Here is a 57,671-nt window from a genome sequence, read left to right on the forward strand (position 1 = left end):
TTACTGTACGGGCCTGGTTCTGATTTTGCAGCCGTTCCCGGTATTCCAGCATCTTTGCTTTTGTAATTTCCTCTCCATTTAAGAATTGAAGGAACCAAACCAGCTCATGGACATACTTTTGTATGGTTGCGTGAGATTTTTCATGTTCGGCCAAATAGGAGCGGTACTTCCTCAGGAGTTCATTGTAACTATTTTTCATAACTTCCACCTCTCTTAATATGATATAAACGTAGTATTCCTGAATCTTTTATACCGTATTCTTTGCGGGGGTAAAACGAAAGGATGAAGCAGCGCGTTTGCAGAGCTGCGCAGGGACGCGAACTGCCAAGAAGAAATCAGCGGGCGTATATGACATCTTTTTTATGGGGGCAGTAGAATAAGTCTCTAATCAAGAGTCGCCAGTTCTGGCGATTCCCTGGCAGGACGCACCAGCTTTACATTGAGGCCGTCGTAAATATCGTTCATTACATCACTCCAATCTGATTTTTAGGTAAGAAAAAAGCAGTCAATCCTAAGACTAACTGCTTTGTATATATCTGGTATATAGTTGTTAAATTGAGTTTATCAATTCTTGTACTTCATTAAAAAATCTGGATAAATGGAAACCATCTGCTACGGCATGATGAATATTCATTGTAAGAGGCATTATATATCTTTCTCGCTCTAATTCATATTTTCCCCAAGTAATAACTGGTGCAAGAAATTTTCCTTCGTCAAAAACATGAACATCAAAATGATTATATTTTACCCACGGCAAACAAGATACATCAAAAAAGTTCAAGGGTTGGTTTTCCACAAATGCACGTTCCATTTTATGTTTCTCTCTATCTAACATAAATCGTTCATGGAATTCAAATATGCTATCAGAAAAATCTGTAACCATTTTTGTGAAATTCTCATCTTCCTTATGAAATTCAGCATAGGACGGGGAAATATAGTCCCATTTAATTAAATTACCTTTATTGTCCCAACTATATTTAAACTCATCATGTTCATTAACAACCTTTGAAACAACCCATATCATAGCTGGATAAAATTTCAAATCATGACTCTTTGAAAATTCAATTAACTTTGTTACATCAATATCTACGGTTAAGCTCATAACGATACGCATATCATCAATGTAACTTTGAAACAATTTACCTCTATTCCATTTATTCAAATCAATTTTTGTATATTTATATTCCATGCCCATTCTCCTTTACATTTTGAAATTTAGTAAAATGCAAGGCTCTCTGGATAACATTTCACTCCATGCAAGTCTATTCCATTAAGCCTTGTATGGAGATAATACAATACCCAATTTCATAATATCCCTCCCTATCCAATAAACCTTAGTTTATTGTTTTCATACCTGCTCTTCAAAAAACTTCGCCTGAAAACCAATCCAGCGCTTATTCACTTCATCATAGATAGGATCTGTCTCCAATCCATGATTATTGGGATTCGCATGAAGATATCTAAACTGTTTATTTCCAGAGAGATTCTCATTGGCAAATAGCTGACGACATAAATCCTCAAACTTAAACCGAATCCCACGGGCATCATGATTATATGTACTAAAACTTTCCCAGTTTATTTGCATTTCTATCCCCTCACCTAATAAGTTCAAATCCTGGATATACCAAGTTTAGGCTTATTCTTTCTCTAAGTTACTTGCATGCGTATTATTTCATGAGATTTTCACTAACTATATTAGGGATAATCCCAATACCAATCTACATAGATTTTATCAACAATTTTTTATAACTTTTAAGTTCACTCTATCTTCCCATTTTATCAACATACTGCATAAAAGGGTCACCATTCTCTGGCAACCCGCCCATGCATTTCATCTTAAATTATGCGCCTCTTTTCCCATCTAAAGTACGCACTTCTTCCACTGTCAATTTTGAAAGTTTAGCAATCTGCTCATATGATAATTCACCCATCGCTAATAAATCTATTGCAAACCGTTTTCTCTCTTCCAACCGTGCTGTCAAAGCAGCCTCATTCCGCATATCTTCCATTGCCTTACACATTGCAGCCACTCCTTTCTCATCTTCCTTGAAATATCTTACACGTTCTGCCAATGTTCTATACTTCATATCCTTCGCATCTGTACACGAAAAATCACGCATCAGAATCCCTATGGGTGACTCATCCCGGTATGCACCGTTCACATATAAAATATATGCCTCATCGCCAAAATTCTCGCCGGTTTCTTTGATCACCCGGTGAATATGATAAATCGGCTGTCCCTTTCCCAGCACATCACGTTCTGCAATAAAGATCACATAAGTCTCTACCAGGTTCTCCAGCTTCTCTCCTGGCTCAGTCACATTGGCATCAATCAAACTGCTGTGATACCTGGCTCTCTTTGCTCCCGCACCACGATCTGCTCTCTGGATTTCCACATTGTACCTTTTCCCAGCGTGATCCGTGGCATAGATATAAAAAATAATCGATCTACCCTGCAAGTTTTTAAGCTGATGCTGAATCGCTACCTTTTCCACCTTCAGATCATCCCTGCCAAGCACAATCTGCAATACCAACTCCGTACACTCAATATTTTTCTTCAAAACAATTTGACATAAAGTCATCATCCATCAGGCGCAATCCCCGAAGGCGCTGCAGATCTTCCGGCCTGAATTTTTCTTCCCAATACTTACTCATATCTGCTCTTCCTTTCTCTGCCTGTTTTTATCAGAAGGGTATACTTCCCCTATCATACCTAAATTTTATCACAGGCACACTTTTGTTGCAAGATTCATTCCAATTCGTTTTATGTTTTTTAATCAGGCGGTCCCCACACTTCTTCTCTGATATCATTTTCTAATTTCCCCATACATCCAGCCTCTGCACCATTACGATCCCCGACCGGAACTGGATCTCTATCTTATTCTGATTGACAACCTTGACCGTCTGGATCAGGCGCCACACCAAGTCGTTATCGAATTCTCTGCTCAGCACCCCTGCTTTCTTCATATAAGCATCCATCTCTTCCACTCTTTGGTCATACGCTTCCGCCAGACGTTTTTCCTCCATGAGCTGCTCTTTCTTCTTTCTCAGATCCTTCAGTTTCTCCGTAACGCTTCGGTATTCCCGGTCAAAGGCTTCCTCTTTGCAGTTTCCCTTGGCACTTTCCTTTTTGATTTCAGAAACAGAAGCAACTCGTCAAATGTTGTTTCATCCTTATCATCAAATGCCGCTATTAACACTTGCATAAGTTCCCAATGTCAATGCACATGAAAAAACATGACCACCATTATAGTCCGTATGTTCTCCAATCAGATTCACTTGACCCGGTGCAAAATAAGTACGGATTCCATCACTTGCACCGTATATCTTCGTAAATTCATTCACTAATTTTGTTCTCATATGTTTACTCCTTTTAGGACTGCCCAACCTCCAGCTCGCTTTGGAAATAGGGCAGTCCCTTTACACTTTTAAACTACATCCTCAAACATACGATATAATTTTTTGTTAATTTCTTTCACTTCGTCTTCGACAAATTTCACTTCATCTCTGTCGTAAGTGAAAATACCATTGATTTCTTCTTCGATATCGCTGGTCTGTGTATAAATTGTACTGGAAAGACCATTCACAAGATTTGGATAAATCTCATTTTCCCAAAGTCTCTTGTAATTAGAAGTCAGTTCTTCTTTTGAATGATAAGACTGATATCCGAACTCTTTTTCACAGGCCAGATGACCTGGCATAGCATATGAATAACCGCCAAATTCAGTCAGGGCAACAACTCGGTCTTCCTGTGGTTTTACAGTAAGACCCGGTTTGTAATTGTGGATACTGTACATATCACCGCCCTGCTGGTCGAACCATCCACAGGCTTCATTAACAAATCTTGTCTTATCAAGACTTCGAATAAGTGCAGTTGCACGTCTCGCATCAAACTGTCCCCAGCCTTCGTTAAAAGGAACCCATACAGCGATAGATGGATGATTGTAAAGCTGCTCAATCATCGCTTCCAGGTCTCTGTAATACTGTGCTCTGCCTTCTTTGTCCTGTCGCTTAAACATGCCATAGAGGTTGTCACGAACTCCTCTTGCGAACCAGTCGAAAGCATTTGTAAGATATGTAACAAAGACCATATTGTAGTCTCCGCCGCCATTTGGCATATCCTGCCATACAATCATACCGATTTTATCGCAGTGATAATAGAAACGATCCGGTTCCACTTTAATATGTTTACGGATAGTATTAAAACCAAGTTCTTTCAGCTTTATGATATCGTATTTTAAAGCTTCATCCGTTGGATTTGTGAGAAGGCTTTCCGGCCAGTATCCCTGGTCGAGAATTCCGTTGAAGAAAAATGGTTTGTTGTTCATGAAAAATCTTAAGATTCCTTTGGAATCTTTCCCAACATGGAACTTTCTCATACCAAAATAGGACTGTACTTCATCTTCGCCAAAAACAACATTTAAATCATATAAATACGGATCATCCGGTGTCCATACATGCACCTGATCTAATTTAATAATAACATCTTTATTTGTCTCTACGATTTCTTCTTTCACAACATTTCCCTGTTCCAGAACACGAACTTTTGCTGTACCGGAAACATTGGTCTTGATATTAAGACGTACTGCCTTATCATCCAGTAAGGGAGTGATTTTAATCTTTTCAATATAATCTTTTGAAACACTTTCCATCCATACTGTTTCCCAAATACCACTTTGTGGAGTATAGAAAAGAGAGCCATATTTACCTTTTTTGACTAATTTCTGTTTTCCACGTGCATGTGGAGCTTCCTCTGTCATATCTTTTACACATAAAGTCAGTATATTTTCTCCATCCACAAGATAATCTGTGATGTCAAAATGGAACGCTGTATATCCTCCAATATGCTCCCCTAAAACATTTCCGTTCAATAAAACGGTGCATTCCTGATCAACCGCACCAAAATGGAGAAGAACACGTCCTTTATTAAAATCCTCTGGAATCGTAAATGATTTTCGATAATGTAAATAATCTTTAGGCATTACAATCTTTTTAACACCAGACAATTCTGTCTCTGGTGAAAATGGCACTAAAATCTTCCCGTCATATCGATTTGTTGTCTTTTCCTGGTTAATGCAATATTCCCATTCGCCATTCAGGTTAATAAAACTGTCTCTCACAAGATTTGGTCTTGGATATTCCGGCAGTACATTGGCGGCAGTTACCGTTTTGCCCCATTTACTCATCAATTGAATCATACGCTGTCCTCTCTCCCTTAGTCATTTTTCTTAGTCTTCTTTAAATTCTGGAATACTTCGGACTGTACACCTACAGAGATTAATACAAGTAAGCCCATGATTACTGACTGCCAGTGTACGGATACCTCTGGAAGATATGTGAAGATTGTATTAATTACGAAGTAAATCATAATACCAAAGAATGTTCCGGAGAATTTGCCCTCTCCACCGGATAATTTAACACCGCCAATCGCACACATAGCAATTGCATATGTCTCATAAACATTACCTGCACTAAGTGTTGCACTACCACTGCTTGATGCAAGAAGTACACCGGAAAATGCAGCAATGAGACCAGCGCAGATAAATGCTTTAATCTTAATTCTGTCTACATCAATACCCATCATGCGTGCTGCTTCTGTATTGCCGCCTACTGCATACATTCCCATACCGAACTTTGTATGTCTGCTGATAAACATGCATGTAAATACGAGGATAAAGAAGATTGGAATTAAGATGGACACACCTGCTTTTACACCAAGGAATCCTTTTAAGAACTTTGCGCTTGCAAAAGACATAATGCCTTCCGGAATTTCAACAGATGCTTTCGCAACGAGTGTAATCATACCACGAACCGCAAACATCATAGCAAGAGATGCAATCCAGGAAGAAATTCTCATCTTTGTATTCATATAACCAATAAGCGCACCGGATACTACACCAACCATAAGACCTGCAACAATACCAAGTACAGGATTAATCTGGCCGGTTGTACCCATAACAACACCACTTAAGGCAAATATAGCACCTACAGAAAGGTCGATTTCACCACAAAGGATAACAAAAGTCATACCAAAAGCAAGAAAACCACCGTTTTTCGCTGCTTTTAATAAAATATTTAAAACGTTTGGTACGGAAAGAAAGTTCTGATCCGCAAAAAGAATACTTGCTGCAATAACCAAAAGTAAAAATGCTAAAATAGTACTTTTGGAATAAAAGGAATTATAGAATTTTTTTATCTTGTTCATACTACCTAACCTCCTACTTCGCCTGTTCTCGCTGGATAAATACTGCGAATACGATAATAATCGCTTTGAAGATCTGTGCATATTCATCCGGAATGTTATTCATTACACAAGTAAGTGTGATCATCTGCATAATAAGAGCACCAATTACTGTTCCCATAACATGAGCTTTACCGCCACTCATCGGTGTTCCACCGATAACTACTGCTGCGATTGCATCAAGTTCTGCTAACTGACCTAAGGAGCTACCTGCGGCTACTGTTACTTTCGCTGCCTGGAATACACCTGCAAATGCTGCAAGAAGACCGGAAAGACCATATACGATCATTAATGTTTTTGCTGCATTGATACCTGCAAGAGAACTGGATTTGATACTGTCACCAACAGCCTGAATCTGTCTTCCTAGTACAGTCTTTTCTGCCATAACCCATACGATAGCAACCGCTAGAACGATAGGAACGATCTGAACAGGGATTACACCGCCGATTTTGTAAGAGCCCCAAAGTGCAAGCTGATCGCCAACTGCACCAAGTTTATTGAAGTAAATATCACGTCCGCCGCAGAGAACCTGTGCAGCACCACGCATTGTAAGCTGCATACCAAGTGTGATTACCATGGCCTGTAATTTTAATTTACCTACGAAGAAACCGTTGATGCATCCAATTGCAGTACATACAACCAGCGCCATAATAAGGGCAGGAACCAGACCGAATTCAGTCATAAATTTTGCTGTTAATACACCGGAAACAGCCATGATAGATCCTACGGAAATATCGATACCGCCAGTGGAAATAACAAGAGTCATACCCATACCGCAAAGGATAGCAGGGCAGATCTGTGTGATAATGTTATTTAAGTTACTGATAGCGAAAAAATTCTTTGTAAATAAAGAGTTGAAAAGAACGAAGCATAAAAGCATCGCTATCGCGCTGTACTGCTTAATCAAAGCCATTTTATCTTCTTTTGTCTTAGCCATTGATCGTTCCCTCACTTTCGCTGCCTTTTGCAATCAGTTCCATAATCTTTGTCTGATCGATAGCAGTATCAATTACTTCACCAACCGCTTTACCATCTCTCATAACTACAACTCTGTCACAGTTACGTTCTAATTCTGCGATTTCGGAAGAAATCATAAGTACAGAGATCCCCTGATCGGAAAGTTCCTGAATCAGGATTTCAATCTCAGCCTTCGCACCAACGTCGATACCACGTGTAGGTTCGTCAAGAATCATTAATTTTGGATTCATGCACATCCATCTTGCAAGAAGAACCTTCTGCTGGTTACCACCACTTAAGTTTTTAATAAGCTGTTCCGGAGTTGGAGTTTTGATTTTTAATCTTTCGATATATGTTTTTGCAATTTCGTCCTGTTTTTTCTGATCAACAAAACCGTTTTTCTGTAATTTAGGAAGAAGGGCAATTGTCATATTTTCCTTTACGGAAAGGTTTGGAATAATGCCTTCTGTCTTACGGTCTTCTGTACAGAAACCAATACCTATGTTAATAGCATCGATTGGTTTTTTGATGTTTGCAGGTTCGCCCCACCAGAATACTTCACCTGCATCCGGTTTTGTAGAACCAAATAATACATTAGCAAGCTCGCTTCGTCCGGAACCAAGAAGACCGGAAAGACCAACGATTTCACCTTTTTTGATTGTAAGGTCGATTCCATTCAGTCTCATGCCCTGTTCGATGTTTTTCATCTCAACAATCTTGTCTGCGTTTTCAAAAGCATAGCCTGTTTTCTTTCTTTCTAATTTAACAGTGTCTTTTCCAACCATTAAAGAAATCAGTCTGAACTGATCCAAATCTTTAATGTCATAATCGCCAACATACTCACCGTCTTTAAATACAGTAAGTCTGTCTACGATTTCAAAGATTTCATCTAATTTATGGCTGATGAAGATAACACTGATTCCGTCCTCTTTTAATTTCCTGATAATACGGAATAATACCGCAACTTCCTGTTTATCTAAGGAAGATGTTGGTTCGTCAAGGATAATTAATTTTGCATTGATACTTACAGCTCTTGCAATAGCAACCATCTGCTGGATCGCTGTGGAATAATTGCTGAGAGGTTTTGTAACGTCTACATCAATTCCTAAATCTTTTAAGATTCTTTCCGCTTCGGAAATCATTTTCTTACGGTCAACAGAACCGAATTTTGTTCTTGGCTCACGGCCGATGAATAAGTTCTCATATACAGTCTGAAATAATACTAAGTTTAATTCCTGGTATACTGTAGAGATACCTTCCTCGTTTGCTTCAATCGGTGTTTTGCAATCGATTTCTTTTCCATCAAATACGATTGTACCGCCATTTTTCTGGTAAATACCTGTTAAAACCTTAATAAGTGTAGATTTACCAGCACCGTTTTCTCCCATAAGAGAATGAACTTCTCCCTTGTTTACTGTAAGATTAACGCCTTTTAAGGCACGTACACCAGGGAAAGTCTTTTCCAATCCTCTGATCTCCAGTAAAGCTTCTGACATGTCTTTGCTCCTTTCTCTGCCTGTTACCTTTTTCATAACATAATTTACATCGTTAAAAATGTGTCTGCGACACTTCAACTCCCTAACCCTCAATTTTGAGGGAATTAGGGAGTTCCTTTTATATCATTTTTCCTTTTTTCTCAAAGACCTCTCTCTTTTGAATTGTCTTTTCTCTGCCGTCCGTAGTGTCATTTTGCGTATGTTCCACAAAATCAATAAATCTAAAAAGTTCACACCCGGTATCATTTGTGTCTTACATACTTTCGGGCGTTTCTTACAATGGAATCCCCACATCCACTGTCTTGTTTCTGAAGGTGGTGTTAGCGATGATGGGTTCTGGCGCAAAACCGATTTCTTCAGCTACACTTATCTTCGCAATGCTTTCTGTACTGCTTTATTAAATATGATGGAAACAAAGCTTGGTCCTTCCTTCAAAGCAATGAAAGGATATATTTATAAGCATTGTAAAAATGGCTTCTATATTTGGGGTAAACCTAATCTTTGTGACCCTAAAACAATTACTAAATATATTGGCCGATATTTAGGACGTCTTGTTACCGCCACCTCGCGCATTGATGCTTATGATGGTGAATATGTTACTTACCATTACAATCGTCATGAAGACAATAAACTGTACCAGGCCGTTTCAAAAGAAGCACATAAAATCTTTTTAGATTTTAATCGTTGGAGAACTGCAATTCTTTCTGTGTTTGGTTACGATCCACTAAAGTGTCCTCACTGCGGAAAGGCCATGCTTCTCTTTGAACTCTACTACAACCATAAACCTATTTCTTTGCAAGAATTATATGAAAGGTCAAAAGCCAAACACCTATGATAAAATTTGAATATCATATTTTGAATGGAGACAATGACTATGGAAATCATTACGGAAGAACAACTTGCAAAGGAACTCAGAACTAAATACATCAAAAATCCGCCAGAAGGCATGACCTCATCAATGATTAAAGAAATGAGCGATAATGAACTTCTTGATATGGATTACTTTTTACATGAAGAAGACATCGATTTCGGTGGGGAATGTGAAGAAGGCTTTTATATCTTCTAATTCACATTACCTTAATTTTCTGCGCCCACTTCCACGCAAGCTTTTTTTCATCCCTAGTCCTCCGCCAGGAGAACTTTCCTATTAAAAATAAAAAAGGACCACTGCAAAATGAACGTATTCCTTTTGCAGCAATCCTTATAGATTATGTTACAATCTTAGAATCCAACAGATACGTCTACATTATCAATTGTATAAAGTGTATCAGGATTAACAATATGTGCGTCTACTGTTTCACCAGCGATAATTTTTCCGATTGTTTCAACTACGATAGGTCCGAAGTATGGTGTACATGTACAAGAAGCTAGCTGTGTTCCTCTCTGTACTGCTTCTAATGCAGCGCGAGTTCCGTCTACACCCATTGTAAGGATGTCTTCACCTGGTTTAAGACCAGCTGCTGCGATAGCGTTCATTGCACCCTGAACCATATCATCTGTTACAGCGTAAACTGCATCGATGTTTTCTCCACCCTGAGCCTGGATGATGTTTTCCATAACTGCCTGAGCTTTGTCCATTAACCATTCGCCGTCCTGTTCAGCTACGATATTGAAAGCGATGCCGGATGCTTCTAATGTATCAACGAAACCGTCCTGTCTTTCTGTAGATGTAGAAGAGTCATAACCACCATTGATAACTACAACGTTTCCACCTTCTGGAAGAGCTTCGATTAACGCTTTTGCACACTGTTCGCCTTCCCATACGAAGTCAGATGCGATAGATGTTGTGAAGTGAACACCAACATCACCTTTGATTGCACGGTCAACTAAGATTACAGGGATTTCTGCTTCCATAGCTTCCTGAAGTGCGCCCTGAAGACCATTGTCCTCTAATGGAGCAACTACTAAGTAATCAACGTTTGCTGCTACTAAGTCACGGATATCAGATTCCTGAGTAGCGATGTCGCCACCTGCATCTTTAACGATGAATTTTCCGCCTGCTGCTTCAACAGATTCTTTGATACTGTCTGTTTCCGTTGTTCTCCAGGAAGACATGCTGTCTGTCTGAGAGAATCCAACTGTTTTTCCTGCAAGAGGGCCTTCGTTGCCGTCAGCCGCATCGTTGCCTGCGCCTCCGCCACATGCTGCTAAAGAAAATACCATAACAGCAGCAAGTAAAAATGCTACGAGTTTTTTGAGTTTCATAATTTTGTCCTCCTTAGACACAATTGTTTATTTCATATTTTATGATACATAACTCCTCAAATCTTGACAATAATAAATCTTTCTTTTTCATTTTTTTCTACTTTTTCACTAAAATACTTGCATTTGTTTTGTTTTTATCTTATATTCATTATATAAATACTGTATCTATTTTCCATTTGAAATATTTTTGTTGCACAAAATAAGATAGGAGATACCATATTATGATAAAAAGGAGAAAACATAACATCACCATAAGTAAACCGCGCGACACAGTTTTATACATCGGAAATGAAGACCATACAGACAGAATAACCAAAATCGGCAAAGCAATTTCTTCTCCGATCCGCCTTCAGATCCTCGACTTAATCAAGAGTTCCCCCCTATCACTGCAGGAAATTGCAGACACTCTACACATTCCTCTCTCTTCTACTGTACTTCATGTGCATAAGTTAGAGGACGCCAAATTAGTCGTGACAGAGAAGCAGCCCGGCATCCGCGGCACTATGAGAGTCTGTGTCTCTGCATTTAACAGTTTCACATTAGCAAGTCTTAATAACACTTTAGATTCAGTCGAGAAAACGGTATCTGTAGAGATGCCTATCGGCAATTATTTTGCTTTCAATATCACTCCATTCTGTGGTATGGCTGACGAAAATGGTGCCATCGGCTCCTACGACTCTATATACAGTTTTTATTCACCACAAAGAACCAGAGCACAGCTTGTGTGGTTTACGAAAGGATACCTGGAATACCGTTTCCCAAACATCATTAATCCTCTGCTCAGGCTCAGTGCCATCTCCTTTAGTATGGAGCTTTGTTCCGAAGCCGCCGGATTTTCAGAGCATTATCCTTCTGACATCACTATTCTGATTAATGACATCGAGATTGCCACTTATACAAGTCCCGGTGATTTTGGCGCCCGCAGAGGTAAAATCACACCAAAGACATGGGCAAACGGGCAGACACAGTACGGTCTTTTAAAAACATTCTTCGCGCGAAAAGATGGCTGCTATATCGACGGACATCTTCAGAACATGAAGACAACCCTTAATGATCTAAATCTGAAAGATTACCCTTACATCTCTTTGAAGATTGCTATCAAAGACGATGCAAAGCACATTGGCGGAATTAACCTTTTCGGCAAAACATTTGGTGATTATCCGCAGGATATTATTATGAATATTATTTATGAATAATCGAGTAGGAGGGAAAATTCAAAATAAATTTTCCCGGCCTCTGCTTTTACATCGTTTTCTTTTAAATTGTCCGTTATCATCAGTTACAACAACATGACTTTCGCCCGTCGTCTTGCTTGTGATCCTAAACGGAACATCTGCAAGACGCTTGTGCGAACCTGCACCAATTTTTACGCCCTCAATATCGCCACGTTTAATCTGGTTATAGATAGAGTGGGCTTCGTCAGTCAAATCAACGATTTTTCCATTCTCTGTGATTTCAAAATCAATCGGCTTTGCACCGTCAGTCAAATATCCCTCTGGCGGTTTTTGTTCAGACAATCTGTATTTTCCGTAAGGTAATAGGTCAGCAGAAGTAGAAGCGATACCCTCAATGTCGGTATGGATTGTCTTTAACACTTCATTTTTCTTGTATAACTTGCCCCCAACTAAGACGGCATTCTCATTTAAGGAAATGATTTCAAAGGCGGTATCTTTCAAAGTCGCACCGCCTTGAGCTTTCGTGTCTTTGGTTTCTAAATCTCGTTTCTGGATTTTCACACCGCCACGAATGACTTTATCAGAAACATGGTATTGATTGCTTCCAGACAATACGGCAAGGTCGCCGTCCTCTGTAATCTGTGTCAGATACATTCCTTTTATCTGTTCTTCGCTACCGTCAGCCTGCATATACGCACCCTCTAACAAGTAACCCGACGGACTTTTTGTTTCCTCAACAGTTAGTGTTCCTAATGGAAGTACGTTTTTACCGTCCTGCGTATAGAAGCTGTCCCCAGATACTTTATATTTGTCAGCTAAACGAGTAATGTAATGGATAGCACCGTCGCTGTCTTTTTCAGCGATAGTCTTTGTTATCCATGTACGAGTTGCTTCGGCAGGAAGATTATCCTTGTTGTAGTAGCCAGCGTAGAAGTTCCATGTAAACTCTGCTCCCTCTAAAGAAGCGTTTCCTTGTGGATTGGATTTCTGTGTTTCCATGTCAATCTTGAAAAGCTCAATCAAGGTATCTGTTACCTTTGGAGTATCAGATACTTTCAAGGTTGCCGTCTTTCCAGCCTCCACACTCAAACTGTAAATAGTTTCATCAATTTTAAATCCTGCTGGTGCAGAAAGTTCCTTGATATATACTGTACTGGCTCTTACTTCAACGGCTTCTGTATTTCCGCTGGTATCTGTCGTAAGAGTGGCAAGCTGTTTCGTGCAGTCTTTATCAGAATACACACCATACGTTGCACCAGCGATAGAGTAAATCCCGTTGCCGTCTGTAATATTGGCGTTGGTGGAAGTCTTTTGAAGTTTGGCATTTCCGACAGCTAACTTCGCCCAGAATTGTCCTAATTCCTGCCCCTCGCCAGAGTAGATATAACCGCCACATTCATAGCGTCCTTTATTTTCTTTCACAAACGCTTTTGCACCAGCAAAAACTTCATCTTGTATTGCCTTTGGTATTTCATCATAAGAAGCTCGCACATTATCACATTGCCAGCCTAAATGAACACTTAATCTTTGCCAGACAACAAGCTGTCTTAAAAGGTAAGCGTGATTTTTACTGATTTCACTATGACTATCCGTGTATTGCTTCACATATTCAATAGATAAGGCAACGTCGCTTATCTGCTCGGCACTCATACGGGAACTTGCGTCAGTTCTGGTCTTATAGCCGTTTTTAAAGTCTGTGTTAATGTCAATACAGTAAGCGTCCTCGCCCTCAACGGTCAAATGTCCCTCGTTAAAGGTAGAACCAATCGAACCGTCATTCATTACTTTTTCAACGATACCAACACGTTCCTCTGATTCCGTCCAATATTGCTTGCTTTCTGCATGGACGGCTGTACTCGGTAAGGCAGTAACGACAGTCGCAAGGGCAAGTACGCCCGTACACAATCGTTTCAATATCTTTTTCATAATTCTAAAAACTCCTTTCATTTTGGGTAAAAAAATAGACGCTCATTTCTGAACGTCTGCATTGAAAAGGGATACTCTTTTTACAAGTACCCCTCAAATTCAATATTTAATTTGTTGTGTTCCCACACTCTATATCAACAACTACTGAAACATTGATATAGTTTTTTATCTCTTTATTTCTGATTTTATCGCCCTCACTTGTAAAGACGATATGCTTAAAAAAGTACCTAAAATTAAGGATTTCTACGAGTTTTTCCTTTGTAGCAACACAATAGTCTCCACATGGGTAGAGGTGGTAAAAAGAATGCCAAGAGGGTATTTTCTCCCCTTGGCGGAATGTTTAAATCCACTTAAAATGATTGCCAAATAATATATGTTCGTAGGCTTTCATATTTGTAGACTAAATATTAAGTAAATAATACTAATATTAATGTGTTATGCCGAATGCCTTTTATTCAAAGGAATTATCTCTAATAACTTAAAACACTGCCTATACGGTTGTAATTCATCTCTAATGAATCTGAAGTCCTGAAAATCAATCTCCGTCTTTTTATCTCTTGCATCAAAAATCGCCAAGCACCCACACCTTAAGCTTGCTTCAGAAGTGTTCATCAATTCTTGTATGTATTCTAGCGATTGAGTTACTCCTTCCCTTGCCCTATAATCAGTATATGGTTGTGTCAATCCAGTGCCTGTATCATTTATAGCCACTCCAAGCCACTTGATTTCTATAAAATACATTTCACCTTTGACATCAAAATATATATCTAGCTCCCTTTTAGATTGTCCTAATTCAGGCTCTATTGTAAAAGTGTATCGCATATGCTCGTTTAAATAGTTTTTCAGGTGATCTCTCATATATTGCTCAGGCTTATTTTTCAAAATATTTCGCTTCACATATGATGCATCTATTTGTTTTAATGTTGGATTATCCGCAAAAAAACACATATAATTGACTTGTTGACTAACATTTTCCATCGAATATTCCCTAATAACCTGATCCAATTGCGATATATCTTTCTTCTCAAGGAATCGCTTCCTATCTTCACTGGAATAAAATATATTAGAATCCTCCATAGCACATCCACTAATATAGCGCGTAATCCCGCCTTCACCAAAAAAGAATACAAAATTTTTTGAGGATAGAGACATTAACTCTTGTTTCATTTTTTCTGTGGTATAATCTTTATAGCAGTTATTAATTATATTATCTTCAGCATCAATTTCAATAAAATTAGATGTATTGATCTTTTTAGATATTTCTTCAAATTTGCTTTGCACCTTGTCAAATTTTATATTGTCAATCAAAGATGTATTTAAATAAATACAAAAATATGACTTCTTATTCACTCTATCATCCCACATTTTTTGCATAATTCCCTTATAAAGGAATTGATAATTTCGATTGTTCTCAGTTTCGTCTTTTAAGGATTCTAGAATTTTACTTACTTCATCATACGTAAATTTCATAATTATTCTCCTCTTAAAACTCTTCCAAAAACATATTCAAAATACATCTCTAGATATTTTCTATTATTCAAATCAATGTTAACACTTAAATGGTCTTCAAATGATTTCTTAAAATCGTTTAAAAATTTAACTGTTTCATTATTCTCACCAATATCTAAATTATAGCAAAGTTCCTTATTAGAATCTAATGAAACTCTATATTCTGGATCTCTGAAAATAAAATCATATATTTTATCTTCTCCATATATTCCGATAATATATGATATATCCTCAATCCAACTACACTTCTCTTCAAAAAAAGGAATATCTGTAAATTTTTCTTCATAAGTATAATTTACCAATTTATATCCATCTTCATCGTGCAATATAGCTTCATTGCTCTCAAGATTTATCAATGCATTCTGAACTATTGCCTCTTCTGGCCCACTCAACGTTATATTGAAATGATAATTGTCTTCAAATATATTTTTATGTTGTGGAAACCTAAAAGAATATACTACAGAAGCCATATATATAATTCTATTTATTGATGTCTCACGAATACTACTCCATCCGACTTGTTTCATATTTTTAATAACAAGATAGACATCTCCACTTATTATCATCAAGTCTTCATGTTTGTCCATATATAATCTCCTCAATTTCCTTCGCTAACTCTTGCAAAGCCAAATGTTGTTTTTGCACCTTTGAAGCTTTACCATAACGTAATAAGTTAAGTACACTAACTCTCTTTGTTCTATTTAGAATGGCTTTTATAAATGTGCTATTATTTAAATTAGAAGTTAAAATCAAAGAATTCGGTCGTTCAATATATTTTAATAATGTATTAGCTGCATTCTCTTCATATGAAATATCTAAACTACTATCTGGAGTTTCGCAAATATAAAAGGTTGGACATTCATAGAAATAACCCAAAATACTCATTCTAAAAAAATAATCCACAAAAAAACGTTGTGATTCAGACAACTCATCTTCATCAAACCTCAATTTTCCATCTATTACGGGGATAAATCTCTTCGATTTTGCATTTCCAGGTAAATCAAATGTCAAAAAACATGGAACATGCAGAAATGCCTCCGCAAAATTTTCAAAAATAGAGGAAATACTTTTTGTACTCTTTATAAGGTCTTCTTCTATCCTTTTTACTATTTCTTTTCCTTCTTCACGACATTTCTCGCTTAAAATAGATGCCCTTTCTTTTTCCATAGAAAGTTCCTCCAACCGCTCCATCATAGCAATATAAGAAGATTCTTCCTTTGCTTTATCATTTTTGCTTTCTTCTGCATCTTCGATAGCTCTTAGCTGAGTTCTATTTTTAAATAAATCAACTTTTATTTTTCTAACTTCTGAATCTAAAATTTTCAGTTCCCCTTCTTGAGCAACAATAAAAACTTCATTTTTCTTTCTCTCTTCAGATAAGCTATTTATGTCAATTCTTAATTGTTTAATCAGTTCACTATCCTCTTTAGTTTGAACAAGAGAAGAATGGCAAAGAAAACACTTATCTTCATTATTAAATAAATTATTTTCGTCCTCACCAATTATCGAATTACACATTGGGCACAATTGATTAGAAAATATCTGTTTCTTATAGATATTATATTTAGGATTTACCCCTATCCAATACTCTTTATCTTGCTTGCTTTCTTCTTTCTCCTTTAATTTCTCTTTTTCGTTGATACTACTAGATATATCGGATACTTTCTTATATAATCTGGAAACTTCTTTTTGAATCTCATTCCTACTTGATTGCATATTTACAAGGTTTTTTTCCAATGTTTCTATTTTTTCTACTAATTCAAGCTTTTTATCTTTACCTGCATTTTGCGAATTATTTTCTGCATCTATTCGCTTCACCACCCTATTAATTGCCTTTATTTCCTCTTGTCTGTGGCGCGCTATACTATCTTGATATTTTGCCTCAAAATTAAGTTCTTTTCTTTTTGTCTCTAACTCTGGATTATTTAAATAATTGCTATGCAATCTGTCTTGAGCTTCTTCTGACCAAAGAACATTTTTTCTAGCCTCATCGAATAACAATATTTGGTTAATAAAAAAAATAAAATCATTAAAATCAGAAAGATTAGCCTTTTTCCTCACTTTTTCCTCATAATTAAACTGTAGATACTTTTCTTTCTCTTCATCAGATGAATTTTCATATCTTGCGTATTTATCTTGTTTTATGGCTTCCCCTTCAATACAATAAACCTTACCATTTTCTGTATAGGTTGCAGAAAGCAACTCTGTGTTATAAAGACTTCTTCTTACTGTAAAAGCTGTATCTTTAATATCAAAAAACAATTCAACATATCCGTCTTTGTCTGTTGCTTCTTCTTTCGTCCGATTTCTAAAATAGGTATTACAATTGGTATAAACTTCTCTAGTAAATCGTTTTTCATTATTATAGTTTCTCACTGTCAAATCGTTTTTATACAAGCCAATAAGTGCATATTTAACAATATTAATAAATGTTGTTTTTCCAACGCCATTTCCACCTATAATTAAATTGACGCCTTCAATAAAGTCATACTCAATATCCTTATTATACAGAGAATAATTTACAATTTTTACTTTTTTTAATGTTGGTAAATAAATAGTATTTTTCATTATATTTTCATCCTATTTTTGTAAAACAATAACACCTTCTAGTAAATTACCTATTTTTTCTTTTTGCTGTGGGCTTGTTTTTAATTTACGAGCCTCTCTAATCTCAATTACTTTAAATCCTTCATCTTCTGCAATAGATGCACAAATTTCAAGCGTATTTATTAATATATTAAAATATGCCGAATTGGATACATTAAAATAAATCTTACCTTTTTTCTTTAACTTTTTAAATAAGATCCTAAAAATATTTTGCATATCAACAAAGTACAGTCTTACCATATCAACTATTGATGTATTCCAAGTTTCTCCTTTATTTGCTGCCAGTTCTAATTTTTTCAATATTTCATTTAACTCGTCATTAACAACCGTTGTATTATCTGTCCACTTAATTTGCACATGTGAACGAAGTGTCTTTTCTCTCAATTCGCGAATATCATCACTATTCTTTGTAAACCCCATTGTTTTTAGTTCTAACATATATGTATCAGTGTAATCTCTTGAATTCAGATAGGGGGGTGATGTAATAACCAAATCAATAGATTCATCTTCTATTTTTTCAGCAATTCCTGAACGTGAGTCAAGGTTAAATAGTCTTTGTTTGTTATCAATTAATGTTTTTGTTCTGGAATCACGTATATCTGGTATAAGTTCATTTAATACCTTATTGTCAAATTTTTCAAAAACTTCTTTATCATTATATTTTCTATCTTTCCAATTCCTTTTATAAGACAGACACTTTCCATTGCGATAAAGGTTACTAACATCTAATAAAATGGAGGATAACGCTACCTTGAACAAATCACTATATACATTATCATCTATCAATCCAATTGCATAGTTCAACTTTTGTATATCCATAGCTACTTCCGTATTATAATTCCATTTTTCAATATCATCTCGTTGATATAGAGTTTTAAATTCTGTCTCTAATTCTATATTTCGTTCATCGTCTCTGTGTTCACATATAAATCGGAACCATTCATTAACCATATCTAATGAATAATTTTGTTCTAACTTAACACGTGCTATTAAATACATTAATGGATTAACCTCAAATGAATAACACTCAATCCCACTATTCTGCAACTCTAAAGCCGTAGTTCCACTCCCCGAAAAAGGCTCTAAGCAAGTCAAATTATTTGCTCTCATCTCTTTAATAATAGATTGAATAAACTCCTTTGAATATCCCTCAACAAAAGGATACCATCTATGGAACGGCTCAGTTTTATTCTTATTAAATTGCATGATTCGACCATAAACATTGAAATAATTTTTATAAGTATACATCGCCGCTCCAGCCTCTTTTCTTTACTGTATTAATATTATTATATCAAATCCACACTATTTCTACTACAATTATTTATAAATAAGCACGATATATTAATCTATATTAAATTCAAACTCCTGTTAAGAATAACCCTCTCATTCCACTGTCTAAGGATTTTATTTTTAACAGGGTTTAATGTAACTCCCTTCTGAATTGGCTCCCATCGCTTTTCAGTCCTCAAAATTTATTCGCTGTGTTATTGCAATGCCAGATTGAAACTGTATCTCTATCTTGCTTCATTGATGATTTTAACTATCCACAGCAGACGCCTTACGAGTTCATCATCAAATTCTTCCTTCAGACATCTCACTTTTTCATGTATATTTCCACTTCCTGCATCCTCTGGTCATAAAATTCTACCATTTATCCTTCCCAGATTACTTTGGCTTTTTTCTTCTTACAGTTCCTTGATCTCATCCGATAAGATGTGGCACTCTTTATCTAACACCTCATCGGCACATTCCGACTTGGTACCGTCCTCGATGAGTTCCATCGTCTGTTGCTGTCGTTCCTCAATCTGTTCGTCATATTCCGTTGGCTCTGTGGTTATGGAATAGCTTCTATTAAAAAATAATCAATGATTTTAAAATTGCTTTAGCACAATCTACAAATTTTGTATTCATCCTCTTCCACCAAACAAATAATAATCTGTCCCTCATAAACATCAATCCTTTTCACTTTTTCCTTCACAATATTCTCGTCATATATACCATCGCATAACACATCTGCAAGAATCTTTTTAATCTGTTCATCCTGTAAAGTAGGCGAATGTCTGCAAGCCTTCTTTCCTTTTTCCATTCTCGTACCACATCTCCACACGATTTTCCCTCGCTCCGTTCTCCTCCTAAATCCTGTGCCACAATTTCCACAGACCAGCAAATTGCTTATCAGATACTTGCTACTATACCGATTCCCACTGTTTACCTGTTCCCCGTTCTCATCAACTATCAATCTTGCCCTCCGAAACATTTCCTCCTGCACCTTATCAAAGATTTCAGGAGAAATAATTGCCGGATGACTTCCCTTTACATAATACTTAGCCCGCTGGCCTGTGTTTTTCTTTCTGATACCATGGAGATAATCTTCTGTAAAAGTCTTTTGCAATAATGCATCCCCTTTATATTTTTCATTTTTCAACATTTTCTGAATGGTCGTGACATCCCAAATTTCCTTTCCTGTCGCCGTTTTTATCTTCTGTTTTTCTAATTCCACCTTAATCTGTGAAAAGGTATTCCCTGCCAGATATAAATCAAATATATGTTTCACTACTTCTGCCTGTTCTGGCACTATTTCCAATTCTCCGTTTACACACCGATATCCCATAAATGCCTTATAATTTGTAAAAATTCCCTGTTCAAAGTTTCTTGTAACTGCCCACTGCATATTTTCACTCATATTTCTGCTCTCCTCCTGTGCCACCGCACCCGCTAATGTAATATATGCCTCAGTTTCGGGATTCATAGAATCCAGCTTTTCATTTTCAAAATACATTGAAATACCCCTTTCCTTCAAATATCTGACTATGTTTAGAATCTCCAATGTGTCTCTCGACACTCTGCTCACCGATTTTGTGAGTATGTAATCTACTTCCCCAGCCTCCGCCTGTTTTAGCATCTTTTCCAGCCCTGTACGCCCTTTTTTCCGTAATCCGCTTTTTCCAAAATCATAAAAGATTCCGGCAAATTCCCAATATGGATAATTCAATATCTGATTCATATATGCCCACATTTGACGAAACAGGCTGGCCTTCTGTTCTTTACTCCTTGTACTGACACAGCAATAGGCCGCTACCCTCAAACGCTTTGGTTCTTTAGGCGGAACCGGTATTAATCTGACTTTCTTCGTAAAGCTTTTCCACCTCCCCATAAGAAAAAAGACGTAAAAGCATGTTCGCCCTTACGTCTGCATATCCTCTATACTATTTTGTATCAATGATTTCCTCTGTTATCGACAGTTCTACATAACTTTTCTTATCATCTGCTACCCTTCGCAGATATTCCAAGCCACCATCTACACTACAGGTACCACAGGAACAGGCCTTAAAATCATACACCGATTTTGACTCAATCACCTCCCCACACACCTTACACTGAATACAATTTTTCAATATCTTCTCCATCTTACTTTCACCCCATATTTCTTCTTTCTCACCTCACCCTTTCCGCTGCAACAGGACAATGGACTCGCAGTGTGTTGGAGCTGTGAAACAAATTCTCGGAAGGCAGAATTTGGTCTTGGCGGGGGGCATTTATTTCATCAAAATCCATTCATGGTTTTTCTTTTTTCCGGTCTAGTTTCAAAGTATTATCATAATTCTTAATCCTTTTCTCTTGTTCTTTTTGCAAACTATTTACTTCTCACGTTCAACTACTGATTTCTTCCTTGATATTTCCTATATGTTCAATCATACAAGCCTTTACCTAAACAACATTTTTTAAATTTCTTTCCGCTTCCACAAGGACACAAATCATTCCTTCCAATTTTCACTTTCTTTAATGGCATACCCACTTCTACTGGTCTATACCCTTTATCGATTAGTACAAATTCTTTTATCCTATATAGATATTCTGCGACCACCAAGATTGCTTGGAATAAGTGTAGTGCTTCATTTTCAAATTCCAGAAGATATTCTGTTCTACTCTTTGATCTATCTTTAGGGTCTGGAATATATGTTATTTGTTGTGAAATCGCATCGTATTTAACATCATTATGTCCAATTGCATTACGCAATTTTGCATTAATGATAACTCGCAAATACTCTGTATAAATTTCTTCACTATCACATAAGTGATATCTATTCGCTTTGGAAATCCCAAAGAAATCATCCAAAGAATCAACTTTTCTTTCTAATCCAAGTTTAACTTTTTTGAAATCCCCTCGGAACTTTATATTGTTTAACGCAACTGGTAAAATCAATATATTTCCCAAAGCCTCATATACATCTAAATAAAACTGTTTTACCAAATCAAAGCTGCTGGTTGTCGACCCTTCTTCTACAAAGTCAATGCTATCTGCTTTACAAAATTGAGTAGCAAATGCTGGAATTAAGTATTGATAAACCTCAATAAACTCGTTCATCGTTTGATAGATGATTGATTGTAAATCGTCCAATGTATATCCTTCATGAGCATTTAAATAATCTATCAATTCTCTTATCTGATTAAAATCCAACTTTAGCACACTATCACTTACTGTACGTTCTGAAATCACATCACTCCTCAATGGTGTGATAAATCCCATAATCTCCACCAGATGCACCGCTCTTAAAATTTCCAATTCATTCTTCCCTGGAGCAAGCTTCTCTGGAATCAATTTCTTCACCTCTTGAATTAAATAGTCTTTATTTTCATTCTGAGACAAATCTAATATTCTTTTGTATTGCGCCCAGTTCTGTGCAGTTTCCATTAATCTGGATACACTTTTTGTAAACTTCTCATATCCATCATTCTCCTGCATTCGAATTTGGTTTCTCATAAATGGAGATAACACAAACTCTCTCTCATCAATACTCAGCTTTTTAGTTGGAAATTCTCCAGAACATTCAACAATATAATCTGACGATTCATTTTCTCTCAGAATTTCTGCATTCTCAAAACTGAATTCTAGCCCTGGCATATCCTGGCCTATTTTAACTTTTCCATTTAAAGAAATCCCACATTTTCTACACGCTACAACAATTGGATGTTCCTCCTGCCAACCAACTTGTAGCCTGATCCGTGTTACGCTACCACATACATGACATCTTATTAAGCAATTGTATACCAATTCACGCGCCTCCTCATGTAATCTATTTTAATGTCATTCCAAATTTTCTTTCACCCATCTTTGATAAACAGCATAGGAAAACGCAATATCTGTGACCCTTATTTCTAGTTTCCCTTCAGATTCTTCTTTTTGTACAATATGTTTCATAATACCATTCTCTTGAATCCTGTTTTTAATATCTACTGCGACTGATTCATCAAATCGCAAAAAGAATTCTTCAAAAGATGTCTTTTCGTCCTCATTCTCAAATATCAATATAGGAATTACCAATCCTTTGCGATCCGTACAAATATACTTACCATTTGTAAATAAGCCAAGCAATTTCCCATTGATAGAATCTTTGAGAAAATAATAATACATCCATCGTCCTATAATATAACTTTTCTCCGGCTTTGGTATAATACAACGCCCTAAATCCATATACCACAGTTCGGTTTCATATAATGTAGTTGTTAAATAATCCAATTTCAAATCTGCATAAAGCATTCTCTCATCATCATAAAAATAGCTTATGTAATCAAATCCTTCTGACGATTCTCCAGCAACAATCCTATACTCTGGATAATCTTGATGATATTGTTGTCTATTTATATCCCAATCTGCATCTGACCACCCTCTGAGATCATCCAATAACAAGTCAAATCTTTTAGCCGGCTGAAGACCGTAACCAAAATGCTTTCTCCATAAATATTCTGTATGTTCTATACTGGCTGTCCTATCCCTTGGAGTGTTCAAGCCGTTCGAGTATAAATTGCTCCAGCTCTCACTCTATTAATAAGTTTATGAGTATTCCCCCATTCCTTCCACAAATAATAAGGAGTATGTATTCCTCTATAAATCACAAGAATATCTACCTCATGTTCCTGGAATTTCAATGTATAAACTTCGGCTTGTGGTATATATCCTCCTGCAAACGGCTTATCTCTCAAAAATTTGATAATATCTGCTGTCTTATACCGTTTTTTCTCCGTGTTTTCAATTCCACAAACAGAGCCATCATCATTTGCTCCATATATTAAATAGGCATCTCTATTCTCTAAATTATTAGCCATGCAAATTATATCATGAAGCTTCTCCTCAGCTGTATCCGGATAATCCGATTTATAATCCCAATACCCACCTTCATATCCTCTTGCCAGTAATTCTTCGATAATTAATTTTAAATCCATATATCCTCCACATATCCTACATGTTCTGCCAATGTTCTATACTTCATGTCCTTCGCATCTGTAAAGGAAAATCATACTTCTGAATCCCTATAGGGGACCCATCTCGATATTCACCGTCTATGTATAAACTATATGCTTCATCACCAAAGTTCTCACAGTTTTTGAGCACCCGGTCAATATAATAATCTGCTTTACTTGATTTACCTACCGCATAGCTATCGAGGATAACGGAACATCCTTGCAAATATTTATCTCTTACAATATCGGTAAACTTTCCATGATACGAACAACTGCATCGCAAGTTTCCCCAAACTCAATCCCTGCAGCATAATCAAAATCTTTCTGGTAATTCTTCCACTGGCGATTCATAACTTCGCTGTTTCGAACCGTCTCCATACTCTTATGATATTGCTTGACAACTATTGACGACTCCCGCTTTCTAGTAGTTGCATCCAGCGCAAAGGCCAATGTTTCCGGATCAATATTTTCAGCCTGTAATTTGGTTAGTATATAAATGTCATAAAAATCTCTCGGTCGAGTATTCTGATCTCCACGGGAAATAACCGTTTCCAGTTTTTCAGCCAATATCGTTGCCATGTTATATGCCAGAACACAGATGCTGCGATTTTCCATCATCAATTTATATTTATATTCAACTTCACGAGGCGTAATTTTATCTCCGGTCGTAATGTCTAATTTTAAAGGCACTGCCATCGGAGGGTAATTCGCAGATAATGCTACGCGATAGCCGGTATACTCATCACCTTCACGTATTTCACCAATACTTTTGAAAGTAAAGGTGATCTCATCCTCCAAATTTATTTTAATAATTTCTTCTACCATTTTTTGAATCGTCTCTTTGCTCACAGGATATCGTTTAATTGTTGCATCCATATCCATCGTTGCCCTCGAATCCAGTCCAACCATAGAAGCAATTAGGAATCCACCCTTAATGATAAAATTATTCTGATATTCCGAAACCGATACCCGCTCTAAGAAACGCTCCAACATATAATTCTGCAACACAAGCTGTGCAGATATTTTTTTCTCTTTTGCAATATTCTTTACTACAGCCTTCAACTGCATCGCGTTTTTCACAGTAGTACCTCCAAATAAGATCTTAGTTTTTCTTCCACTTTCAGCACCCGTGCATATTCGGAAAGCTTCGGAATATTTTTCTTTTTATCAGCCACATATCGTTTAAATGCTTCAGAAACAATCTGTACATCTGTACGATTTTTTGTTCTTAAGATATCACATAATGTTCTTTCTGCACTGTATGCTCTGACGGCATTTCCTCCGGGAGTCATCAACTTATCAATTCCAAGACTGTAAAAAGGTTCTTTTGCACTACAGCACAAAATTCCTTCTGCTTTGGGGCCGGATAAATTGTACGTGTTTGGAAAGGTCATATGATATTTTTCCGGTGTCCTATCTGTCAAATCGCACAGGAATAATGCTGTATTAAGCGAAAAAACTCCCCGTTTATAACGGCTTTGGAGATTGACAAATTCATCTTCCCAAATCCCCGGTAATGTATAGACACCGCGTGAAGCACGTTCTAACCCACCGCTGTCAACCAGATGCTTTAAACTTCCTCGTGAAATACCTGCAGCGACAACCATTTCTGTAGTTATAATACCATTATTCTGCTGTGCAAGATTTAAAATCTGCTGAGAATGATTCATGTACCTCACCGCCCATTTGACTTTCTTGCTTAATATTATATATAAAATAAGCATAAAAGTCAAATCGAATTATAACATTACCAAGAAGAATAAACTATGACGAACTGCCAAGAACAAAATCCTCAGTCTATCTGAGGACTTTGTTCTTATCAATTTTTGTATCTGACAGGAACGGAAGAAAGTTCCTGTCGTTTCAATCATCAAAGTCAATTCGCTGTGTTATTAAAATTCCTGACCGGAAGTGAATCTCTATCTTATTTTCATTGATAACTCGTACCGTTTTCAAAAGCCGCCGTACCAGCTCATCATCAAACTCCCGTTTCAAGTAGCCAATCTTCCGGGTGTACTGCTCCATATCTTTCACGCGCTGTCCATAAGCATCCGCCAGTTGGCGTTCCTTGAGTTTCTTCGCCTTCTGTTTTTTCAGTTCCTTCATGCGGTCTGCAATCACACGGTATTCTTTATCAAAGTCCTCATCTGCGGTCTGCTTTCCGGCACTTTTTTCGATCAGTTCCAGCATTTTCTGTTGTAGTGTTTCAATTTGCTTATCATATTCTGTCGGCTCTGCAGATGCGGAATAGCTGCCAATGACTCGGATCACATTTTCACGGAACGCCTGCACGAATTTTCCCTGATCTTCCACCACGCTGCCGATGGCTGTCATAATCGCTTCATGGAGTGTTTTTTCTTTGAGGGTAGGGGAATGTTTGCACCGCTTGGAACCGTGCTTTAAACGGTTGTCACAGCGCCAAACCGCCTGTTTCTGTCCATACTTTGACCATACCTGCCTGCGATACGGCTGACCGCATTCCGCGCAGACCATGATATCCGACAGCACATATTTGGAACTGTATTTTCCTTTCTGTGGCGCATCTTTTTTACGGGATGCCGGACGGTAGATGCCGGCTCTGCGGGCCTTTTCCTCCTGTACACGGTGGAACAACTCTTTGGGGATAATGGGTTCATGGTCATCTTCAATGTAGTACTGCGGCACAATTCCACGGTTCTTCACTTTCTTTTTGGTCAGGAAATCCACGGTATAGGTTTTCTGCAATAAGGCGTCTCCCATGTATTTTTCATTTGAGAGCATCTTGTCAATGGTGGTTGCGAACCATGTTGTCTGCCCGGTTGCGGTTTTAACGCCATCCGCTTCCAGAATCCTTTTGATCCGGTAACTGCTGTTACCCTCCAGATACAGCCGGAAGATTCTGCGCACCACTTCCGCTTCTTCCGGTACGATTACAAGGTTTCCGTCCTCGTCTTTGGTGTACCCCATAAACTTGCTGTGATTGACGATCACCTTGCCTTCCTCGAATTTCCGGACGATTCCCCAGTGGCAATTCTCACTGATATTCCTGCTTTCTTCCTGTGCCTGACTGCTCAGTATGGTCAGCAGCAGCTCGCCGCTTCCTTCCAGCGTATTAATACTTTCCTTTTCAAAGAACACCGCAATGTTCTTTTCCTTCAGCTTTCGGATGTTGATCAGCGCATCTACTGTATTGCGGGCGAAGCGGCTGATGGATTTGGTCAGTACCATATCAATTTTTCCCGCCATACAGTCATCGATCATTGCTTGGAAATCCGAGCGTTTTTTCGTGCTGGTCGCGCTTTTTCCGTCATCGGCATAGATGCCCGCCAATTTCCAGTTCGGATTGCTCCTTATTTTTTCCGTATAATAACTGACCTGTGCCTCATAGCTGCTTTCCTGTTGTTCCTGCAGGGTGCTGACACGGCAGTATGCAGCTACACGCAAGGCTTTCATCTGTGGTCGGATATGGCGGTCATAGGTTCCCGTTGCCGGAATGACCGATATGTTCTTTTTTGCCTGTGCCATTTATGTTTCCTCCTTTATCGGTATGGTAATGCTCCGGCCGTTTTTCAGATAGAATTCCAGACAGGTATGTTTTTGCACCACAATTTTTCCTATGGTTCTCTCCAGCAATGTCAGGTCGCATGCAGTCTGTATTCCGACGCCACTCAGAGCATCTGCTGTTTTTTCATTCTGATAGGCTCTGTCATCGATGCGGATATTCCAATATTGTTCCGAAGCCCTCTGGAACGCCAGCTGTTTGACCTCCTGTGCATCACAACTCGGTTCTGCCAGCAGATTGTTGATCTGAGTGGTCAGCTTTCGCTCGGCTGTACTTTCCTGCTGCGGTAATTCCTTGAAGTCCGGCTTTAGATAGGAAGGTGTTTCTATTACCTGATTGACTGCCTGTATAAATGCCTGTTCCAATTGTTCTTCGCTTAAAAACCGGTTACGGCAGTGTACACGGTTACGATAGATGTAATGTTTGCACCTCCACTTCGGTGGTTTTCCTTTCTCTGTGTATTTGCGATAGGGCTGCCCGCATTCTCCGCAGACCAGCAGGCTGCTCCAGACGCTTTGATTCGCAAAGCTGTTTGGCTGGGCGGCTCTGCCCAAGTCTTTCACCCGTTGTATTCGTCTGCTCTGTACCTGCTCAAATATACTTTGTTCAATCAGGGGAGGGTAGAACTCGTCTCCTATATATTTTCGGTTCTCCAGAATCTTTCCGATAGATCCGTGGTTCCAAGTGGGTTTATGGCTTGCATTTAAGATTCCCCGCCGAGTAAAATCTTTTGCGATTCGATATGTGGAAGTACCTGCCAGGTATGTGTCGAAAATCTTCCGCACCAAATTCGCAGTTTCAGGCTCGATCTCAGCTTTGCCATTTTGTATATGATACCCAAGTGGTACATGCCTTTGCATTTACTGCACTTCCTTTCCATAGTGTTCTTCCAGTTCTAGACCGTTTTTCAGTTCAAAGCATAGCCTGTTGGGATACACTCTGATCCTTTCAACAATCAGTCGGAACAATTCTTCATCGAATTCTTCTATGATAGCTGGTCGGGTACGGAAGACCGTCATCAGATACTCGGTCTGCGCAATTTCCTGTTCCATCAGGTTCTGCTCTTTTAGGAACTGCTGCCTGCGGCTGATTTCTTCTAACTCGGTGTCCAGCTGATTCCGGCGTTCTATAAAAACAGCAGAGCCTACGTCGCCGTCCGAGAGGACTTTCTGCAACCAATGGCTCTGCTGTTTGAGTTCCTGTATTCTTTTTTCCAATGTGAGCAGTTCCTGCTCCTGTTCCATATCGTTCGGCACCGCCTTCAGTAGCGCAAGCAGGGGAAGCAGGACATCTTCCGCATGCCCGGCCAGCTTGTTCCACATGCTCACAAACATTTGTCGAATCACATCTTCCCGAATTGGTTTCTGCCTGCATTTTGTAATATCTGTGATATGCTGACGGCAGCTCCACTGAATCTTTTCATATGGCTTGCCGATATAGATTTTTTGCCGGCGGAATGTACTGCCGCACTCCCCACAGATGATCCGACCGCTGAACGCATAGCGGCTTTGATAAATCTCTACATTATCCATGCGGTGTTTCTGCCTGCGATATTCATAAATCTGACGTACCGCCTCCGCTTCTTCTCTGCTGATGATCGGTTCATGGTTATCCGATACCAGATACTTTGGCAGTTCCCCGTGATTATACTTTTTCGTAAACGGGATACCTTCCGTTGTATATGTTTTCTGATAGAGCAGATCGCCCTCATATACCGGGTTCTGAAGAATCCATTTCACAACACTGTCCTGCCATGATTTTGCTGTTCGGATAGTAGGAACTCCTTCTGCCTGCAGTTCTTTTGCAATCGCATAGGAACCTTTTCCACCGAGATATTCATCAAAAATCCTGCGGACGATAGCAGCTTCCTCCGATTGAATGATCAGATTGCCGTTTTCATCTTTCCGGTATCCATAAGCGGGAGAACTGATGACGAACGTCCCGTTTTGGAACCGTCGGACGATAGACCACCTGCTGTTTGTAGAGATGCTCTCTGACTCGCCCTGTGCGATGGAGCTTAAGATAGTCAGCAGCTGTTCACTTTTCTGAGACAGCGTACCGACTCGTTCTTTTTCAAAGTAGACCTCTATGCCAAGTTCTTTCAGCATACGGATGGTATTGATACTGTCCACCGTATTTCTTGCGAAACGGGTAACGGACTTTGTCAGGATGAGGTCAATTTTTCCTTGCCTGCAGTCCTGTATCATCTGTTGGAATCTGTCACGACTTTTTACTTTTGTACCGCTTCGCGCTTCATCCGCATAAATTCCGACCAATGTCCAATTCGGTTTTTCCTCAATGAATCGGGTGTAGTACTGTACCTGTGCTTCAAAGGAATTTTTCTGTTCCGCGCTGCCGGTGCTGACGCGGCAATAGGCGCATACCCGTTTAGGAGCGGCATATCCTGTGTCCTGTTTTTGCTTCACAGGCTCTATTTTTGTAATCTTCTTGCCCATGTTTTTCCTCCTTTCTCAGGAGCATTCCCTCCTGTCAGCACAACACAATACCACACCTTTTTTCAGATATCCAGTGTTTTTACGCATATACTTCCGCCAGTTCCGGAGAAAATGTTGACCGGTTCAGGGCATCAATTTGTGCATATTCCTCCGGCTCCAAAAAGCCGTTTTTCAGCATCAGATCCAGCAGTTTTCTGGACAGTTGATACTGCATTTCTCTGGTTTCTCTCTGTTCACTCACTGTATACCCTCCATTCTTCCGATGATACGCTGGAATCCGAACTTCAGTTTTCCCTCCAGCGGAGAATAAACCGCAATCCCCATCTTTTGAAGTTGTTCCAGTATCCTCAGTGCCTGACAGGTATCCCGATGAATCTGTGACAGGTTATGTACCAGTAAAACTTCCACCTGCTGCAAAGGGGCGGTTTTCAAAAAGTATTCCCATCCGGGGAGAACGTCACTGTTTCCGGCTGCCAGATCGGTGGAAGAGCCCTTCAACTGAAATCCCATCTGCTCCGCATAATCCATCAGCTGTTTCCTCTGTACTTTCAACATGCCCTGCACATCTTCCGGTGCATCAATACGGCAGTAAATCCATGCTTTTGGTTCCTGATGCATAACCATCCCTCCTGACTGTTGATATCTCGTGCTTATTTCTCTCTTAATCTTTGCTCCATTCCAAAACTGATTGCCAAAGACTGCTCCACCTCGGTCATTTCCTTTCGGTTTATTCTTCCGATGTACTCTCTTAATCTCGAAGCGTCAATGGTCCGTATCTGTTCCAACAACACTACTGATCCATATCGAAGCCCTTTGACATGGTACAATGCAACATGAGTGGGTAGAGGATGTTTGAACCGCCGTCCGGTAATCGCTGCCACAATCACCGTCGGGCTGTATTTATTGCCGGTATTATTCTGAACGATCAAAACCGGACGGATGCCGCCCTGCTCGCACCCGATGACCGGGGAGAGGTCCGCATAGAAAATATCACCTTTTCTTATTTGCATCTGTACCACCTCTTACTGCATAGACAGCTCCGCCATTGTGACTGCCTGATCTTCTTCCATAAAATATTCGTCTGCTGTATCTCTGTCTACGGCAAGAATTTCTCCCGGCTTTGCTTCTCCCATCTGGATCGGGGCAAGGAATTTTAAGATTTCACGGCAGAGATTCTGATTCGGACACCGATTCAAAAATCTGCCGGTCGTATCCAATATCAGCCGGTCCAGCATATCCGTTACAATCATCTGCCGGGCATCCATGAAATGGCTGCCGACAAAATTTGCAAGATTTTCCGGTGTGGTTGAAATCAAATACTCTTTGCGCTGCCCTCCGGCTGCAGGATACAAATAGGCGTATCCGATTGCTTCCGTATCCATAATCCGTTCCACCATTTGCTTTTCTTTCTGATTCATTCTGTGTTCCTCCTTTATTTTTTGCTCGGTTTCATAACACAAGGACAGCGGCAGTCCCGATTTATTCTCCTACATCATCAGGAGAGCAGCAGGGAACTGCCGCCGTAGTTTCTGTTATGAAAAACGACTTGTTCTTCGTTTTCTCTGGCTTCTATTCGACACTACTTCCCGAAGCCGGATGCCTGTGCATCACTGGGCAGCAGACACAGACCGGTCATGGTCAGTGACCGTCATGGGATTCTCACCCCTCCGAGGATCTCTCCGAGCCGCCCTCATTGCGTAATCCCGCTTTACACGGGGCTGTGACTGGACGGAAGTATCATTGTAGGCTGTTCAGGTCATGGCAGGCAGCCCACCGCAGGCTGCTTTGGAACGGATATTTCCCGCTTTGCGCCTTTGATGTGATCGTATTGACAGGTTTTTTTACCTGCAGGCGGTCTTGGCGTATCCTTCCGGTGCTTTTCCTTTTGGGCTGAACAGCTAATGTATCTGTGCTGCCGGATATGACTGCCTGTCAGCAGTATTTTTCAAAGAACAGATGAGAGAACAAGTCCTCTCACTTACTTCCACGTTGGCGGAAATCTTTGCACACCCCGGATCACAAATTTTCCAAAATATTTTTGAGTTTTTTCAGGATGCGGTTTTTTCGCTTGTGAACCGCATTGTGATAAATCTTCAATTCTTCCGCCAAATCACGTTCCGTCCGTTCCTCAAAAAACAGCTGTCTGATGAGATATTGCTCATCTTCAGAGAGCAGGGAAAGAGCCTTATACAGTTGTTCAAACTGCATATTCTGTATCGCCAATTCCTCTGTCTGATTTTCTTCCTCAAACTGCACATCTTGTTCCAGCAGCCGTTCATAGGAATCCTCACGGCTTGGGATTACCCGAACGGTCTGTGTTTTTGGGTCTATCATGGTTCTTTCTGTTTTCAGGTCATACTCCTGATACTGCATCTTCCGTTCCGTCGTTCTTAAAACAGCGATCACCTCTTCGCTGGCCTCCGGATATAATTTTCTGAAATCCGGAATTTTATATGGCTTTGCCATAGGCTTGTCCTCCTTTTCGAATTCATGCGAAAACGAAGGACAAGCGGCGGACTCCGGCAGTGACATAAATTCATATCAGAGCGCAAAAAAGCGCCTGCATAGACATAAAAGTCTATACAGACGCTTAATTCGTATTTTTTATGTTCTGATTGTTCCTCTTGTTGTCCGGAATATACCAATTGTGGGGATACGCTTTTTTTAAGCGTTTACCGTTATACAGACATCCGGTTTCAATAAATGGTGCTGCTTCGGATCAGCAGCATAATATCCCAACACATAAAAACACCCCTCCTTGCTCAAACGGAGCTTGAAGGGGAATAATGTCTAGGCATACTCTTATTGCCCGTCAAAATACCGTTTTTTTTGACGGGTTTTATCAGCCTTTAATATTTGATAAAAAATATACACCTATTTGGATGCGGTTTGTATGTAGATTGGACAGTCTTTATCTGACTCAATTTTCTACCGGATTCTACTGATGATATTGGCAATCACCATCAGAAAACTCTCACTATCTTCATACCAAACTTTTTAAAAATTTGTTCTTTACTGCATAGCCGACCGGGATATTATACCAGAAATATCAACACGCCATATTCACACTTTGATAAGGTAACACCTTTTCCATTCTCTCCATTAACCGCCTGATAACAAACTGATTTGTAAAGAATCGGTGACGTTCAAATACTGTTTCGGCTCTTTCACATTCCACAATGGTTAAAGGACGATAACTGTCAGCATACATTGTCAAATGCCCCCATTACGTAGAACATTCATTGCATAACTGATACTGTATTTGGCATACCCCCATATTCCAGACAAGATCAATGTAGCGTATCGTACCTTTTTATTTTGCAGGATTAATACAGTTTCTAAGTAATCCTCTCCTGACACATGGGGTTTCAGCACTGCATCACCGCCCATGTTTTCCACATATTATTAAATCTGGATTTCTTACTTCTCGGAAGCTCTTAAAGCGTCCATTTGCTTAAATTCATTTATCATCATACCAACCGCAACAATAAATACTGTCACATCAGTAATAAGCGGAGCAGCAAATACGCCATGTACACCAAATCCAGCAATATGGGGCATGATGATGGCGGCAGGTATGTAAATGGCTATCTGGCGTAAGATAACTAGAACGCTCGCTTTTGTAGCTCTGCCAAGGGACTGCATCAGAGTCAGAACCACAATCCAGACTCCCAACAAAACATATGACAGGAAAAACAGTCGGAAATCCCCTACTCCCAGTTCAACTACAGATGATGTTGTAATAAACATAGAGAGAATTTTCTTTGGTACTAACATAATCGGAAGGTAGAAAATAAGTGCTAAGAAAGTTGCTGTGATCGCAAACACTTTCGTGATATGCTTTACCCTGTCGTATTGTTTTGCACCATAATTGGTTCCGACCGCCGGCTGATATCCCTGGGAAAGCCCCCATAAAGGAATAAATGCAAAAGACACTACCCGGTATGTCGCACCAAGTATAATCTGCCATGTATCTCCGCCATGCTGTGCTGCAAGATTATAAAGTGCGGTTTGCTGTACTAACATCATAACCTGCATGAGCATTGCAGAAAAGCCTACTCCAATGATTTCCGAGAAAAGAGTTTTTTCAATACGAATTGCATTGATTCTCACATTCTTACTTTTGATCTTAAAATACCAAAGAGAAGCCATTGCATACGCGATCTGCGAAACCAATGTTGCATAAGCAGCTCCATCAATCCCCATGCCATAACGCTTTAGAAGTAAAATAAAAATCGGGTCAAGTATAATATTCATAATAGCGGAACCAGCGCTAAAGAACATTGCCTGTTTCAACAATCCCTCTCCACGCATAATCATATTTGAGGACTGTGCGAAATTGACAAACAGACTGCCTGCAAAAATGATGCGTAAGTACCGAACTGCCAGCTCTAGAATTTCTCCGCTTGCACCAGAAAGCATTAAAATCTGTTTCGTAAAAATCATGCCTATCACCATGATGATAAGAGAAAAAATCAAAACCATGGCTATCAGATTTCCCATTATTTTGTCAATTGTATGCTGATCCCTTTTTCCAATCGCCCTGGACAGGATTGAAGCGGAACCGATACCAATGAGTGTAGAAATACCACTATTGGCAAGCGTAAATGGATATGACACAGATACCGCTGCCATAGCACTATCTCCTACCATTTGTCCGACATAAACTCCGTCCATAAAATTGTAAAGACCAACAACCACCATGCCGATAATAGATGGTACGCTAAGTTTTAATACTAAACTTTGCGGGTTGTCATGAAGAAGCATAGACCGAGTATCATTGTTATCAGTCATAATATCACCTTCTTATCTATTTTAATTGTCAATATGTTAAGTTACCGAAAATTGCTTTGTTTTCAAAAGAACTACGTCCCAGCCTAATATATGTAGCTGGATTAACTGCACAATTCTCTTTCCTTTGTAAACATTATTACCATCTGTTCCTTAGACTGACCAGCCAAGACTTTCCTGCTGTATATAGAATAATTTGCTGTACAGTCCTTTTTGTTCAAGAAGCTCTTTGTGTGTCCCCTGTTCCACCAGTTCCCCCTCGTTCAATACCAGGATTTGGTCGGCATCTACTACTGTCCGCAGACGATGGGCAATCATTATAACTGTTTTCCCTTCTACAAGTCTGGCAATGGCCTGTTGAATCAATACCTCGTTCTCCGGGTCAAGGGAAGCGGTTGCCTCATCCAGCAGAATAATGGGAGCATTTTTTAATAGTGCGCGGGCAATGGAAATACGCTGCCTCTCTCCGCCTGACAAGGTACTGCCATTTTCACCAAGGGTCGTGTCATACCCCTCCGGCAGCCGTCTGATAAACTCATCACAATGAGCTGCTTTTGCAGCCGATACAACCTGCTCATCACTGGCATTCATATTTCCAATTCTAATATTATTAAATACCGTGTCATTAAATAAGGTCACATCCTGAAAAACAAATGACATGCTACGCATTAAATATTCTGGTTCAATTTGTTTCAGGTCCTTACCGCCGATTGTCACAGTACCTTTATCTACATCCCAAAAGCGGGCAATGAGTTTTGCCAGGGTACTCTTTCCGCTTCCGGACGGTCCAACCAGGGCAGTAATGCTACCTGTATTTATTTTTGCCGAAACATTTTTTACTACATCTTCTTTTCCATAGGCAAATGTAACCTGATTTAACTCGATATCATAATCCTTAATGTCCTGTTCTTCTCCCTCCATTGCCGGTGTTGTCAGCAGTATACGCATCCGCTTTGTAACCGTTCCCAGATGGAACAAACTGGTAAGCTGTGATAGGATAGATAATATCGGTCCATAAATTTGTGTAGAAAACATCAATAAAACCAGGAGGGGGTATAATTCAATCTGTCCACCTGTAATCAGGACTGTACCGATAAATATAGTGATTCCCAGGCTTGCCTGTAAAATCAGGCTCGCACATTGCACAAGAATACCGGAAGCCAATTCCACTTTAATTGCCGTCTTTTTCATTGCCAGGAGAGCCTTATTCAGTGTCTGAAAACGTTCTCCGCTCAAGCCACAGGATTTGATAATCTTGATTCCCTCCAAATACTCCTGAATCTGACTGGACGCCGCCAGTTTCACCCCCACCTGCTGGTCAAACAGGTGTAATTGCAGTTTACGGCCACACCATATTATAAAGAAGCAGACAGGCATGGTACAAAATATTGCTAATGCCATGCGCCAGTCAAAAAAGGCCAGACATACGCATGTAAGTGTAACCGATATAATATTTGCTATGAGCGGAGGAATCGTACTGCTAAGCATGGATTCCATGCTGGCACAATCAGCCATCATATTTGTAGTTATATCTGACAAGTCTTTTGTGTTAAAAAAGCTCATAGGAAGCCTTCTTAAATGTTCAGCAATCCGTAACCGCGTGTTGCTTGCTTCCTTATATGACGCAAGGTAAGTTTTTTTATAATCATTCTTTGCAGCGATAAAGACCAGGATTGTTGCAAGCACTCCGATCACCAATAATACCCACATAGTTGACCAGGATATCTCCTGCCCCATAAAGGGCTTTAAAAGCTGGCCGAACAACAGAATTGGAATCGCAGATGAAAGCATAATGGACAGGTTTGTCAATGTGCAGGCAAAAATCGCTTTTTTAAGGTCTGAATATCCTTTATCAGATAATAACAGTCGTTCTTGTAAAAATTTCATTTCGTTACACCGCCTTCCCTGTATGGATTTTCCAATTGACTGATTCTACATAACTGTTCCACATCTGCGTGTATTTTCCGCCATTTGCTATTAATCCATCATGGGTTCCCTGTTCAATGAGATGTCCCTGCTCTATAACAAGAATCTGGTCGGCGTTACGGATCGTGGAAAGCCTGTGGGCAATCATAACCACTGTTTTGTCTTTAATCAATTTCTCAAAAGCTTTCTGTATTAAATATTCATTTTCCGGATCGCTAAATGCAGTTGCCTCATCCAGTACTATGATGGGGGAATCCTTAATTATGGCCCTGGCAATGGCAATCCTCTGCCGTTCCCCGCCAGACAAGCGGATTCCGGAAGAACCAATTACCGTATGATACCCATTCGGCAATTTTTCGATGAATTCGTGACACTGGGCCGCCTTTGCAGCCTCTATAACCTGCTCTTCTGTTGCATCAGGATTTCCCATCCGAATATTATCCAAAACACTTTGTTTAAAAAGAAATGTGTCCTGAAATACAAAACCAACCTGCTTCATCAGTTCCGCAAGGGGAATTTCACGGATATCTACTCCTCCAATTTGAATATTTCCCTCTGTCACGTCCCAAAAACGGGAAATCAAATTAGCAATGGTGCTCTTTCCTCCTCCTGACGGACCAACGATTGCTGTCACCTCTCCCTGTCTGGCATGAAACGATACGTTATCCAGCGCCTTAACAACCACATCTGCTTCAGCTTCATAAGAAAAGCTCACATGAGCAAAGACAATATCCATCCCCTGCTCTTTGGCGCCGCCTCTGTAATCCGGCAAAACAGGTATATGTAAAATTTCTTCCATACGCTCCACATTGCCGTCAATCTGGGTAAACGACTCCGAAATGAACATGATCTTATTTAAGATACCAGATATGGCCGGCACTAAAATCAAATAAAAGATAAAGGTTAGGGAGTAGTTTCTGTAATCCGTCACATTTCTTCCAATCAATATACCTACAGGAATCAGCAACAAATAGATGCTGTGGATAATCGCTGTAAACGCCGGCATGCAATTCCTCCACCCCATGGCATATTCCAATATGAAGGAGGTGTAATCAGTTATGGATTTGCTTAATCTTTTAAATGAATCTGCCGTCTGATTAAAGGCTTTGATTTCAGGCATCCCTCGCACATATTCCACAGATGCATTATTCATATCTTCCTGGGCAGACTGAAAACGGTGCATCTTCTCTTTGGCCGCCCCATTGAATCCTGAAAATTGAATGGCAAAGGCCAGCATAATTCCAAGAAGAGAGGCAACACCATAACGCCAGTCAACAGCCAAAAGAATTATGACTAAAATAAGCGGAGCCACAAGAGATGCAACAAAATCTGGGAATTGATGGGCGATAAACTTTTCAATACTTTCTATATTTTCGTCCATAATCTTCCTCATACGGCCACTTCCGATGGTCAGATGATATCCTAACGGGATTGCAGTGATATGATTCGCAAAGTTTAACTTCAATTCATATAATGTGCCAAATGCTGCCAGATGGGAACACATCAGAGCACAGAAATAGAGTACTACATTTCCAGCAATACCCGCCAAGGCAAACCAGCCGTACATCAAAATGGTCGTCATATCTGCCGCAGGCATATCTGGAAACACCAAGATCAGTTCCCTAATAACAAAATAAATTGCCAGATATGGTATAAACGAACATACTGCCGCCAACGCAGACAGAATTCCTGAAATAATCACTAATCCTTTGTGTTCTGATGCCAGTTTCAAGCAACGTGCCATTCCTGTTTTCCTTTTCTCCTCCTTATTCTTTTCCTGTTTCATTGTTTCTCCTCCAATTCTATAATATTCGCGCCGCAATTAGAATCAACTAACTGTAGTATATTATAATGAAAAAATCCACAGTTCTCTACTCCATTTCATAATATTTTTCTAAAAATAGCCTGAAATCTCAACAAATTTACCCTTTTACTGATAGTTCAATACCCCATTTTCTCCAGTAAATAATCGGCAGAATTTATCAAAAAATCATCTGTCACCTTTCCATCTTCCAACCTAAGTGCTCTCTGGCAACAAGACAGCACACATTCTGCATCATGGGTAATTACCAGAATTGTACGTCCTCTCTTTGCCAGTTTCTGAATAATATGGCTGACCTTTCTCATATTTACTCCATCAAGACCACTGGTTGGTTCGTCTAAGATAATAATAGGGGCATCATGCATCAACGCTACTGCCAATGCGAGCCTTTGTTTTTGCCCCCCTGACAAAGTGGATGGGTGTTGTTCCCTAAACTCATGCAAATCCAGTTCCATTAATATCTGCTTAGCCTTTTCCTTTATTTCTGGTGATTCTCCATTGCCCAGTATCAGCTCGTCTATCAAATCCTCACCAAACAACTGGCTATCGAGATCCTGGGGAATATACCAGACCGTTCCCCTTCTCTTTTTTATGTTGCTTTTCTTTCCAAACAAAGTAACACGGCCTGAATCTTCTTTTAATAATCCCGCGAGCATTTTTCCCATCGTACTTTTCCCCATCCCATTGGAACCTATGATAGCGATAGATTCTCCTCTCCTGCAGGAAAAATTGATATGATCTGCAACTACTAATTTACCAAATGTTTTACATAAATCTTTTACTTCTACAGTCACTTCATTGTTATTTTCAAATGGCATATGAAAACAAGACACCGCATGCAGATCAGGGCTTCTTAAGCCCAACTTACGGATTTCTTCTGTAGACAAGCGCCCAACCTCAGCTTGTGTAAATTCATGTATAATGCATCCATTTTTTATATATATAAACCTATCTGCAATTGGCATCAAGTAATAAAGTCTATGTTCTGCAATCAGAATTGTTTTGCCCTTTTCTTTCAATTTCCTTATTGTATTACCCAATCTCTCTGTTGAATCCGTATCTAAATTTGCGGAGGGTTCATCCATAACATAAATTTCAGGCTCTATTGCCTCAGCAGAAGCAATCGCTACTTTCTGTCTCATTCCATAGGAAAGGTTCCGAATATTATAATTTAATATATCCTCTATCCCCATACTATCAGCTGAAGCATGGACATGGGTTACAATATCTTCGTGCGAATACCCATAATTCTCACATCCAAATGCAATCTCCCCTGCTACCTCATTGGCAAAAAATTGACTCCGTGGATCTTGAAACACATTTCCTATAATCTTTCCTCTCTCCCAAGATGGATAACTTGAAAGGGGGTATTTATCTACAGAAACTGTCCCTTTTAAATCGCCTTCATAAAAATAAGGAATTAGTCCATTAATAACTCTGGTCAATGAACTTTTTCCACTACCTGACGGACCGGTTATAACCACTGTTTCCCCCGCCTTAATATTTAAATTAATATCAGTAAGTTGGGGGATTTTATGTTTATATGAAAATGTCACATGTTGTATTTCTATTTCTTTTCCCATTTTTATTCTCCATCTTCTAATTAGCTTCTCAGCTTTCTATAATCTTTTGGCAAAATGCCATAGACATCTTTAAACGCAATTGAAAACTTACTTGCATTGGAATACCCTAATGAAAAGGCAATTTCACCAATTTTCATTTCACCATCTAAAATCAGCTTTTTAGCAATTCCCATTTTGTATTTCTTCAAAAATGCATATGGGGAGTCTCCATAAATATGATTAAATATTGTTTGAAACATAGTAGTCCCCATATTTTTTTCTTTCACCAATTGTTTAAGTGAATACTTCTCGTCTAAGTGAGTAATCATGTAGTTCCAGATTTCTTTGACTGCCTCAATTTGGTCTTTGGGATAATATTGTTCCTCCTCAGCGTCATTTCGTTCGATATTTTGTAAATAGAAAAGAAGTTCTAGAGTTTTAATCGCAAAGTAACAAGAACTCTGCTTCCCTTTTGCCTCATAGATTTCATCAAACAATCGTTGTAATTTGGAAGGGATCTTGCTGATATACCATGCGTTATTCAATGATAATTTTTCCTCAATTGGCTTAATATCTATGGAAAAATTATCCATAATCTTTTTAGTGGACAAACTCATTTTTTTCTTGTCAATCACCAAAGTAATAGCATTAAAGTAACCGAATGGAAAATAATAGGAAGATGGCAAATGCTCCCCGCTGCCAATCCAGAAATGATCCTCCGACAGATGGATGCATCTATTATTCGCAAATTCACAGACAACTCTTCCCCTGCAGCAACAAGTAATCTCCAGAATCTCGCTGTATGGAGTTACTGGGATAAAAGCATCTTCGGAATTAAACTCCATAAATACCATTTCCATTCCCTCAAATGCTTTGTATGTAACAATCAAACCTTTTCCCTGGCATTCGTATCGTTCTATCAAACAATCACTATCACTGTGGATAACTCTGGCGTTTCGGCCGTACCATTCCTGCACCTCCTGTTTTTCTAACATATTTTTTATCCTCCATTATTCTTTTATCATATTGCAGATTATCTGCGGTTTCTTGATCAGTACCTCCGCGTGTCCCATATTCTCACAGGCATGGACAGTAACGGGATAAATACTGACTCTTTTTATTAAACCAACCGAATTAGGGGCATATGTTTCGTTACCCCCATACATAATGACCACTTCCATTGATATTTTCTCTTCCCTGCTCCGGATATCATACTTGTAGGCTGCAAGAGCAGTCCAAAATAACGTTCTAAAGGTTATGCCGACTTCACCCATTGGCTGAAGAACTTGGACATCATGATTGTGTAAATATCCCATTTGTTTTTGCATATACTTCATCATGTGCTTTCCATGAAAAACTCGCTTCATCTGCCACGACATAATAAGGCTAAATATGTATTTCATATTGCCCATAGATTCATATTGTCCACCATCTAATATCAATTTTTTTATTCTAATATCACCTTTGAGTGCAAGTTCAAGTGCAATACTCGCCCCCAGAGAAATACCATAAACTGCATCAACATAATTAATTCCTTTTCTCAGCAATACAGCACTGATATAGTCGGCACTAAGAATGACAGAAGTAACTGCACCATTGGATGAAGCATTATGACCTGACAACTCCGGAATTATAAAATAATAATTTTTCCCCAATATATGGAGTAGTTTATCGAAACAGTTCTTCCAATTGAATCCCATTCCATGTATGAGGAGTATTCGTTTACCATTTTTATTCCCAAGTAGATGAATCTCAGATTGATCCTTCTTCATAGTGTTCCTCCTTTTCCAATATTTTATCTGTCAAAACTAGGTCGATATTTAATTGTGGTAAATCATGTATTACAGCTTCTAAATCTATGATATCCATAGCATAATAAATTCCGAAGGCAGGTTGTTTTTCAATCAGAGCCTTAACTGTATAGGCGGCAATGATTGAACTGATATCACTACTGTACGAACTATGTACGTCTGCAGTTCTTATGTGATCCTGATTATTATTTGAACCAGTTACTTCAATATGTATATAGTTATATGCTGCTGTTGACCCACAAGTCATTTCAAATAGTTTGATAATAGAATCAACGCTTTGCTGCAGTGCCTCATCGCCTTGCTTCAAACTGTATTTGATAACTGCTTCCTGCATCAACTTTGTGATTTCTTCTCCAAAAGAGGCGTAATACCAGTTCGCCCTCTTAGGTTTATAACTTTGAGTAATCCGCTGCAATTCTATTGTATAGTAGTTTTGCAATGTGTACTCCTTATTTTCTACAATCCTGTATATTGGTATTTCATCTCTCTTTAACTCACCATTTTCATAATAGTTTAATGCAGATCCGAATCCGGCTGTATTCGTCAATATAAAATCTTTAATTGCCGATCTGCTCGGAATTTCATTTGTGATGCTCAACCCCATAATACAATCTACTGACTTTAAGCTCTCGCATAAATATTTCATCAACAGACCAGTCATTCCTGGAAAAAAACCACTGGATAGCACATAAACCGATTCGTTCCTTATATCTGCAATTCTGTCTTCTAAAAATGACTCACCAGAAGGGTCCACAACAGGTATGTGATATTTAGCCGCTACTCTTGCAATCTTTTCTCCATTGACAAATGAGGCGCCTGCACAATTTACGATAATACTACATTGGCTGCAAAAAGCTTCTAGGTCACCAAATATATCTACATCTAATTGGATATATTGGTTTTGTGCAGTAACTGGTGGTTTTGCCGAATGATAAGAAACTAACAACTCATATTGGTTCTCTAACAGTTTAACAACTCGTTTACCTATTTCACCAGTTCCGCCTAATATTCCGATTTTCTTCATATTCTGCCTCTTTTTCTAGGGTGTCCATCACTATATGGACACCCTTTGACAATTGTTAATAATTAAAATCCAAAATCTTAGAAATATTCTTTTCCAGATTATCACCAATAATACAATCAAAATGTTGTCCTGCAATTGTATTATATTTTAAATTACCCTTAATATAAGGTTTCCATGTTTCATAATCTTCCTCAAAGAATCCAGGATAAAAGTGGCTTCCTAAGATCTCACAACAGAAAATCCTTATGTTTCCATAGTAAGGTTCCGGTATGTAACTCGACACGCACCTGAAATTCTGTGAGAATATCCGGAAAAGTACATTCAGCATCTTCAGCTGATGTTCCATCAACTCACCATTTGGACGCTCAATCGTGCTGTATAAAGCATTTAACCTTTCTGAAATTGTATAGCTAGCGAGCCGGCGGAACTCTTCAGCCACATCTTCATACTCCCCGCCCGTTTCGCATAATGCTTTTACTGTAATTTCACCACTTCCATATCTGGAAATATGCTCTATATACTGCTGCAAGCGCTCATCACTTACCTGATAACCTGCCTTATATGCATCTGCCCCAATCACTCTTGCAAAAATCCGCTCCAACAGCAGTTCGTTATCCAGGCTTGAATGCAATGCATTACGGAATATCTCATCCGATGCGTCCGCTAAAATCGTGTTCTCCTTCTGCTTTGGAATACCAGTACTTATTAGCGTCACATCAGAAACGGAAACACCTTTATTTCTTAAATATTGTGCTGTTTCCAATGCAATCAAACCGCCCACACAATGACCTACAAGAATATAATTTCTATAGCCCATTTTTTCCAATATCTCACCATATTTTCTCCCAAGTAGCCGGAAGGTCTGACTTGTTTCCATGGAAATATACTCAGCATCATTTCCAAAAACAAAACCGATAATGCTTTCATCGTTCTTGCTGTCCTCTTTTATGCGAGACAGTAAATCCGTATAGGGTGTTAAGGTTCCTGCTCCAGCATGGAAGAAAACCTTTGCAATAGAATCCTTATTATTTAAACTGCTATTTTTCAGAATCATTAAGGACGGGTCATCAAGATTGTCTTATCATTTTGATGGTTCACAAGGCTTTCTGCTATCTGCTTAATAGTGGGTGCTTTCATCATTTCTGTCAAAAGGCTACTCCACTCCCAACCAGAAGCTTCTGATATGTTTTCCATCATCTTCCCAATGATTTGAGCAATCAGCAGAGAATCACCACCAACCAGATAAAAATCGTCATTTCTTCCCACTGAGTCAAGCCCTAATTCCCTACACCATATTTCTGCTATGCGCTGTTCCAAATCCGTCTGGGGCAATTCATCCTTTTTCTTAGTGCTCTCCTTACGATTCCAGTTCTTAAAATACTCTTTGATTTTTCTAGTGTCCACTTTTCGGTTTACGGATAACGGCATATCTGGCAGAATTAAGATCTGATTCGGAAGCATATATGGAGATACCGTACTCTCTAAATAATTTCTAACCTCCTCTTTCTCTAATTGTTCATATTCTCCCGCAAACCGAACTACGTATATTGTCTGTCCAGCCAAGTCTAATTTGCTGCTCTTATCAGGAAATTCATAAATCAGATGCCCATTATGTCTCTCAAAGATATTTTCCCATTGCACTCGTGTGAAGAATGTCTGATTATGTTCACTGCGTTCGTCCGTAAAGCCAGTTAATCCATCCTTAAACTCCATTGATGTCAACAACAAATAGCTTGTTCGTGTTTCTTCAAGTATAATAATAGATGCATTCTCAGATAATAATCCTTTTAAATTTTTCATAACACTGTTAATATTCTGTGAGTTATGAAGCACATTTGCACACAAAATCACATCGAAGCTGAAAGCCTCATATCCTTGAGATATGAAATCTTCATTGATATTAAAAATTCCATATTTTACCCAACTGTACTTACTGAAATTCTCCTGTGCTTTATTTAAGAAGAAAACTGAAAGATCCGTAAAATAATATTCTACATTGCACCCCTCAAGTTTAGGTATCACATCAAGAGAAGTTCCACCAACCCCTGCTCCTACCTCTAATATTCTAAAAGGTTGCTCTGGACTTCTTTTATTCTTCTTTTCGCACAAATAGCGTATTTCTTTCGTAGCAATATTGTTCAGCATTTCATTTACTTTGTTGTCATGGTAAGCTGCCAACGCTGGGTCTGTATCTCCCTTTGGAAATAGAATATTCAAAGGATCTTCTTTTCCTTGAATTAGTTCAGGAAGTAAATCACTTGATTCTTTTAAATAATCAACAAACTCCTTGCTGTATTGGAAATTATCCTCTATTTCATAAAACTCTTTCCAAAGCTTTTCAGAATCTAAATCTGCGTTTATCTCTGCAGCTTTATATACATTGGCTTCGCATGTGATAATTCCTTCATTAACCAATACCTGCAGCCATCTTTTAGTCAGTTTATACAGTTTCTCCGGAATCGACATAATCTCTACAATTTGCTCAAAACTGAATGCTTTGGATTTATCCGAAAAAATTCCACACTGTCTAAACGTGTTGTATATGTCCGCAACAACAACTTCCTCTGACTTTTTAATCCATTTTTCCAGTTAATCCTGATCCATATGCTCTTCATAGTATCGTTTTATGGACTTGAGCAAATATACCTCTTTATCATCCATGGCTTGTGACGCCACAGTCTTTTTCCTGACTGGCGAAATGGCTGCATCAATATGCAAATCCTCCGGACTTTCACCGAACGCTAAAGCAACAGCCCTTTCAATCAACGGATGTTCATTTAAGACAGAACTTATTTCAGCCAGTTCAACTCTGTGACCGTGTATTTTAACTTGATTATCACCGTCCTCACGTCCTTTAAAAATAATAACTCCATCTGGTAAATAACGCCCTTTATCCCCAGTTCTGTAAATACGTTCCCCACTCCACGGAAGAGTAGAGTACTTTTCACGATTCAGTTGTTCATCTGCCAGGTAGCCACAGGATAATCCGATTCCTCCAATGTACAGGCTTCCATCTACCCCATTGGGGCAGGGTTGCATTTCATTATTCAAAACATAAAATGTTTGATTTGACATTGGATATCCATATGGAATACTTTTTGTAAATGCAGCTTTTTTAGGAATATCGTAACTAATTGACCAAATTGCCGCTTCCGTAGCTCCACCAAGGCTGATAACACGACAATCACCAAACAGATCGTAAATCCTCTGTGGCATGGTTACGGGAATCCAATCACCAGAAAGCAATAACAATCTCACCTGATAATCTAAACTTACATTTGCGGATTCAAGATAAGAAACAATCATCTGATGCAAAGCCGGAACCGCATTTATAATGGAAATCCTATGTCTAATTATTAATTCCGCCAAATACTTAGGATCTCGAATTTTATCTGTACTAGGTAATACTAATGTTCCACCTGCTGAAAAACAACCAAACAAATCATATACAGAAAGATCAAAGGACAGATTTGACAATCCTAAGAATATATCCCTTTCACTAACTGCATATGTTTCATTAACATCAGCAATTGTATTTGATGTTGCACGATGGGTCATGATAACCCCTTTAGGTTCGCCAGTTGTTCCAGATGTGAATATAATATACGCTGGTCTATCATAGGCTATTTTATTGATAGGCAGTGTTTCTGTCGGTTCCGGTCTCAAGCTGTGGATATCTACAATATTACAGTATTCTTCTAAAGCCTCATTCCTTGCTTCTGCAAAAAGCAGTTTAATATCTGCACTTTTTACTATTTTTTCTTTGCGTTTATCCGGTTGCTGTACATCTATTGGCACATTTTCGTATATGTGACAAATTTATTTTTTCATCTGCAGCCATGATGAAAGCACAAATTCTTTCTCCCATTAGAAAATCCTCAACACCTACTACCACCGCCTCATCAATGTTCGGATGTTCACTTATTAATATTTCAATCTCTCTCGGTTCTATTTTCTCACCAGACCTATTTATTTGGTCCGTGATCCTTCCCTGTACCTGATATCCATATGTGGAATCCCATCTCACTTTATCGCCTGTTCTATAAAATCCGTCCGAGGTGAACTTATCTTTCATACTGACTTCCTGGTTATAATAACTTTGAATGGTAAACGGTCCACGAATTATCAATTCTCCTTCTTCACCATTCAGTACGTCCATGCCATTCTCATCAATAATCCGGATTTCCTCATAGCCAGACACCGAATAATGGTAGCCTACCGCATCGCCAAGATTACTGCGATCATAAATACTATACAAGGCCAGTCCTTCCGTTGCTCCATAAAGCGGTAAGACCTCACATTCCATCTTTTCAATTAATTTTGTAACAAGGCTCTCATCAACCAAGGAACCTCCAATAATGATCTTCCTGATGCTACTCACATCATACCGACACCCTTGACTCAGATACTGATTCCAGATTCGCGCTAGCGTTGGAACTAAAGCTGTAATTGTAATATTTTCTTTTTCAACTTGTGCAAAAATATCATCGCAGTCCAGGTTACTGCATAAAACAGCTTTTCCCCCTGCGAAAAACACATTCAGAATCCCGGGCGAATACAGCCCAACCTTATGTGCTATCGGCAGACAAGCTAAATAACTGTCAGAGGATGTAAACTGGAATTTCTGATTATATCCATAAATATGCCAATAAATCATTCTATGAGTGATTGGCACTAATTTAGGAATTCCGGTTGTTCCGCTTGACAACATAAGGAGGGCTATGCTATCAAGCTCCTTGTTTTCTTCGATGATATTTTCGGTGTCTTCTTTCAATCCTTCGGCTATGTCCTTGACCGCAATTTTACAAATCTGTCTGCTTGCACGCCCCTTGTGAATCCTTAATGATACTTCGTCCTTATCATAGAAAACCAATATTGAGGCATCCGTCTTATCAAAAATGCCCTTTAACTCATTCTCACCAAATAAAGAGTTTGTAACAATTGGGATTGAACCTATTTTAATTAACCCCAGCAAAGCAAATACAAACTCTTTTACATTCGGTATTCGCAAAACAACCAATTCACCCATGCTTATCCCACGCCTCTTAAAATAGCAGCCATACTGGTTGATTTTCCTTTCCAGTTGTCCATAGGTAATACGATTTATGCCCTCCACAATAGCGGTCTTATTTCTATTTGCTTTAAACGTTTCTCCCAGCCAGGTATCTATCGTTTTCTCCTGTACCGGTCGCAATTTCTTCCCATAGTTCATTCTCATTCCTCGTTCCATATGCCAAGCATGCTTTATGGCATCTATCTACAGCAATTTGACAAATCCGCCAAATCTGATCTCCGTAGCTTTCACTGCTGGTTCCGCCGATTTTTACAGAAAAAGAGGCGAAATCTTTATAAAGCCCATAGCCGATTGCCTTCACATAGGCTTCTTTCGCCGTCCAAGATTCAAAAAAGAACTCAATATTATTTTGCCTGATTACAGCTGCTGATTCTTCTGGTGAAAAATAATTTTCTGCAAGCCTTTGGTATTCCTGTATTTGTTTTATTGCCTGCACATCTACGCCAACCTGAACATTACGTCCAAAGGCAAGCATTACAATCTCTCCCGAGTGAGAGAGATTGTCATTTATAGATAGACGTTTTCCAGAACAGCACAGATATGGTTTCCCAAAGCGTCCTCTCTCAATTTGTATATCTTTTATATCTTTGCCAAGATAAGATAAAGAAATCTTTTTTACAGCGATTCGCCCTATTGCACCTCTCATCATATCTTCATACTTTACATATAATGTATATTGCTTTATCTCTTCTTCATTCAAGATTCCCCAATTCTCTTTTATCCAACCTGTCATGCTTCTCCAATGCAAAATCCAAACCTGTATTTCTTCCGGAGGAAGATCATTCATAAAGCAGTGCCGTGAAGTGAATGTAGGACGAATCACTTTAATTTTCACGATTGATAAGCTCCTCAGATTTTTGATGAATTAACTTTAATACATTTTCCTCATCTTCTTTTATAAAGAAATGCCCACCTCTGAAAAGGTAATACTGAAACTCGCTCTGCGTGTATTCAGACCATCTCTTTATATCAGTCAGGGTTGCTTCTCTATCCTCATTCCCGCCAATTGCCCAAACTGGACATATTAATTTTGATGGGGCATCCGGATAATAGCTTTCGTCCAGAATAAAATCCGATCTGATTATCGGCATATAAAAGCTCAACAGTCTTTTATCCATTTTTATTTCTTCCGGAATACCGTCATATCGTTCCAGGCCGGCCAAAAACTCCTGTTCTGTCAAATGAGATATCGGCTGTGGTTCCGGAATATGGGGAACTCTGCTTCCGGAGAATATCGCCAACTTTGCTACCCTTTTGTTGTTCTCAAGCATTTTTTCAACTTCAAATGCTATTTTGCCGCCCATGCTATGGCCAAATAGGATAAAGTCATTGTCAAACCTCATAATAGCGTCCACAACGTCTTTTACAAGTGATTGCATGTTCAAATATGGCTTCTCACCAATACGTTCTTCTCTTCCCGGTAATTGAATGGGGCAAACCGAAAGTTTCTTGTCAAAATATTGAATCCACTTAGCATAGAATGCGGCATCGCCTCCTGCATATGGGAAACAAAACATTATTGTACTTTGGGGGCTAATACCTTCTGAATTCTTAATCAATTTCCCATTGTATACCATAACCTCACCATAACCTCACCTCCTGAATCAAGACTAACCCGCCACCCCCATTGATTTAAACCCTGCAGCAAACAACAGCAATGATGGTACTGGACATTACTAAGAAAATATCTTTTGCAGTCAGTCTTATAATGTAATAGCTATCTTTCTTATACGGACTCTCAATTCCTCTGACAATGGCTGATGACGCCAGTTCGTCCGCTATTTTCAGGCTTCTGAAAACCATAGGGACAATTGCATATTCCAATGTACTAAGCGGGTGAAAAAGGACTATTCTTATAGACCGCAAAAAACCTCTTACCTTCATAGCGTCTTTTACTTCACCAAACTCATGAACAACGGTGGGAGCAAATCGGAGCATGACAATTAAAATCAGCATTATATTTTCGGGAATCGGTAACTTCCTTATACTGGAAGTCAGTTTGCCTGAAGGAATATGCACTATCAGGCACACAATCATCGCCGGCATCAATAGCCGATAAAGCATATGAAATAATAGCGGAGATGGAAAAGCGATATGGTATTTTGTATTAATGGCCAGCCAAACTACCGACAGGATATATGCTCCCAGCATTCCTAATCCCATCGTAAATAACTCAAAATAGCATAACAATAGAAAAAGCCATATCATATATAGACCATGCCCCAGTAAACTGGTGCTCAAGAAGGAAGTGAAACATGCGCAGACAGCCAACAGCAATACTGTCCTGCCATCAATCTCCTCCACTTTTCTAATGTTACTATGATTCATAATCATTCCAAGATACCAGCTTTCTGAAAATGTCTTCTTAATAATCTCTGTCCGAACAGAACACCTAATACAGCAAGAAGACCGGTTATTGCACAACCCAAAAGCATCAGCCCCGGATGGGTTGACATTAAAAACTGCATATCTAAGGTTTCCTGTGAAAAGCCACTATTTAATGCCATTTCTTTATAACTGTCCCATGCCCACCATAGAGGCACCGCACAACCAACGAAATTCCCAATACTGTTTAAAGCCCAGCCAATCATATTGCGGACCGGCTTTCTGTATGTATTTTTTCCAATCATAGACAGCTCGGAAATAACGCCTACAATCAGGAAATATGGCAGCAAGAAGGCATAACCCATAAGTGCCTGGATAAGGCCATACACAAATGCCCAAACAAACAACAGCCCATGTTTGTTCACCCGGTTTGCCGCTACAAGGAAGAATACAGCTCCTAAAAAGCCGTCAATGGCGGCTGAAGCATATAAATACACTTCTGAAAATGGCAATGTGACAGCGCTGACCACCATTGCTATCATATAATTGATTACCAACATGGCCGCCAATGTAATTGCATCTCTGATATTAAACTTGCTTTTCTTTGTTTTATTCATATATAATTCTCCTTATATAATTATTTTATTGTAGAGTAGTAGTTAATAAAGCCCATCTCCAAAGGCTGTGCTACACTGTAAGGGAGGTTTGGGATTAGCGAAATCTTCCTGCCACAAGATAGTTTTTAAGGTTTCAACCATAGTTCCTTACACTTTTGTTAATCAGTTAAAATTCTAGCGGATGTGTTCATCATCTCTAATACGTTGGATAGATTTAACTACCCGTTTCGGAAAATCCAGCGATTACATCACACCACAAGGCAAAATAAAAATAGGGTTTGAAACGACCTAGCAATACACTCGCATAAATCCTCCTTTGTTAGTCTGCGCAGAAGTTCTTACGGGTCTTTGCTTTGTTATACCTTTTTTGATCCATCTGTTTTTTATCACCACCATTCATTTTAAAAGTTGTTTTTTAATAATTAATCATTAAAATCCTTTAAGTTAGCCAGAACTAACTTATGTCTAAGCTTTTCTGTTGGTTATAACTAACTATCTTATAGTTTACTATATCCCGAAAAATATTTCTACTCCATTAAATGCTTTATTTTAAAAAATAGCCCATTTTAACACCTGAATATATCACTTTAACAGCAGCTGGCTATATGACACAATCTGATCACAAATTTAGGATATTCCTTTACTTTTGTATAGTAGATTTGCAAAAACTTTGTTCTACCTACCACGGTATAAACATGGAACTGTTTACCTTCAGCCTGTTTTCTATCCTTGCTGTTACAAAAACCATCAGTGTACCTTTACTTGTGAAACGGTGCATATTTCCAATCTCCACCACAATCTGAGGTTCAATGATTAGTCTAGTTCCTTGCATCCCCACAACAACCTCGTATTCAGGGAACGGTGAATCCAAACGCTGCCTCTCATTGGACAAGATTTTCAAAATATTATAAACTCAGGCTGTCTACAACTTGTCTAATAATAGTCCTTGTGCAATTATTCTTATTCAACATGACAATGTCATTCTGCATCAACTTGAGCAACTTAAAGAAATACTGAAATTTTTGAACTACAAATATTGGTATTATGAAACAGCTACGGAAGCCAGAACCTATTCTGTTCACGATGCAATGAAGCCGAAGATATTCCATAGGAACATCTTCGAACATATTTAAAGAATAGACTTCTTTAATCTCAGCTCCATATCTCTACTCCTCTTACTTTCTTCAATTACCTGCTATCTTTCTTTGAATATTTTATTCCTGTTTTACATGAACTCATAGAGCGTTCCCCCTCCAACACCCGAACTGTAAAATGGTATTGGAGGTGAACTGACAGTGGCTGAAACAGAGAAAATGGATATTTCCTACATGGGACCTATTTTCAAAAAATACCGTGTAGATGCAAATCGAACACAGGAAGAGGTTGCAGAAAAGGTGGGGATTACCGCCCGATTCCTCATGGCTTTGGAAAACGAGGAAAAACGTCCAAGCATTGACAATCTTTTACGTCTTGTTGACACCTTAAACATCCCCAGTGATGCCATCCTTCATCCACAAATTCAGCACACAGACAGCGAGGATCAACAGCTTTTACGTCAGTATATACGACTGAACGACCGTGATAAAGCTGTTATCCGCGCAGCAATTCAAGAGATGCTGAACAACAGATAAGAGACTGCCACCTTTCACGGAAGGTGGTTCTTTTTCTCTGTCTATTAGGATTTCTTCAGGTGATCCCTTCTGCATACGCCGCAGTGACATAATCCATACGCCACCAAGAGGACAAACCTTCCCCTTGGTGGCGCTATTTTTTAATTGCAGTCTGTCAGGGTAAACAGCAGACTGCTCCTGCCGCCGTTCTCCCGCCAGCGTTGTTCCTTCTTTAAGAGCCCGGCTGTGATCAAATCCTGAATCGCACGTTCCACCGTGCGCCGGGACAGATGCAGTTCCTTTGCGATGGTACCGATCGCCGGATAGCACTGTCCCTGTGCGTTGCTCCGGTCTTTCAAATACATGTACACGGTTTTGGCACGATGGGGCAGTTCTGCTTTGTAGATGTTAGAAAAATACCCCATACCCGGATCACCTCCTAATCGGTTCGCAGCGGAGGACGTCTCGGTATGCTGCTGTGTTCTCTCGCTGTCTGCACTCGTGACTGTTGCTGACCGCCCTTGCGTGTTCCATCGGTATCTGACATTGGCGTTTCTTCCCATTCATCATCTTCCGTATCTCTACGCCGTACAATCTCCTGCTCCAGTTCAAAGCGATCTGCATATTTCACACTTCTGGCAGCCTGCTCCGGCACCTCATACGCATCACCAAACTGAATCCCCCATTTAAGAAACAGAGGAAGCTGTGTCTGCATAGGACAGTTTCCCGTTTTGGCAAGAATAAAATGTCCCTTCGGAAGTGTTTTCAATTCGTCCGGTGACATCAGAGGCCGACTCATCATCTGCAGGCTCTGGCTTGGATCGTTCTTTCCTCTGGAGATGGAACCGGACAAAACAGTCCGGTTTCCAAGTGCTTTCGATAAAATCTCCGCACTTTCCGAATTCGGTGCAAATCCGCCAAACAGAATGTCCTGACAGTTATCGATAATGATGCTGGAGCCTTCCTTTCCATAATTCTTTTCCAGTTGTGCAAAGCTCTGGATAATGGGAATCATACTGATCCGTCTGGAACGTCCTGCAGAGAACATCATCTCCATTGATTCAATTTTAGGGATCGTACCAATCTCATCCGCAAACATCATTACACGGTTCGGCAGCTTCCCGCCATGCTCGTCAGCGATGGTCAGCATTTCACGATACAACTGCTGCAGAAACAGTGACACCATAAAATACTTTGTATTATCTTCCTCCGGAAGAACAATAAAAATTGCGGATTTTTCTTTACAGAATGTTTCCGTATCCAGAGAACTGTCAAAGCAGAGAATCTGTTCCATCTCACTGTCCAGAAACGCATTCAAGCGGGACATTGCGGTGGAAAGCACAGACGCCATTGCCTGATCTGCACTGTTGAGCGCAGCTCCGGCAAACCATTTTGCCTTATGTGTTGGCGGCAGCTTATCCATTAAAAGCTGAAACAGGCTTCGATTCTTGATAGGGGATGGAGCCAGCAGATCCTGAATCAATTTAAACACGGATATGATATGGCGTTTCTCAGGCTCACAGTATTCCGAAATCAACAGAATCACAGATGCCAACAGTCCTTCCGCTGCATCATAAAAAAACGCATTCTGCCCATAGCTACTGGCAGACGCACCATCGGAACAGATGATGGTTTTTGCAGTAATCTTTGCGTATTTTTCGGCTTTTGCTTTTGCCGCAAGATTACGGTTATCTTTCAGATATTCATCCATGTACTTGTTGACCAGAGTAAGAATGTTATTTCCATCCGAGCGGGTAGGATTTCTCAAATCCAGAACAGAGATTTTATATCCGTAATACTTTTTCGCAATTCCGGCATAGTTTCGGAACAAATCGCCTTTCGTGTCTGTGGTCAGAAAACTCATACCGGATGCACAGGCATACTCAATATTGGGGTACAGAAAATTAGCGGTCTTACCGACACCGGCCGCACCAATCATCAGGCAGTGGATGTCTCCGCTGTCCACCAGCGCAGTAACCACTCCACTTTTCTTTTTGTATCCGACCACCAAGCCCTGTTCCGCCGGAAGCGATTCTCCTTTCCTCCATTTTTCAGGCTGATAGGGGATATGAGCATACGTTTCCCGGATTTCTTTTTCAGTGGCAAACCGTGCAGTTCCGTGCTGGCCGTCTCCAACCGTCCGTGACTTGATCCCATTGAGTGTATAATAATTGGACAGCAATGCCAAGCCGCCAATCACAGCGAACATACCAAGCCCAATGCACACAAATAATACAATCTGATGTGTCTGCATGACAGCCTCCTTTCATCCCATCTGCATGACTGGTTGTTGTTTCTCTGCCGGCTCAGGCGGCGGCTTGCTCAATGCCTGTAGATCTTCATTCCAGTCTTTCAGATTTGAAAAGAGCGATAATACATTTCGGTATCCTCGCTCTGCAAGATGTTTTTGTATACGCTCCCGTGCCTGCACTCCCGCTTTATCGTTATCCAGACACAAAGAGATTTTATTCACATGCGGTGCGTCTGTCAGCAACCGCATCAATGCATGCTCTGCTACACCGCAAAGTGCCACATAGCTGTGCTGTTTCCAGTTCTGCCGGTAGAGGGAAAGAAACGAAAGCATGTCAATCGGCGCTTCGAATACATACACTGTATCGCTTTGCCCGATCCAATGAAAACTGTACCGCGGATCACAGCTGTCCACATTTCCTTTGAACGCATCACCGTTGGTATACGTCCCGCGTTTATGCGCATGACGAGGGATTCCTTCCGCATCATATCCCACAAATACCGCATTGTGATATTTGGCATCCTCATAGAGCATCTTCGCTTTTGCAAATTCTGCCACGACTTCGCGATCCAGACACCGTGTCTTAATCAGGTAAGCAAACACACGGTGCATATCGGTATGCGCTTCCGGCAATACAAACGGCTTTGCTGGTTCCGGTTCCTGTGGTTTGCTCTCCCGATAGATCTGTCCCTGCTCTCCGCCAAGCAGCATCGTGACTGCATCCGGGAAACTCTGATTATAATATGTCCGGACAAAATCGATTGCAAAACCTCCTTTTTCTGTTGCATGGTCATACCATCGATTTCCGCGTATGGTGATACTGTGATCACTGGCAAGCCGTTTTTCTCTGCCGGAACGAAGCAGTTTTTCTCCCTGCCGGACAAGAAAGTCCTCCAGATCCACGGCATTGGCCCGCTGTTTTTGTTCTTCTGTAAAATAAACGTATCCCGGCATTTACACACCTCCTGTCAATAAATCTGCCGAATGGGTTCATAGTCATCCCGTTTATGTCCCTGTGCCTGTTTTTTCTCGGCCAGCTTGCGTCTGCGTTTCCGGTCAATCGAATAAGAAGTGCCGCCGGTTGTTTTGCGATAATCCTCACGGAACAGACTTTCAAGACGATGCAGTAAACGGGTAGCTGCAAGAAACGCAGACGGATCTCGAAAAGAATCCAAATGCTCCAGCAGAAACTTGGCATACAGGTTCCCCTGTGCGGCGGATGCTTCCAGATAACGCACCGCTTTTTCTTTGTCACGGGGGATGTCCTTTCCCTGCAGGTACAGCTTCCCCAATGCATATTGGGCAAACTGATTTCCGTTCCCTGCGGATGTTTCCAGATAGCGTACCGCAGTTTCCACATCTTTTGGAACCATTTCTCCGGTAAGATACAATTTTCCAAGTTGATAGGACGCATATTCGTTCTTCTGCTCTGCAGACGCTTTCAAGTAATCCAGCGCTTTTTCAATATCCCGCGGCACATCTTCCCCGCAGAGATAAAGTTTCCCTAACGTATATTGGGCATAGGCATTCTTTTGTTCTGCAGCACACTTCAGCCACTTTACTGCCTGTTCTGCATCTTTTGGAATTCCTTCTCCGGCAAGATACAACTTGCCAAGCTGGTACGCCGCATACTCGTTGTTTTGTTCAGCGGATAATAAAAACAGATGTACTGCCTGTTCCATATTCTTATCTACATGAATCCCGTCCCGATAACACTTTCCCAATGTGTATTGTGCCGGCGCATGACCGCCATCCGCCGCTTTTGTTAACCATTGTAGTGCTTTGGATACATCTCCGTTGTTTATTTCCAGCCACAGCTTTGCCAAAGCATACTGGGCATGGACATTTCCGAGCTTTGCGGACTTTTCCCAATACTCTGCCGCAGCTTTCTCATCTTTTTCTGTTCCGGTTCCCGTATGCAGCATTTGTCCCAAACGGTACTGCAGTTTATCGTCATGACTTTGCTTTTCCAAAGCGGCAAAACCATGAAAAGCGGATTGGAAAGACTGTTCCGCCTGTTTCGGCTGTACCGTTGTTCCGATCCCATCCCGATACATTTTTGCTGTTTCATAATCTGCATAAGGATTCCCTTGTTCCGCAGAGCGACAGTACAAGTGAAATGCCTGTTCATAGCTTTGCTCTACACCTTGTCCGCGGTAATATAAACCGGCAAGAGAATACTGGGCATACTTATGGTCGGCTGCAACCGCCTGCGAGAACCATTCGGCTGCGGTTTCATAATTTTGTTCTGTACCAAGCCCCGCTGCATACATTTTCCCGATGCGATACCAAAGATAGGGGCGCTGCTTTGGCTGAACACTCTGCTCTGCTGCATGGAATGCAGACAATGCTTTTGCATACCACTCCTGTGACAATTCCGGATTGATTTCACATCCCAAACCGTCAGCGCACATCCGTCCCAGATCATGCATCGCAAATCCGTTGCCTTTTTCCGCTTCCTGCCGGAACATATGAAACGCCTTTACAAAATCCTGTGGAGTGGAA

General features: G+C 39.7%; 51 protein-coding genes and 5 pseudogenes (1 of these 56 running past the window's edge). 4 read left to right on the forward strand and 52 right to left on the reverse strand.

The annotated features are described in order from the left end of the window. From FYJ39_RS15020 to FYJ39_RS15065, 10 genes and pseudogenes are all read right to left on the reverse strand, one after another. A pseudogene (locus FYJ39_RS15020) lies at positions 1 to 199 on the reverse strand (tyrosine-type recombinase/integrase); the annotation flags it as partial. A 351-nt stretch (positions 200 to 550) separates the two neighbouring features. After that, on the reverse strand, positions 551 to 1,189 hold the full coding sequence (locus FYJ39_RS15025; RefSeq protein ID WP_154473275.1) for a CatA-like O-acetyltransferase: 639 nt from the start codon (positions 1,187 to 1,189) through the stop codon (positions 551 to 553). Between the two features lie 159 nt (positions 1,190 to 1,348). Continuing rightward, positions 1,349 to 1,585 (reverse strand): hypothetical protein, encoded by a 237-nt coding sequence (locus FYJ39_RS15030; protein WP_154473276.1) that lies wholly within the window; start codon positions 1,583 to 1,585, stop codon positions 1,349 to 1,351. Positions 1,586 to 1,841: 256 nt separating this feature from the next. After that, positions 1,842 to 2,519 carry a PD-(D/E)XK nuclease family transposase gene (locus FYJ39_RS15035; protein WP_407923856.1) on the reverse strand — a complete coding sequence of 226 codons (678 nt, stop codon included), beginning with the start codon at positions 2,517 to 2,519 and terminating at the stop codon, positions 1,842 to 1,844. A 295-nt stretch (positions 2,520 to 2,814) separates the two neighbouring features. Further along, positions 2,815 to 3,027, reverse strand: coding sequence for a hypothetical protein (locus FYJ39_RS15040; protein ID WP_154473277.1), 213 nt, complete (start codon positions 3,025 to 3,027; stop codon positions 2,815 to 2,817). A gap of 168 nt (positions 3,028 to 3,195) precedes the next feature. Further along, a pseudogene (locus tag FYJ39_RS15045) lies at positions 3,196 to 3,360 on the reverse strand (galactokinase family protein); the annotation flags it as partial. A gap of 68 nt (positions 3,361 to 3,428) precedes the next feature. Beyond that, complete coding sequence (locus FYJ39_RS15050; protein WP_154473279.1) at positions 3,429 to 5,198, reverse strand: glycoside hydrolase family 2 protein; 1,770 nt, start codon at positions 5,196 to 5,198, stop codon at positions 3,429 to 3,431. 17 nt (positions 5,199 to 5,215) lie between these two features. Further along, on the reverse strand, positions 5,216 to 6,205 hold the full coding sequence (locus FYJ39_RS15055) for an ABC transporter permease (RefSeq protein ID WP_154473280.1): 990 nt from the start codon (positions 6,203 to 6,205) through the stop codon (positions 5,216 to 5,218). 13 nt (positions 6,206 to 6,218) lie between these two features. Next, positions 6,219 to 7,178 (reverse strand): ABC transporter permease, encoded by a 960-nt coding sequence (locus tag FYJ39_RS15060; protein ID WP_154473281.1) that lies wholly within the window; start codon positions 7,176 to 7,178, stop codon positions 6,219 to 6,221. Beyond that, positions 7,171 to 8,694: a sugar ABC transporter ATP-binding protein gene (locus FYJ39_RS15065; RefSeq protein ID WP_154473282.1), complete on the reverse strand. Its 1,524-nt coding sequence runs from the start codon at positions 8,692 to 8,694 to the stop codon at positions 7,171 to 7,173. Before FYJ39_RS15065 ends, FYJ39_RS15060 begins: the two co-directional genes overlap by 8 nt. 133 nt (positions 8,695 to 8,827) lie before the next feature. On the opposite strand from FYJ39_RS15065, the pseudogene FYJ39_RS15070 reads away from it, so the two are divergent. Beyond that, positions 8,828 to 9,529 (forward strand): annotated as a pseudogene (locus tag FYJ39_RS15070) (IS91 family transposase); the annotation flags it as partial. 39 nt (positions 9,530 to 9,568) lie between these two features. Continuing rightward, a complete protein-coding gene (locus FYJ39_RS15075; RefSeq protein ID WP_154473284.1) occupies positions 9,569 to 9,760 on the forward strand; it encodes a hypothetical protein in 192 nt (63 codons plus the stop codon). Between the two features lie 155 nt (positions 9,761 to 9,915). On the opposite strand, the gene FYJ39_RS15080 is transcribed toward FYJ39_RS15075, so the two are convergent. Continuing rightward, on the reverse strand, positions 9,916 to 10,899 hold the full coding sequence (locus FYJ39_RS15080) for an ABC transporter substrate-binding protein (RefSeq protein ID WP_154473285.1): 984 nt from the start codon (positions 10,897 to 10,899) through the stop codon (positions 9,916 to 9,918). A 221-nt stretch (positions 10,900 to 11,120) separates the two neighbouring features. Between FYJ39_RS15080 and FYJ39_RS15085 the strand changes: the two genes are divergently transcribed. Next, the gene (locus FYJ39_RS15085) at positions 11,121 to 12,095 is read left to right on the forward strand and encodes an ArsR/SmtB family transcription factor (RefSeq protein WP_154473286.1); all 975 of its coding nucleotides are present in this window, start codon (positions 11,121 to 11,123) and stop codon (positions 12,093 to 12,095) included. A gap of 63 nt (positions 12,096 to 12,158) precedes the next feature. Here FYJ39_RS15085 and FYJ39_RS15090 read toward each other — a convergent pair. The 37 genes and pseudogenes from FYJ39_RS15090 to FYJ39_RS15255 form a co-directional block, all read right to left on the reverse strand. Further along, positions 12,159 to 14,000: pseudogene (locus FYJ39_RS15090) on the reverse strand (SrtB-anchored collagen-binding adhesin); the annotation flags it as partial. A 435-nt stretch (positions 14,001 to 14,435) separates the two neighbouring features. Continuing rightward, positions 14,436 to 15,470 carry a hypothetical protein gene (locus tag FYJ39_RS15095; protein ID WP_154473287.1) on the reverse strand — a complete coding sequence of 345 codons (1,035 nt, stop codon included), beginning with the start codon at positions 15,468 to 15,470 and terminating at the stop codon, positions 14,436 to 14,438. 2 nt (positions 15,471 to 15,472) lie between these two features. Then, positions 15,473 to 16,096 carry a hypothetical protein gene (locus tag FYJ39_RS15100; protein ID WP_154473288.1) on the reverse strand — a complete coding sequence of 208 codons (624 nt, stop codon included), beginning with the start codon at positions 16,094 to 16,096 and terminating at the stop codon, positions 15,473 to 15,475. Beyond that, positions 16,083 to 18,077, reverse strand: coding sequence for a hypothetical protein (locus FYJ39_RS15105; RefSeq protein ID WP_154473289.1), 1,995 nt, complete (start codon positions 18,075 to 18,077; stop codon positions 16,083 to 16,085). The genes FYJ39_RS15100 and FYJ39_RS15105 overlap by 14 nt, the downstream gene beginning before the upstream one ends. Before the next feature lie 12 nt (positions 18,078 to 18,089). Further along, a complete protein-coding gene (locus FYJ39_RS15110) occupies positions 18,090 to 19,364 on the reverse strand; it encodes a TRM11 family methyltransferase (RefSeq protein WP_154473290.1) in 1,275 nt (424 codons plus the stop codon). A 634-nt stretch (positions 19,365 to 19,998) separates the two neighbouring features. Then, the gene (locus FYJ39_RS15115; protein ID WP_195840456.1) at positions 19,999 to 21,270 is read right to left on the reverse strand and encodes a recombinase family protein; all 1,272 of its coding nucleotides are present in this window, start codon (positions 21,268 to 21,270) and stop codon (positions 19,999 to 20,001) included. A 52-nt stretch (positions 21,271 to 21,322) separates the two neighbouring features. Further along, the gene (locus FYJ39_RS15120) at positions 21,323 to 21,523 is read right to left on the reverse strand and encodes a DUF7695 domain-containing protein (protein WP_154473291.1); all 201 of its coding nucleotides are present in this window, start codon (positions 21,521 to 21,523) and stop codon (positions 21,323 to 21,325) included. A 281-nt stretch (positions 21,524 to 21,804) separates the two neighbouring features. After that, complete coding sequence (locus FYJ39_RS21395) at positions 21,805 to 23,169, reverse strand: YecA family protein (protein ID WP_328597561.1); 1,365 nt, start codon at positions 23,167 to 23,169, stop codon at positions 21,805 to 21,807. 33 nt (positions 23,170 to 23,202) lie between these two features. Then, on the reverse strand, positions 23,203 to 23,805 hold the full coding sequence (locus FYJ39_RS15130) for a hypothetical protein (protein ID WP_154473292.1): 603 nt from the start codon (positions 23,803 to 23,805) through the stop codon (positions 23,203 to 23,205). A gap of 95 nt (positions 23,806 to 23,900) precedes the next feature. Next, positions 23,901 to 24,338 (reverse strand): AlbA family DNA-binding domain-containing protein, encoded by a 438-nt coding sequence (locus tag FYJ39_RS15135; RefSeq protein WP_154473293.1) that lies wholly within the window; start codon positions 24,336 to 24,338, stop codon positions 23,901 to 23,903. A gap of 255 nt (positions 24,339 to 24,593) precedes the next feature. Next, the gene (locus FYJ39_RS15140) at positions 24,594 to 25,436 is read right to left on the reverse strand and encodes a nucleotidyl transferase AbiEii/AbiGii toxin family protein (RefSeq protein WP_328597562.1); all 843 of its coding nucleotides are present in this window, start codon (positions 25,434 to 25,436) and stop codon (positions 24,594 to 24,596) included. After that, positions 25,433 to 26,026, reverse strand: coding sequence for a type IV toxin-antitoxin system AbiEi family antitoxin domain-containing protein (locus FYJ39_RS15145; protein WP_154473294.1), 594 nt, complete (start codon positions 26,024 to 26,026; stop codon positions 25,433 to 25,435). The genes FYJ39_RS15140 and FYJ39_RS15145 overlap by 4 nt, the downstream gene beginning before the upstream one ends. Positions 26,027 to 26,219: 193 nt before the next feature. Next, complete coding sequence (locus FYJ39_RS15150; RefSeq protein WP_154473295.1) at positions 26,220 to 27,860, reverse strand: recombinase family protein; 1,641 nt, start codon at positions 27,858 to 27,860, stop codon at positions 26,220 to 26,222. Beyond that, positions 27,861 to 28,757, reverse strand: coding sequence for a recombinase family protein (locus FYJ39_RS15155; RefSeq protein ID WP_154473296.1), 897 nt, complete (start codon positions 28,755 to 28,757; stop codon positions 27,861 to 27,863). After that, positions 28,758 to 30,353 (reverse strand): recombinase family protein, encoded by a 1,596-nt coding sequence (locus tag FYJ39_RS15160; RefSeq protein WP_154473297.1) that lies wholly within the window; start codon positions 30,351 to 30,353, stop codon positions 28,758 to 28,760. Between the two features lie 79 nt (positions 30,354 to 30,432). Further along, positions 30,433 to 30,594 (reverse strand): SHOCT domain-containing protein, encoded by a 162-nt coding sequence (locus FYJ39_RS15165; RefSeq protein WP_154473298.1) that lies wholly within the window; start codon positions 30,592 to 30,594, stop codon positions 30,433 to 30,435. Next, entirely contained in the window at positions 30,591 to 30,971 is a 381-nt protein-coding gene (locus tag FYJ39_RS15170; RefSeq protein ID WP_154473299.1) for a recombinase family protein, read from the reverse strand. Before FYJ39_RS15170 ends, FYJ39_RS15165 begins: the two co-directional genes overlap by 4 nt. A gap of 32 nt (positions 30,972 to 31,003) precedes the next feature. Further along, on the reverse strand, positions 31,004 to 31,363 hold the full coding sequence (locus FYJ39_RS15175; protein ID WP_154473300.1) for a type II toxin-antitoxin system PemK/MazF family toxin: 360 nt from the start codon (positions 31,361 to 31,363) through the stop codon (positions 31,004 to 31,006). 12 nt (positions 31,364 to 31,375) lie between these two features. After that, the gene (locus FYJ39_RS15180; protein WP_154473301.1) at positions 31,376 to 31,771 is read right to left on the reverse strand and encodes a hypothetical protein; all 396 of its coding nucleotides are present in this window, start codon (positions 31,769 to 31,771) and stop codon (positions 31,376 to 31,378) included. A 598-nt stretch (positions 31,772 to 32,369) separates the two neighbouring features. Continuing rightward, positions 32,370 to 32,819, reverse strand: coding sequence for a sigma factor-like helix-turn-helix DNA-binding protein (locus FYJ39_RS15185; protein WP_154473302.1), 450 nt, complete (start codon positions 32,817 to 32,819; stop codon positions 32,370 to 32,372). A gap of 954 nt (positions 32,820 to 33,773) precedes the next feature. Further along, positions 33,774 to 35,147 carry an MATE family efflux transporter gene (locus FYJ39_RS15190; RefSeq protein WP_154473303.1) on the reverse strand — a complete coding sequence of 458 codons (1,374 nt, stop codon included), beginning with the start codon at positions 35,145 to 35,147 and terminating at the stop codon, positions 33,774 to 33,776. Between the two features lie 150 nt (positions 35,148 to 35,297). Continuing rightward, the gene (locus FYJ39_RS15195; protein ID WP_044945848.1) at positions 35,298 to 37,031 is read right to left on the reverse strand and encodes an ABC transporter ATP-binding protein; all 1,734 of its coding nucleotides are present in this window, start codon (positions 37,029 to 37,031) and stop codon (positions 35,298 to 35,300) included. Positions 37,032 to 37,035: 4 nt separating this feature from the next. Continuing rightward, entirely contained in the window at positions 37,036 to 38,856 is a 1,821-nt protein-coding gene (locus FYJ39_RS15200; protein ID WP_154473304.1) for an ABC transporter ATP-binding protein, read from the reverse strand. A 155-nt stretch (positions 38,857 to 39,011) separates the two neighbouring features. Then, positions 39,012 to 40,475 carry an ABC transporter ATP-binding protein gene (locus FYJ39_RS15205; protein ID WP_154473305.1) on the reverse strand — a complete coding sequence of 488 codons (1,464 nt, stop codon included), beginning with the start codon at positions 40,473 to 40,475 and terminating at the stop codon, positions 39,012 to 39,014. Positions 40,476 to 40,495: 20 nt separating this feature from the next. Continuing rightward, positions 40,496 to 41,449 carry a helix-turn-helix domain-containing protein gene (locus tag FYJ39_RS15210; protein ID WP_154473306.1) on the reverse strand — a complete coding sequence of 318 codons (954 nt, stop codon included), beginning with the start codon at positions 41,447 to 41,449 and terminating at the stop codon, positions 40,496 to 40,498. 15 nt (positions 41,450 to 41,464) lie between these two features. Beyond that, complete coding sequence (locus tag FYJ39_RS15215) at positions 41,465 to 42,226, reverse strand: alpha/beta fold hydrolase (protein ID WP_154473307.1); 762 nt, start codon at positions 42,224 to 42,226, stop codon at positions 41,465 to 41,467. Continuing rightward, positions 42,207 to 43,289: an NAD-dependent epimerase/dehydratase family protein gene (locus FYJ39_RS15220; RefSeq protein WP_154473308.1), complete on the reverse strand. Its 1,083-nt coding sequence runs from the start codon at positions 43,287 to 43,289 to the stop codon at positions 42,207 to 42,209. The genes FYJ39_RS15215 and FYJ39_RS15220 overlap by 20 nt, the downstream gene beginning before the upstream one ends. Before the next feature lie 55 nt (positions 43,290 to 43,344). Continuing rightward, the gene (locus FYJ39_RS21005; RefSeq protein ID WP_235919856.1) at positions 43,345 to 44,343 is read right to left on the reverse strand and encodes a thioesterase domain-containing protein; all 999 of its coding nucleotides are present in this window, start codon (positions 44,341 to 44,343) and stop codon (positions 43,345 to 43,347) included. After that, the gene (locus FYJ39_RS21010) at positions 44,343 to 45,704 is read right to left on the reverse strand and encodes a class I SAM-dependent methyltransferase (RefSeq protein ID WP_235919857.1); all 1,362 of its coding nucleotides are present in this window, start codon (positions 45,702 to 45,704) and stop codon (positions 44,343 to 44,345) included. Before FYJ39_RS21010 ends, FYJ39_RS21005 begins: the two co-directional genes overlap by 1 nt. Before the next feature lie 56 nt (positions 45,705 to 45,760). Beyond that, complete coding sequence (locus FYJ39_RS21565) at positions 45,761 to 45,904, reverse strand: 7TM-DISM domain-containing protein (RefSeq protein ID WP_407923853.1); 144 nt, start codon at positions 45,902 to 45,904, stop codon at positions 45,761 to 45,763. After that, positions 45,879 to 47,087 (reverse strand): AMP-binding protein, encoded by a 1,209-nt coding sequence (locus tag FYJ39_RS21015; RefSeq protein WP_328597563.1) that lies wholly within the window; start codon positions 47,085 to 47,087, stop codon positions 45,879 to 45,881. The genes FYJ39_RS21565 and FYJ39_RS21015 overlap by 26 nt, the downstream gene beginning before the upstream one ends. Beyond that, entirely contained in the window at positions 47,059 to 48,501 is a 1,443-nt protein-coding gene (locus FYJ39_RS15230) for an AMP-binding protein (protein ID WP_195840457.1), read from the reverse strand. The genes FYJ39_RS21015 and FYJ39_RS15230 overlap by 29 nt, the downstream gene beginning before the upstream one ends. Beyond that, positions 48,431 to 49,198 carry a 4'-phosphopantetheinyl transferase family protein gene (locus FYJ39_RS15235; protein WP_328597564.1) on the reverse strand — a complete coding sequence of 256 codons (768 nt, stop codon included), beginning with the start codon at positions 49,196 to 49,198 and terminating at the stop codon, positions 48,431 to 48,433. Before FYJ39_RS15235 ends, FYJ39_RS15230 begins: the two co-directional genes overlap by 71 nt. Further along, on the reverse strand, positions 49,188 to 49,940 hold the full coding sequence (locus tag FYJ39_RS15240; protein WP_154473310.1) for a thioesterase II family protein: 753 nt from the start codon (positions 49,938 to 49,940) through the stop codon (positions 49,188 to 49,190). The genes FYJ39_RS15235 and FYJ39_RS15240 overlap by 11 nt, the downstream gene beginning before the upstream one ends. 55 nt (positions 49,941 to 49,995) lie before the next feature. Then, a complete protein-coding gene (locus FYJ39_RS15245) occupies positions 49,996 to 50,697 on the reverse strand; it encodes an energy-coupling factor transporter transmembrane component T family protein (protein ID WP_154473311.1) in 702 nt (233 codons plus the stop codon). Next, positions 50,694 to 51,305 carry an MptD family putative ECF transporter S component gene (locus tag FYJ39_RS15250; RefSeq protein ID WP_154473312.1) on the reverse strand — a complete coding sequence of 204 codons (612 nt, stop codon included), beginning with the start codon at positions 51,303 to 51,305 and terminating at the stop codon, positions 50,694 to 50,696. The genes FYJ39_RS15245 and FYJ39_RS15250 overlap by 4 nt, the downstream gene beginning before the upstream one ends. Positions 51,306 to 51,984: 679 nt before the next feature. After that, entirely contained in the window at positions 51,985 to 52,176 is a 192-nt protein-coding gene (locus FYJ39_RS15255) for a hypothetical protein (protein ID WP_154473313.1), read from the reverse strand. Between the two features lie 424 nt (positions 52,177 to 52,600). On the opposite strand from FYJ39_RS15255, the gene FYJ39_RS21020 reads away from it, so the two are divergent. Beyond that, entirely contained in the window at positions 52,601 to 52,936 is a 336-nt protein-coding gene (locus FYJ39_RS21020) for a helix-turn-helix transcriptional regulator (RefSeq protein WP_328597565.1), read from the forward strand. A 140-nt stretch (positions 52,937 to 53,076) separates the two neighbouring features. Here FYJ39_RS21020 and FYJ39_RS15270 read toward each other — a convergent pair. From FYJ39_RS15270 to mobP3, 4 genes and pseudogenes are all read right to left on the reverse strand, one after another. Next, positions 53,077 to 53,382: pseudogene (locus FYJ39_RS15270) on the reverse strand (helix-turn-helix domain-containing protein); the annotation flags it as partial. Continuing rightward, complete coding sequence (locus FYJ39_RS15275) at positions 53,355 to 55,169, reverse strand: VirD4-like conjugal transfer protein, CD1115 family (RefSeq protein WP_195840458.1); 1,815 nt, start codon at positions 55,167 to 55,169, stop codon at positions 53,355 to 53,357. The gene FYJ39_RS15275 and the pseudogene FYJ39_RS15270, both read right to left, overlap by 28 nt. A 12-nt stretch (positions 55,170 to 55,181) precedes the next feature. Further along, positions 55,182 to 56,120, reverse strand: coding sequence for a DUF3991 and toprim domain-containing protein (locus FYJ39_RS15280; RefSeq protein WP_154473315.1), 939 nt, complete (start codon positions 56,118 to 56,120; stop codon positions 55,182 to 55,184). Positions 56,121 to 56,134: 14 nt separating this feature from the next. Continuing rightward, positions 56,135 to 57,671 carry the 3' portion of a MobP3 family relaxase gene (gene mobP3, locus FYJ39_RS15285; RefSeq protein ID WP_154473316.1) on the reverse strand. Its footprint extends 1,313 nt past the window's final position, so only the last 1,537 of its 2,850 coding nucleotides appear in the window; its start codon lies beyond the right edge, outside the window; its stop codon occupies positions 56,135 to 56,137.

Source organism: Clostridium porci, assembly GCF_009696375.1.
GTDB lineage: Bacteria > Bacillota > Clostridia > Lachnospirales > Lachnospiraceae > Enterocloster > Enterocloster porci.

Bases quoted from the DNA above. Each gene is read 5' to 3' on its own strand.
- FYJ39_RS15230 (WP_195840457.1), bottom strand. From the start codon at position 48,501: ATGAACTATGGGAAGAAATTGCGACCGGTACAGGAGAAAACGATAGAT.
- FYJ39_RS15110 (WP_154473290.1), bottom strand. From the start codon at position 19,364: ATGTATACTTATAAAAATTATTTCAATGTTTATGGTCGAATCATGCAA.
- FYJ39_RS15115 (WP_195840456.1), bottom strand. From the start codon at position 21,270: ATGGGGAGGTGGAAAAGCTTTACGAAGAAAGTCAGATTAATACCGGTT.
- FYJ39_RS21565 (WP_407923853.1), bottom strand. From the start codon at position 45,904: ATGAAGAGCATATGGATCAGGATTAACTGGAAAAATGGATTAAAAAGT.
- FYJ39_RS15030 (WP_154473276.1), bottom strand. From the start codon at position 1,585: ATGCAAATAAACTGGGAAAGTTTTAGTACATATAATCATGATGCCCGT.
- FYJ39_RS15105 (WP_154473289.1), bottom strand. From the start codon at position 18,077: ATGAAAAATACTATTTATTTACCAACATTAAAAAAAGTAAAAATTGTA.
- FYJ39_RS15080 (WP_154473285.1), bottom strand. From the start codon at position 10,899: ATGAAACTCAAAAAACTCGTAGCATTTTTACTTGCTGCTGTTATGGTA.
- FYJ39_RS15215 (WP_154473307.1), bottom strand. From the start codon at position 42,226: ATGAAGAAGGATCAATCTGAGATTCATCTACTTGGGAATAAAAATGGT.
- FYJ39_RS15135 (WP_154473293.1), bottom strand. From the start codon at position 24,338: ATGGATTTAAAATTAATTATCGAAGAATTACTGGCAAGAGGATATGAA.
- FYJ39_RS15250 (WP_154473312.1), bottom strand. From the start codon at position 51,305: ATGAATAAAACAAAGAAAAGCAAGTTTAATATCAGAGATGCAATTACA.
- FYJ39_RS15170 (WP_154473299.1), bottom strand. From the start codon at position 30,971: ATGCATCAGGAACCAAAAGCATGGATTTACTGCCGTATTGATGCACCG.
- FYJ39_RS15155 (WP_154473296.1), bottom strand. From the start codon at position 28,757: ATGCAAAGGCATGTACCACTTGGGTATCATATACAAAATGGCAAAGCT.
- FYJ39_RS15220 (WP_154473308.1), bottom strand. From the start codon at position 43,289: ATGAAGAAAATCGGAATATTAGGCGGAACTGGTGAAATAGGTAAACGA.
- FYJ39_RS15190 (WP_154473303.1), bottom strand. From the start codon at position 35,147: ATGACTGATAACAATGATACTCGGTCTATGCTTCTTCATGACAACCCG.
- FYJ39_RS15100 (WP_154473288.1), bottom strand. From the start codon at position 16,096: ATGGACAAACATGAAGACTTGATGATAATAAGTGGAGATGTCTATCTT.
- FYJ39_RS15280 (WP_154473315.1), bottom strand. From the start codon at position 56,120: ATGCCGGGATACGTTTATTTTACAGAAGAACAAAAACAGCGGGCCAAT.
- FYJ39_RS15205 (WP_154473305.1), bottom strand. From the start codon at position 40,475: ATGGGAAAAGAAATAGAAATACAACATGTGACATTTTCATATAAACAT.
- FYJ39_RS15210 (WP_154473306.1), bottom strand. From the start codon at position 41,449: ATGTTAGAAAAACAGGAGGTGCAGGAATGGTACGGCCGAAACGCCAGA.
- FYJ39_RS15275 (WP_195840458.1), bottom strand. From the start codon at position 55,169: ATGCAGACACATCAGATTGTATTATTTGTGTGCATTGGGCTTGGTATG.
- FYJ39_RS15180 (WP_154473301.1), bottom strand. From the start codon at position 31,771: ATGAATCAGAAAGAAAAGCAAATGGTGGAACGGATTATGGATACGGAA.
- FYJ39_RS15025 (WP_154473275.1), bottom strand. From the start codon at position 1,189: ATGGAATATAAATATACAAAAATTGATTTGAATAAATGGAATAGAGGT.
- FYJ39_RS15150 (WP_154473295.1), bottom strand. From the start codon at position 27,860: ATGGCACAGGCAAAAAAGAACATATCGGTCATTCCGGCAACGGGAACC.
- FYJ39_RS15065 (WP_154473282.1), bottom strand. From the start codon at position 8,694: ATGTCAGAAGCTTTACTGGAGATCAGAGGATTGGAAAAGACTTTCCCT.
- FYJ39_RS15195 (WP_044945848.1), bottom strand. From the start codon at position 37,031: ATGAAATTTTTACAAGAACGACTGTTATTATCTGATAAAGGATATTCA.
- FYJ39_RS15040 (WP_154473277.1), bottom strand. From the start codon at position 3,027: ATGGAGGAAAAACGTCTGGCGGAAGCGTATGACCAAAGAGTGGAAGAG.
- FYJ39_RS15160 (WP_154473297.1), bottom strand. From the start codon at position 30,353: ATGGGCAAGAAGATTACAAAAATAGAGCCTGTGAAGCAAAAACAGGAC.
- FYJ39_RS15145 (WP_154473294.1), bottom strand. From the start codon at position 26,026: ATGAATCATTCTCAGCAGATTTTAAATCTTGCACAGCAGAATAATGGT.
- FYJ39_RS15185 (WP_154473302.1), bottom strand. From the start codon at position 32,819: ATGGCAAAGCCATATAAAATTCCGGATTTCAGAAAATTATATCCGGAG.
- FYJ39_RS15050 (WP_154473279.1), bottom strand. From the start codon at position 5,198: ATGATTCAATTGATGAGTAAATGGGGCAAAACGGTAACTGCCGCCAAT.
- FYJ39_RS21005 (WP_235919856.1), bottom strand. From the start codon at position 44,343: ATGATTCTGAAAAATAGCAGTTTAAATAATAAGGATTCTATTGCAAAG.
- FYJ39_RS15085 (WP_154473286.1), top strand. From the start codon at position 11,121: ATGATAAAAAGGAGAAAACATAACATCACCATAAGTAAACCGCGCGAC.
- FYJ39_RS15075 (WP_154473284.1), top strand. From the start codon at position 9,569: ATGGAAATCATTACGGAAGAACAACTTGCAAAGGAACTCAGAACTAAA.
- FYJ39_RS15245 (WP_154473311.1), bottom strand. From the start codon at position 50,697: ATGATTATGAATCATAGTAACATTAGAAAAGTGGAGGAGATTGATGGC.
- FYJ39_RS15120 (WP_154473291.1), bottom strand. From the start codon at position 21,523: ATGGAGAAGATATTGAAAAATTGTATTCAGTGTAAGGTGTGTGGGGAG.
- FYJ39_RS15200 (WP_154473304.1), bottom strand. From the start codon at position 38,856: ATGAAACAGGAAAAGAATAAGGAGGAGAAAAGGAAAACAGGAATGGCA.
- FYJ39_RS15175 (WP_154473300.1), bottom strand. From the start codon at position 31,363: ATGCAAATAAGAAAAGGTGATATTTTCTATGCGGACCTCTCCCCGGTC.
- FYJ39_RS15055 (WP_154473280.1), bottom strand. From the start codon at position 6,205: ATGAACAAGATAAAAAAATTCTATAATTCCTTTTATTCCAAAAGTACT.
- FYJ39_RS15095 (WP_154473287.1), bottom strand. From the start codon at position 15,470: ATGAAATTTACGTATGATGAAGTAAGTAAAATTCTAGAATCCTTAAAA.
- FYJ39_RS15060 (WP_154473281.1), bottom strand. From the start codon at position 7,178: ATGGCTAAGACAAAAGAAGATAAAATGGCTTTGATTAAGCAGTACAGC.
- FYJ39_RS15240 (WP_154473310.1), bottom strand. From the start codon at position 49,940: ATGGTATACAATGGGAAATTGATTAAGAATTCAGAAGGTATTAGCCCC.